Genomic DNA, 54,341 nt, shown 5'->3' on the forward strand with positions numbered 1-54,341 from the left:
GGTTGTCGGCGGCCACCGGTCCGACGCTCGACAGGCCGACGCCGACGCCGACCATGTTCAGGATGACCTGGGTCACCAGCGCGGTGGTGGCACCGGCGAAGATGGCGCCCCAGGAAACCTGGTTCAGCAGGACGGTGCGGGTGTCGGCCGCAGACGCGGTATGGGAGGTCGCAAGAAGAGGGGAAGTGGACACGTACAGATGCTCCGGGTGGTCGGTCGTCCGAGACGTTCGGTCGTTCGAGAGGCTGGCAGGGGGTGGAACTCTTGGAGCCGACCACGCCGTCCCGGCGCGGTCGGACCGATCAGTCACGGGCTGCGGATCAGTCGCGGCCGTGGATGAGAAGGCCGAGGCCGTAGCCGAGCAGGCCGGCCACGAGCAGCGCGGCCATGGGGTGCTCGGCGATCTGGTTGGTCGCCTCGCGGCCACCCTGGCGCAAGGTGCGGCCGCCGTTCTCGTAGGCGTCCTCGGCCCGGTCGTAGGCCTCGCGGCCGGCGCTGCGGACGTAGCGTTCGCCGCGCTCGTAGGTGTCGCTGGCAGCCCCCTGGGCACGGCGCACGCGATCCTCGACGTCGTCGGACCCGACCAGACCGCCGACCGTGTCGCGAACCTTGCCTCCGATGTCGCGGGCGGTGTCGGCGACGTGCTCGGCAACGTCGCGCACTCTGTCCTTGGCTTGGCCGTAGAGGTTCTCGGCCGTTCCCTGTGCCTCGCGGGCGCGGCCCTCCACCGAGTCGCGCTCGGACCCGGTCAGGTCGCCCACCGCGCCCTGAACCTTGCCGCCGAGCTCCTTGGCGGCGCCGGTGATGCGATCCGTATCGACCATGTCGTCGTTCCTGTGTTCGAGTGTGATGGTGTTCGTGTGACGCGACGCCTGGCCGAAGCTACGACTCGGGGGTGGTCTTCGGTTTCACGTCGGACTTCGGTAATTGCTGCTGAGATTTGCCTTCGGCCTCGACTTTGGGCTCGCCGACCAACTTTCCGATGGCTTCCTTGATCGAGCCCCTGATCTTGTCGGAGGTGTCGGTCGTTTTCTGCGCGGTCACGGGGTGCTCCAGAGCCTGGGCGATCGACACACGGCTCACTTGGCCCGCCTTTCCTGGCGGGCAATGATGCAAACGTACCAGTACAATGATTTTATTTGCTCAGGTCTCGCAAAAGAAACCCGTTGTTGCGGCCCCAGACGATGGCCTCGGACCGCTTGTGGACGTCGAGCTTCGGGTAGAGCGACGCCGCGTGGTTCCGCACCGCGTTCCTGGACAGGTTGAGCCGCTTGGCGATGGCCTCGTCCCCGAGCCCCTGGCAGATCAGGTCGAGGATCTGGCGCTCCCGCACCGAGACGTTCGGGACGATGCCATCCTTGTGGTCGGTCCCCGGCCGGCGCAGGTTGGCGAGCTTCTCGATCAGCCCGCGGCTGAACCAGGAGGTGTCGGCCATCACGGCCTCGACGGCCTCGAACATCTCGCGCTCGGTATGCTTACGCTCGGTGATGTCCTGCAGGACCATGAGGGCGAAGGCCTCGGAACCGATCTCCACCCGCTCGGCCGACGCCAGGCAATCGAAGTCGGTGCCGTCCTCGTGCCTGAGGCAGACCTCCAGCCCGAGCACGGAGCCGGTGCGCGCCACCGCCGACTCGAACCTGATCCGGGCGGCATCGTGGACCCAGAGCCCGAGGTCCGCCAGCGAGCGCCCCGACACCGTGTCGGCGCCATAGCCGAACACGCGGGTGAAGGCCTCGTTGACGCCCGTGACGGCGAAGCCGTCGGCGCGCGCGCCAACAGGGTCGGCACCGGGGTCATGTGGAACGCCTTGGCGAAGCGCTCCTCGCTCTGGCGCAGGGCCGTCTCCGCCTCCCGGCGCAGGTCCAGGTCGGCGAAGGTGAACAGCATGCAGGGCTCGTCGCCCAACGCGATGGGCTGTCCGGCGACGATGACGTAGCGCGATCCGCCATCGGGCAGGTCGAGGCAGGCTTCCATCTGCGGGATGGTGCCGGCGCTGTCGAGCCGCGAGATCGCGAGGTCCCGGCGGCGGGCCCCGGCCTGCCGGTCGTGCTCGCGTCCGGCGACAGCCATGTGCCGGCCGAGGAAGGCGCGCACGGCTTCGAGCGCCTGCAGAAGCCCTATTCGGCAGACCAGGTCTTCTCCACCCTTCGCCAGGTCATCCGAGGCCGGCGAAAACGGAAGTCCGCAGGACGGTCCCGCCGTCCGGCCGAACCGGTCTCGCCGTGATCCCGTGACCCCGATCCCCGGCAGACGCCACGGTCGGGATCGCCGCATCCCGGGAGCGTCGCCTGGCGCCGGGAAAAAGATCCGGGCCGGAGCCGTCTCGCATTCCCGCGGCCGCCGTGGTCGTGAGGGCGAACGCCGTGGGCAGCACCACCGACACGGTCAGGGGTCCGGCCAACGTGGCCGCCGGCAACGAGACGCAGGGCATCGGCAACGCGACCGACCCCGACAAGCTTAGAACCGAGGGCAACGCGCCGATAAGGTCACGGGCAAGGCGTGATGGTTTCGTGCGGGTCGGCCATGCCCCCACTGGCATCGCCGGTTCAATCGGCGCGGTGGATCGCGTCGATGACCTGGGACGCCCGGTAGGGCTTGGGCACGAACAGGCCGTGGTCGGGCACCTCCCGGTCCGCGAAACGGTGGCGTCCGGAGGTGAGGACGAGGCGGATGTCGGGCCAGCTCTCGTTGACCCGTTCGGCCAGGGTCACCCCGGACATCGAGCCCGGCATGTCGACGTCCGTGAACACCACGCCGATATCCGACCGCCGGTGCAGGATGGCCGAGGGCGACCTCGTCGTCCGGCACTGTCTGCAACACGGGCCGGGCGGCAGCACGACGCGGCCACGGACATTGTTCGGCTCGATGGCGCCGGCGGGATCGTGGAGCACTGGGACGTGCTGCCGGCAGTGCCCGCGTCGTCCGCCAACGCCAACGGGATGTTCCCTGGCGAGATCGAGCAAACGTCCTCGGACCTTTCGGTTCGCGAGTTCAGACAGGACCGGGATGAATGCGCGGATCACGCCTGGACAGTGTCACCCGGACGTCATGTCGGAACCTTAATCCCCAGGGAACCAAATAAATTTTCGAAAGCGCCCATGTCCGACGCGATCCTGGCTCCGACCGGCACGATCGGGCATGAGGCATCGGGCAAGCCCCGGCTCGACCACGGCATCCATCCAGGCGGCGTCATCGCCTTCCTGCTCGTGCTCGTCGCGGGCCTCGGCTATGCCGTCTTCAGCCTGATCGCCGACATGAACGCGGTGCACCAGGAGCCGCTGGCGCTCGGCGCCTTCGCCCTCCTCGGGCTCGCCCTGCTGATCGCCCTGGGCTTCGAGTTCGTGAACGGGTTCCACGACACCGCCAACGCGGTGGCGACCGTGATCTACACCCATTCGATGCCGCCGCTGGTCGCGGTGATCTGGTCCGGCACCTTCAACTTCCTCGGCGTCATGCTCTCCTCGGGCGCGGTGGCCTACGCCATCGTCACCCTGCTGCCGGTCGAGCTCATCCTCCAGGTCGGCTCGGGCGCCGGCTACGCGATGATCTTCTCTCTGCTCCTGGCAGCCATCCTCTGGAACCTCGGGACCTGGGCGCTCGGCCTGCCGAACTCCTCCTCGCACGCCCTGATCGGCTCCGTGCTCGGCGTCGGCCTCGCCAACCAGCTCATGGGCGGCCAGGACGGCACCTCCGGCGTCGACTGGACCCAGGCGTTCGGCGTGTTCAAGGCGCTGGCCTTCAGCCCGCTCTGCGGCTTCGTCGCGGCCGCGCTCCTGCTGCTCGCCCTCAAGTTCACGGTCCGCCGCAAGGACCTGTACGAGGCGCCCAAGGGCGACGCGCCGCCCCCGCTCTGGATCCGCGGCGTCCTGATCCTGACCTGCACGCTGGTGTCATTCTTCCACGGCGGCAACGACGGCCAGAAAGGCATGGGCCTGATCATGCTGATCCTGATCGGCGCCGCACCGACCGCCTACGCCCTGAACCGGACCATGAACGCCGACGCGACACCGGCCTTCGTCCAGACCTCGCAAACCGCAAGCACCGTGTTCGCGAACTACGCCGGTGCGGGAGCGCGTCCCGACGCCGCCCAGGCCCGCAAGACGGTCGCCGATGCGCTGAAGGCGAAGGAGCTCAACAAGCCGGAGGTGTTCGGTGCCCTGTCCGCACTCTCGACCGACATCGCGGCGTCGGTGAAGGGCTACGGCTCGCTCCAGCAAGTGCCCGCGGGGGCGACCTCGAACGTGCGCAACGACATGTACCTCGCCTCCGACGCGATCCGCCTGCTGTCGAAGTCCGGGGCGACATTGTCCGAGGCCGATGCGAAGACCCTGAAGGGCTACACCGAACTCCTCAACGAAGGTACCCGCTACATCCCGAACTGGGTGAAGGTCTGCGTCGCCCTGGCCCTCGGCCTCGGCACCATGGTGGGCTGGAAGCGCATCGTCGTCACGGTCGGCGAGAAGATCGGCAAGACCCACCTCACCTACGCCCAGGGTGCTTCGGCCGAGATCGTCGCCGCCGGCACCATCGGGCTCGCCGAACTCTACGGGCTGCCGGTCTCGACCACGCACATCCTGTCCTCGGGCGTGGCGGGCACGATGGCCGCCAACGGCTCGGGCCTGCAGGTGGCGACCGTGCGCAACATGGCGCTGGCCTGGGTCACGACGCTGCCGGCCGCGATCCTCATCGCCGGGACGCTGTTCTTCATCCTGCGCCACGTGTTCTGAGGCAGCCTCGGACGCGGGACCCGGCTCGGCCCAAGGCGCCGCCAGCCTTGTCCCGTCACCCCGGCGGCGCATCGCTCATGCCACCGTCACTGCGCGGGCGTAGGTGATCCGGCCTCCGTGCCGGCCCGTTCGTCGAGGATCTCGTGCCCGGTGGCGATTTCGTCGAGATCGCCCGGCGCGTCCTGCAGGTCGTCCAGCGCCGAGAGGAACGCCGTGTGGCGCTCGGTGGCCTTCCAGCCGGTATGGAGGCCGGCGAAGAACGCGGTGCCGACGGCGGCGATCGGGGGCCGATCTGTCAAGCCGGCCTGCGCCGGGTCTGCCGCCAGCTCTCGGTCGAGATCGTCAAGCAGGCCGATCGAGCCGAGGGTTTTGCCGTGCTGCCCGCGCGCCGGATCGTCGAGCGCACCATCGGATGGCTGAACCGCTGCCGGCGTCTGGCCAAGGATCGGGACTGCAAAACCTCAAGGCACGGGCCTTCCTCCTCCTGGCCTCCATTCGCCTCACGACGCGAAAGGTCTGTCAAAAAACGATATGGCGCCGGACAGATTTCAATAATATATTTTTTATTCTATGACCTTAATTGCAAATTCCTTACTATGATTTCTTACATCCATTGTCACTCGTATCGATAAAACAATCATCGATCATATTAAATTCGGTCACAGAAATCGAATTAAAGATCGTCCTAGCCGAATGTCCCGTTTTTGCCCATTCTATAGAGAATTCAGCATGGGACGGAGACCACGAACACGCTTTCAGATCGCGCGGAAAGGTTGAGTCGGTCGCCCTGTGGCGGTGCGCCGTGCCGACCGATACGGAGCAGAGCGCAAGACTTTGCTGGCGGCGACCGCGAACAGGGCGGAGAACATCAGCATCGTTCCGTCGAACCATGCGAACAGCGGATCGCCGCCGGAGCGGCGCAAAGGGTGCTCGGCCACCATCAGGATGTCGGCCGCGACCACGGCGAGGGAGAGGATCGACGCGGCGGCCAGCGCCTCGAACCACGCGCGGCGCGGCGGACGCGCGAGCGGGAGCAGCGCGGTGACGATCCAAGCACCGAAGAAGGCGCGGATCTCCCAGTCCGGGCGTTCGGCGAGATCGACTGCCAGGAGCCGGTTGGCGAGGAAGTAGACGGCCATGGCTATCGGCAGGCCCGCGATGGTCCCGACGTTCAGGGCCTGGACGAGCCGCAGGCCGAAGACGGTCCGCTCGCCGGCCTGCGGCAGGCGCGCCACCGACCAGAGCACGAGTCCGGTCGCCACCATGGCGCACCCCATCAACCCGGACAGGAAGAACAGGACGCGCAGGACGGGGCCGGCGAACTGCGCTTCGTGCAGGCCGAACAACGTGGCCACGGTTCGATTCGCCGGCTTCAGCGCACCGGCCGTCGCCGCCAGGAGCGCACCCGTGGTGCCGTCGAAGGCGATCTGAGGGTGCTCGTGCGAGAGTCCGTGCGGCGCCTCGAACATCGCGATCACGGTGGCGTTGGCGTCCTGCGGGTTGCGGATCGCGATGCGCTCCAGGGGCTCCGGCCGCGCGGCGAGGGCCTGCGACACCATCGGGCCCACGGGGGCGAGCGTGCCCGGCCGCCTGGCGGGCGGACGCACCGGGACGAGCTGGCCGCTCTCGGAGAACAGCGCCTGCGCGTCGCCCTCGTAGGCCACCGTGACGCCCCAGGGCATGTAGGTCAGGCCGAGGATGACGAGGCCCGTGTAGGTGATCATCAGGTGGAAGGGCAGCGCCAGCACGCCGGCGACGTTGTGCGCATCGAGCCAGCCGCGCCGGGGCGACCTGTCCCGCCGGAAGGTGAAGACATCCGCGAAGATGCGCCGGTGCGTGATCGTGCCGGAGACCAGCGCCACCAGCATGATCATGGAGCAGATGCCGACGATCCAGCGGCCCCAGAGCGGGGCCATGTGGAGTTCGAAGTGGAACTGGTAGAGGAAGTCGCCTCCCTTCGTGTCGCGGACCCGCGCGGGCGCGCCGGTGTCCGGATCGAGCAGGACGTGGCCCGGGGGCCGGCCGGGGGCGTTGCGCCAGAACAGCTCCACCACCGGCTTGTCGGGCCGGGGCGGCGTGATGAACCACGCCCGCGCGGCCCCCGCATGCTCCCGCAGGTGGGCGACGCCGTGCTCGACAGACGCCGCGAGCGCCTCCGGTGCGAAGGCCTGCCGCGCGACGAGTTCCGGCTGCATCCAGCGTGTGATCTCGGCGCGGTAGTAGCTCGCGGTGCCGGTGACGAAGACCGCGAACAGCACCCAGCCGACCACGAGGCCGGACCAGGTGTGCAGCCACGCCATCGATTGCCGGAAGCCGCCGCGCATGGACCGTCCTACCGGCCGCGGCGCGGGAGGGCCGTTCGCGCGCGCCCGCCCATGGCGACACCGCCGCCGAGGCGGGGCTTCCGCGAGCCGCCCACCTAGAAGTCCACGGAGGCGGACAGGATGAACGTCCGCGGCGCTCCGACGGCGAGGAAGCCCCGGGCGGCCGACGCCCAGTAGGAGTCGTCGAAGATGTTCTCGACGACGGCCCGCATGACCACGGGCTTGCGGTTGATACCCTCGAACACGTAGCGCAGGCCGGCATCGAACCGGGTCCAGTCGGGGACGGACTGCGTGTTGGCCTGATTGTAGAACATGCTGCTCGTATAGATCGCCCGTCCCGTCACCGTCAGGCCCGGCGCCAGCCACGGCGGCAGGTCGTACTCGCCGTAGAGGTTGAACGCGGTGTCGGGCACGCCGGGCGCGGCCCGCCCGTCGAACTGGCCGCCCACCGTGTTGACCAGTTTCGCGTCGATGAGGGTGAGGCCGCCGAGCAGGCGCACGCCCGGAAGCGGCTCGCCGAACACCGTGAATTCGAGCCCCCGGTTGCGCTGCAGGCCGCTGACGGAGAAGCGCCGCGTCGCGGGATCGGTGAAGCCGTTCGGCTGTTCGATCTCGAACAGCGAGGTCGTCAGCGTGACGCGACCGAAATCGTACTTGGCGCCGACCTCCTTCTGCTGGCTCACCACGGGGGCGAACACTTCGTTGGAATTGACCGCGAGGGCGGGCGCGGTCGGACCGGGATCGAGGGACTCGATGTAGTTTCCGTAGAAGGAGAGGTTGTCGAAGGGCTGGATCACGGCGGCGATGGTGGGGCTGATCCGGCTCTCGAGATAGCTCGTCGCCAGCGTGCCCTGCGTGGGACCCGGACGGGTGGCGTAGCTCTTCAGGTCGATCTCCTGGAAGCGCGCGCCCAGCGTCAGCAGGAAGCGGTCGTCGCCGAGCGACAGGGTATCGGCCACGGCCACGCTGCGCGCGTAGAGTTCCGTGAAGAGGGGCTGCCGCTCGGAGCGGGGGAACGCGATCGTGGGGACGGACCCGCGCGGCAGATCGACCGGATCGTAGATGTTGGTCTGGAACACCGGCAGCGCGAAGGGCACGAACCCGCGCGAGAAGTTCTTGTTGACCGCCTCGACGGCCGCGACGTTGAGCCGATGCCAGACGAAGCCGGTCTGGAACTGCGAACGCAGGCCGACTTCGCCGGTGAAGCCCTGCAACTCCAGGGGCTGGACCGCAAGCGTGTTGGTCGCCTGGCCCGTCGGGCGCGTCACCTGATAGGTCGAGGTCAGGAAGTCCTCGTTGTAGCGGCTGAGGCCGCCCGCGGCGTAGAGCGTCGTCTCGGGCAGCAGGTCGAACTCCATCCGCCCGGCGGCCATGTCGTAGCGGCTGTCGTTGTACTCCACCGACGTCGCGGTGTTGCGGCGGTTGTTCGGCGCCCGGGGCACGGCGATGTTCGGCGCCACCGAATTGAACAGCGAGGTCGGCGCGGTGATGTTCTGCGTCGAGTGGTTGAGGTCGAGCGAGGCGCGGAACCGGTCGCCGCGATAATCGAGGGCCAGCGCGGCGACGCCGACCTCGATCGCGTTGCGGTCGAGCGGCGTGGCGCCGGTGCGATAGGCGCCGTTGAAGCGCACGCCCCATTCCTTGAACGTGCCGAAGCGGCGTCCGAGGTCGGCATGCGTCCAGATCTGCGCATCGCTGACATAGGTCGTCGTGATCCGCGTCAGCGGCTCGTCGAAGGCCCGCTTGGGGACGAGGTTGATCGTGCCGCCGGTCCGGCCCGTGCCGCCGCTCAGGAGCGCGGTGGGCCCGAGCAGGATCTCGACGCGCTCCAGGCCTTCCGTGAAGCTGCGGCGCGGATTGGCGATGTAGAACAGGCCGTCGAAGGCAGTGTCGAGGTTGGTCACCGAGAAGCCGCGGATGAAATACGAATCGCGCTCGCTGTAGGGCGGGGCGTCGTTGCGCACGGACGGGTTGTTCTGCACCACGTCGGAGACCGAGCGCGCCTGCTGATCGGCGATCAGTTTTTCGGTGTAGCCCGTGACGCTGAAGGGGGTCTTCAGGACCGAGCGGTTGCCGAGAAGGCCGACCCGGGCGCCCGACCCGACCTGGCCGCTGGCATAGGGGACGGGCGGCTGTCCGACGGTTCCGGATGCCGGCGGCAGGCCCGCGGCGACGGTCCGGTTCGCCCCCTGCGCCTCGACGCTCAACTCGCCGAGCGTGACCGTACTCGCCGGTTCCGTGGCGAGCTGGACATAGCGCGGGTTGACGAGGGTAATGGTGGACGGACCGACCGCGCGGTAGGTCAGGCCGGTGCCCGTCAGGATCTTGCCGAGGCCGTCGAGGGGTCGGAACGCGCCTTCGACGCCGTTCGTGACGAGCTGCGCGGTCAAGTCGGTCGGATAGACCAGCTTGATCTTGGCCTGTTCGGTGAAGCGCACCAACGCCGGTTCGAGCGCGCCTCTCGGAACGGACAGGGCGACGTCCGCGCCATCCTGCAGGGCCGCGGGCTCGGGGGCGAGGGCGATGATGCTCGCCCGCCCTCTCGTCCCGGGCTGCCTGCGCTTCTGATCCTGGCTCTCGGCCTCGGCAGGGACCACCGCGAGCACCGACGCGCCGGCGAGGGCGATCCCCGCCACCCGCTCACGCACGCGCGCCCTTGCAAATCCACGCTCTCGCGTCGCCATTCCATGCCCCGTCATCTGCAAAAGAGGGCGGCACGCGTCGCGTCGTCTCGTCCCTCGCAGATGAAGATCAACGAGGCGTCGATCTCCTGACGCCCGACGGCAGATTTTTTCCATCGCTCACGGCCGCGACCCGACCAGGACGAGGAGCGGGGTCAGGCGCGTGACGCGCAGCCCCATCGTCGCGGCGATCGCATCGATCGCCTCGTCGGTGTCACGCGGGTCGAAGGCGCCCGTGACGCGCCGTTGGCCGGCTCCGGCATCGAGCAGGACGATGCGTCCGTGGCGGTAGCGCCCGAGTTCCTCCAAGACGGAGGAGAGCCGTTCGCCCGAGAAGACCAGGCGGCCGTCCCGCCAGGCCATGGTCCGGTTCACGTCGGCCTTGACGACGGCGAACGCCGCGTCCTCCCCACGGCGAACCGCCTCGCCGGCCGAGACCGGCCTGTGCCGGCCGGCGACCGCGACATCGACGCTGCCTTCGGCCACGCCGACCACGCCGTCCGCCCGGACGAAGAAGCGCGTACCGACGGCGCGCGCGCTCACCCCGCCGCCGCGCACGACGAACGGGCGCCGCGGGTCGGGGACCACGTCGAAGGCGGCCTCGCCGCGCAGGAGTTCGACCCCGCGTTCGGTCTCGGTGAACTGCAGGGCGACGGCCGTGTCGGTGTTCAGGTCGATGCGGCTGCCATCGGCCAGGGTCGCCCGCGTGATGTCGCCGACGCCGGTGCGCAGATCCGACCGGAGCCGATCGACGAGGCCGAACTGATAGCTCAGCGCCGCGATCAGGGCCGCCGCGGCGGCGATGCCGGCGAGCCCTTTCGGTCCCCTCCGGCGCTCCCGAGGATCGGGGACGTGGCCCAGCTTGCGCCACAGCCTGTCCATCTCGGCGTGCGCCTCGCCGTGGGCCGGGTCCGCCGCCCGCCAGACTTCGAAGGCATCCCGATCCCGATCGGTCGCATCGGGCGATGCGAGGCGCGCGACCCATCCCGCCGCCGCCTCGTAGACCGGGTCCTCGTCGTCTCCACCGCGCGCATCGGTCCTATCGCCGTCGGCCACAGCTCCGCTCCCTCCGGGTCCTACCGAGGCCCGGACGGTCCAGCCCTGCGTCCCCACGGTCTCAGATCAACGAGGCGCTCAACTCCTGACGTCGATCCTCAGAGAAGATCGCGGCAATGGCGATGGCAATGCAAGAGGGCCTTGATGAGATGCTTCTCGACCATGTTCCGGCTGATGCCGAGACGCGCGGCGACCTCGCCGTTCGGCAGGCCGTCGATGCGCGCGAGCAGGAAAGCCTCGCGGCACCGGGGCGGCAACGCGTCGATCGCAGCGGCGAGACGCTGCAGGTCCTGCCTGGCGATCACCTGCCGTTCCGGCAGGGCATAGCCGTCGACGAACGCGGCCAGCTCCGCGTCTCCGACGGCCTGGAACAGCCGGTCTTCGAACCGCTGCCGGTTCCGCATCCGCGAGGCGACGTTCCTGGCGATCTGGAACAGGAAGGCGGAGGGTTGCTCGACGCGCGTGCGCGAGAGGGCCGCGAGCATGCGCAGATAGGTTTCCTGGTGAGCGTCGGCGGCGTCGGACGAATTGCCCAGGCGGTGCATCAGGAAGCGCTGGAGCTTCGCACCTTCGCTCCGATGCAGCGCATCGATGGATATCGGCTGCATGACACCAACTCCGGCCACCTCGGGATCGTCGCGCTATTGCTGAATCACGGCGCGGTCGATCAAGCTGGCGGAATGCAAATTATGCAAGCGTTTCAATAGTTTATAAGATTTCTAAAATGGCTGCCCCATCCGTTCGCAAGCCGTTGTGTTTCTGTCTGAAACACTGTGCGGGCGGTTCGTGCGAGCCGATCCGGACCAGCAGCGAAATGACGTCTCCTGTTGCCGCAAGAGCACACCATGGACCTTCCGAAGCCGGGAACCCCGTCGCCGGACTCGGCACGCGCGCGGATTCACGGCCTGCGGTGTCTGCTTGAAGGCAACGTCCGCCCGAAAACGATCCGATAACGGTTCACCTGCTGCAGGCCCTGCAAGTGATACCAAGCCTCGGATCTCGATCACTCCGGCGGGATGGACAGTTCAGGAAGACCACGATCGCGTCCTCGGGACGGCCGATTTCGATCATGTCCTTCAGGATCGGGAGGGACGGGCGCGCGAACCTCGGCGCGGCGCCGAATGGCCCGCCCGCCTCCGCCGCGAACGATACGGGGCGCGAAAACACCGTGAGTGGAAACGTGGCTGGTTTCTGAGGACGCCGGCCCGCCATGCGCGGTCCGTTCCGGCTGGGCCCCCTGCCCTTCGCTGCCCCGGCGAAGGCGAAACGCCTTTATCGGCAAGGCGTTTAATGGTCGGAGCGAGAGGATTCGAACCTCCGACCCCTAGTCCCCCAGACTAGTGCGCTAACCGGGCTGCGCTACGCTCCGACGCCCCAAAGGGCTTGCGGGTCTTAGCTTTCCGCCCTGGGCCACGCAACCCCCGCCCCGGCCGTCGCGGCAGCAAAACGCAGCCTTTGCGCGAACGCCCGGCATGATCCCACGGAACCTACGGCCGGGAACCCGTGACGCGCCCCGCCATCGGCTCATGACAGGTGCATGCGGGCGCCCGTGCGGGTAACCCGTGCGCATGCCGGATCAGAACCGCATCACGGGGACCATGACGGACGACCGACCGACCGCCTTCGACCTGTCCCGCCTCGTCACCCGCCTGCGCCATGCCAGCCCCTCCGGCATCGACCGGGTGGACCTGGCCTATGCCCGCGCGACGCTCGCGGGCGCCGGGCCGCGCTTCGGCCTCGTCTCCACGGCGCTGGGTCCGCGCATCCTCGATCGGGCGCAGGCGGTCGAGATCGTCGAGGCGGTGGCCGCCGGCTGGATCGAGGAGGGCTCGGCTGAGGCCGATCCGGTCTACCGCCGCTTGCGCCTGCGCCTCGGCGGCGCGCCCCCCGCCGCCGTGCCGGACGCCCGGCGGACGGAGCCGGGCACCTACCGGCGGCGGCGCATCCAGGCGGAGACGCTCGCGCGGATCTTTTCGCGCGGCCGGTCCCTGGCGGCGCTGCCGCGGGGCAGCCTCTACCTGCACACCTCGCACCTGCGCCTCGACATCCCGGCGCGGTTCGACTGGCTCTACACCCGCACCGACGTGGAGGCGGCGTTCTTCGTCCACGACCTGATCCCGATCAGCCACCCGGAATACGGGCGGCCGGGGGAGGCCGGACGGCATGCGGAGCGGATGCGGACCATCGGGCGCCATGCGGCGGCCGTCCTGGTCAATTCCGCCGACACGGCGGAACTGACCAAAACCTATCTCGCGGCCCAGGGCTTCCGCCCGCCGCCCGTGACGGTCGGCCATCTCGGCGTCGAGCCGGCCTTCTCGCGCGAAGGGCCGCGCTTCGCGCCGGACCGGCCGACCTTCCTCGTCTGCGGCACCATCGAGCCGCGCAAGAACCACCTGCTGCTGCTCCACCTCTGGCGCAGCCTCGCCGAGCGGATGGGCCCGGCCACCCCTCGCCTCGTCCTCGTCGGGCGCCGGGGCTGGGAGGCGGAGAACATCGTCGACATGCTGGAGCGCTGCCCGGCGATCCGCGAGCACGTGGTCGAAGTCTCGGGGCTGTCGACGCACGGGCTCGCGGCCCTGATGCGAAGCGGCACCGCCCTGCTCATGCCCTCCTTCGCAGAGGGCTACGGCATCCCCGTGGTGGAGGCCGCCGCCTCCGGCCTGCCCGTGGTCGCCTCCGACATCCCGGTGCACCGCGAGATCGGCGCGGACTTCTCCGCGTTCCTCGATCCCCTCGACGGCACCGGATGGCTGCGCACCATCGAGGCCCTGACGGAGCCCGCCTCTCCAATGCGCGCGGACCTGGCCGCGCGGCTGGACGGCTACGCCCCGCCGGACTGGGCCGGGCACTTCGCGCGGGTCGCTCCCGCACTTACCGCCCTGAGGGCGCCGCGACGCGCGCGTATTGCGCCGCCGACGGCCGGCGCATAAGGGTCAGCATCACCGGCCGGCAGCATGTCGCATGCGGCGGCGATGCGCCGCCGCCCGGCACGAGGCTGGCACTCACGCGCGATGGGGTCTTGCCGATGCAGGTGGTCGATCTCGACCGGGATGCGATCAAGCGGGGGCTGTCCGAGGGCAGCCTGCTCGTGATCGACGTGCGCGAGGCGCACGAGTACGATGGCGGCCACATCCCCGGCGCCGTGACCCATCCGCTCTCGACCTTCGATCCGCAGGCGGTGGGCGACCTGATCGCGCGGGACGGGCGCCGCCCCGTCTTCTCCTGCGCCTCCGGCGTGCGCTCCGTCCACGCGTTGATGGCCGCCCGGAACGCCGGCCTCGACGTGAGCGAGCACTACAAGGGCGGCTTCAAGGACTGGTCCGCCGCGGGCGAACCCGTCGAGTGACGCTCCGGCAGCCCCGGCCGTTATGTGCGCTGCCGCACAACCCGGCGCGGGCAGAGGGAATACGGCGCGGGATGCAAGGGACCCCATGATGCGCAGCCGGTTCGCTCCCCTCCTCCTGATCGCCGCGGCGCTCCTCGCGCCGCCGGCCCGCGCCCAGGCCCCCGGCGGACCGCCGCCGAAGGTCACGGTCGCCAAGCCCGTGGTGCGCGAGATCGTGGAGCAGGACCAGTATACCGGCCGCTTCGACCCGATCGAGTTCGTGGAAGTCCGCGCGCGGGTGACCGGCTACCTGGAGAAGATCAACTTCATGGACGGCGCCACGGTGAAGAAGGGCGACATCCTCTTCATCATCGACCGGCGGCCCTACAAGGCGGCCCTGGAGCAGGCCCAGGCCTCCCTCACCTCCGCCAAGGCGCGCCTCGCCTTCTCGCAGACCGACCTGGAGCGCGCCCAGACACTGTCGCGGGGCGGCAACATCTCCGAGCAGGTCACCGACCAGCGCCGCCAGGCCTCGCAGACCGCCCAGGCCGACGTGGACAGCGCCGAGGCGGCGCTCCGCAACACGCAGCTCAACTACGACTTCACCGAGGTGAAGTCGCCGATCAACGGCCGCATCAGCCAGCGCCTGGTCACCGAGGGCAACATCGTCATCACCGACCAGACGATGCTGACCACCATCGTCTCCCTCGACCCGATCTATTTCGGCTTCACGGTCGACGAGAAGTCGTTCCTGAAATACCAGGGCTCGCTCGGTATCGGCATGGGCCAGACCCAGCGCGGCAAGGGCGTTCCGATCCTGATCGCGCTCACCGGCGAGGCCAAGCCAACGCGCAAGGGCACCCTCGACTTCGTGGACAACCGCGTGGACAACGCCACCGGCACGGTGCTGCTGCGCGCCACCGTCGAGAACCCGGACGGGTTCATCAAGCCGGGCCTGTTCGGCATCGTCGCGATGCCCGCCACCAAGCCTTACCAGGGCATCCTGCTGCCGGACGAGGCGATCGCGGCCAACCAGGACAAGCGCATCGTCTACGTCGTGGCCGAGGACGGCACCGTCTCGGCGCGCGAGGTGAAGCTCGGCCCCAAGGTCGACGGCTACCGTGTGATCCGCGAGGGCCTCAAGGGAGACGAGACCGTGGTGGTCAACGGCGTGGTCCGGGCCCGCCCCGGCGCCAAGGTCACGCCTGAGAAGACCGACCTGCCGCCGAGCAGGACCTGAGTGCACCTCGCGAAACTCCCGATCGTCGGGAGCCCTCCCTCCGGCCGCGACGGCGCAGCGGGAGTTTCGTGAGAGACGCTGAGACAGGGACACGATCGCTGCGCCGGGCATGCCGGCGCCGCGCCGCAGACGACGCAGGCCGCCGGCCCCCGCCAGGGGCGTGGCGGCGAGAGGTTTGACCGATGCGTTTCGCCCACTTCTTCGTCGACCGGCCGATCTTCGCCTCGGTCACGTCGATCGTCTTCCTGATCCTGGGCTTCGTCGCCTACGAGAAGCTGCCGGTCTCGCAATATCCCGAGATCGTGCCGCCGACCGTGACCGTGCGCGCGAGCTTCCCCGGCGCCAACGCCGAGACGGTGGCCGCCACGATCGCGACGCCGATCGAGCAGGAGGTCAACGGCGTCGACAACATGCTCTACATGACCTCGCTGTCGACCAACGACGGCAACATGCTGCTCACCGTCACCTTCAAGGTCGGCACCAACCTCGATATCGCCAACGTCCTGGTGCAGAACCGGCTCTCGGTGGCCCAGCCCCGCCTGCCGCCGGACGTGCGCAACCTCGGCGTCACCGTGCGCAAGGCCTCGCCCGACCTGATGCTGGTCGTGCACCTGCTCTCGCCCAACAAGACCTACGACCAGAACTACCTGGCCAACTACATCTACCTCAACATCCGCGACGAGATGCTGCGCCTCGACGGCGTCGGCGACATCACGATCTTCGGCGGCAACGAGTACGCCGAGCGCATCTGGCTCGATCCCAACAAGCTCGCCGCCTACGGGCTGACCACGACGGACGTGTCCACCGCGCTGCAGGAGCAGAACGTGCAGGTGGCCGCCGGCGCCCTGAACTCGCCGCCCGCCGCGAGCGGCGAGGCGTTCCAGCTCGTGGTCCAGTCGCAGGGCCGCTTCCAGACGCCCGAGGAATTCGGAGACGTGATCATCAAGGCGGCCAACGGCCGGCTGGTGCGCGTCAAGGACGTGGCCCGCACCGAGATGGGCCAGAAGGACTACACCACCAACTCGTTCCTCAACGCGACGCCGGCGGTGGGCATCGGCGCGTTCCAGCGGCCCGGCACCAACGCGCTCGACGCGGCGGCCGCCGTCAAGGGCGTGATGGAGAACCTGAAGAAGAACTTCCCGCCCGACGTCGAGTACAGGATCGCCTACAATCCCACCGAGTTCATCGAGGAGTCGATCCAGGAGGTCTACAAGACCCTGTTCGAGGCGGTGGGCCTCGTGGTGATCGTGGTCCTGGTCTTCCTCCAGAGCTGGCGGACGGCCCTGATCCCGGTGATCGCGATTCCCGTCTCGCTCATCGGCACCTTCGCGGCGATGGCGGCCTTCGGCTTCTCGCTCAACAACCTCACCCTGTTCGGGCTGGTGCTGGCCATCGGCATCGTGGTCGACGACGCCATCGTCGTGGTGGAGAACGTCGAGCGCAACATGGCCGAGGGGCTCTCGGCGGGCGAGGCCGCCCACAAGACCATGGACGAGGTCGGCAGCGCGGTCATCGCCATCGCCCTGGTGCTGGCGGCGGTGTTCATCCCCACCGCCTTCATCCCCGGCATCTCCGGCCAGTTCTACAAGCAGTTCGCGCTGACGATCGCGGCCTCGACCCTGATCTCGGCCTTCAACTCCCTGACCCTGTCGCCGGCGCTCTGCAAGATCCTGCTGAAGCCCCACCACGAGCGCAAGGAGCCGAAGTTCTTCCTGGCCCGCTTCGTCGCCTGGCTCGCCGACCTGTTCAACCGCGGCTTCGACGCCCTCTCGAACGGCTACGCCGCCACCATCCGCGTGCTGACCACCTACACGGTCGGCATCGTCGCGATGCTGCTGGTCTACGCCGCCGTGATCGCGGGCACGCTGCATCTCGCCCAGACCACGCCCACGGGCTTCATTCCCGACCAGGACCAGGGCTACCTGATCGGCGTGGTGCAGCTGCCCGCCGGCGCCTCCCTCGACCGCACTACGGCGGTGGTCAACCGGGCGGCGGCCGAGGCGCGCAAGATCGACGGCGTGACCAACACCGTCATCATCGCCGGCTTCGACGGGGCGACCTTCACCAACACCACGAACTCGGGCGTGATGTTCATCACCCTGTCGGGCGCCAAGGAGCGGGCCAAGACCGGCCGCAGCGCGGCGGTGATCACCGGCGACGTGCTCAAGGCCACGGCCGACATCCAGGAGGCGCGCGTCATCGTCATCCCGCCCCCGCCCGTGCGCGGCCTGGGCAGCGGCGGCGGCTTCAAGATGCAGGTCGAGAGCCGGCAATCCTCCTCGACCGGACCGCTGCTCGCCGCGACCGGCGAACTGCTCGCGCAGGCCAACCAGAGCCCGGACGTGCAGCGCGTCTTCACCACATTCGGCAACGACACGCCGCAGCTCTACCTCGACATCGACCGCACCATGGCGCGGATGCTGAACGTGCCGCTGGCCAACGTCTTCGCCTCCCTCCAGGCGGAACTCGGCGGCACCTACGTCAACGATTTCAACACGTTGGGGCGCATCTACCAGGTCCGCCTCCAGGGCGACGCCGCCTACCGCACCTCGATCCAGGACATCTCCCAGATCAAGGTCCGCTCGGCCACCGGCGCCCTGGTGCCGATGGGCACGCTCGCCAGCGTCCGGGACGTGACCGGGCCGCAGATCGTGCAGCGCTTCAACCTGTTCTACTCGGTGCCGGTGCAGGGCGTGGCCAAGCCCGGCATCTCGACGGGCCAGGCCCTGACCGCGATGGAGGAACTCGCCAAGAAGACGCTGCCCGACGGCTTCGCCTACGACTGGACAGAGATCGCCTACCAGCAGAAGGCGGCGGGCGGGACGGCCGGGCCGGTCTTCGCGCTCGGCGTGCTCCTCGTCTTCCTGGTCCTGGCAGCGCAGTACGAGTCCTGGGCGCTGCCGATGGCGATCCTGCTGGTGGTGCCGACGGGGGTGCTGGCCGCCCTGTTCGGGGTGCAGCTCAGGGGACAGGACAACAACATCCTGACCCAGATCGGCCTGATCGTGCTGATCGGCCTGGCGGCCAAGAACGCGATCCTGATCGTGGAATTCGCCCACGACATCGAGGAGGCGGAGCACAAGGGGCCGGTCAAGGCCGCCGTCGACGCCTGTCGCCTGCGCCTGCGCCCGATCCTGATGACGGCCTTCGCCTTCATCCTCGGCACGCTGCCCCTGGTGATCGCCACCGGCCCCGGCGCCGAGATGCGGCAGGCGCTGGGCACCGCGGTGTTCTTCGGCATGATCGGCGCGACCGTGTTCGGCCTGTTCCTGACGCCGGTGTTCTATGTGGTGATCCGCCGCTTCGTGCTCTGGCTGGACAGGAAGCGCGGCAAGGACCGGCGGGGCGGGGCTCCGGAGCCGGGCACGCCCGGCCACGGGGCGCCCGCCCACGGCTGACCCTGCGCGGGGGCAAACCCCGGCCGGATCGGGCTGCGTTCAGACGGCGGGTCTGATAGGGATCGCCTCGACCGAACATCCAAAAAAGAGAACGCTCGTGCCCGGTTACCTGCCTTTTGCCGGCGCGCTGAACCTTCCGGCCTACACCTGCGACAATTGCGGGTTCTGGCAGCGCCACTTCGAGACGCCGGCCTCCTGCCCGATGTGCCTCGATGCCCGCCACGTGGTGCCGCAGGACGGCTGGCGCTTCCGCAGCACGCGCGACGCGCAAGGCAGCTTCCCCTGCCACTGGCAGGAACTGGAACCGGGGGTCTGGCGCTTCTGGAACGAGCCGGTCTCCGGCATCGGCCCGAGCGCCTACCTGATCCGGACGCCCGCCGGAAACATGGGCTTCGAGGGCTGCCCGGTGTTCAGCGAGGCGGCCCTCGACCAGATCGAGACGCTCGGGGGCATGAAGGTCCTCTCCGCCTCGCACCCGCATTCCTACGGCGCCCTGGTGCAGCTGCAGGACCGGTTCGATCCGGAACTCTGCCTGCCGGCCGCCGACTTCACCTGGAGCGCGGCGCTTCAGGTCTCCTGGCCCTACGACGATTTCCTGGAGCCCCTGCCTGGCCTGGAACTGCACCGCACCGCCGGCCATTTCGACGGCCACGCGGTGCTCCTCGACCGGCAGCGCAAGATCTGCTTCTGCGGCGACGCCCTGAAGTTCGAACTCGACCCGCAGGATTTCCGCCGCGCCACGACGATCTCAGCCCACAAGGCCTTCGTGCGCGGCGTGCCCCTGACGGTGGGCGAGTTGCGCCGCTACCGGGACGTGTTCGAGCGCCTCGACTTCACCCAGACCTGGACGCCCTTCGAGCCGGCGGCCAATTGCGGCCGGGCCGAGGTCCTGGCGCTGATCGACGGCCTGCTCGCCACTCGGCCGCACGCGGCGCCGGTGGCGCTGGAGACACTGAGGCGCTGACGGGCGACCGCCTGTCGTCCTTCGGTGCAGGCGGACTTCGCGTCGCGCGACTCTAGCGTTACGGGCGAGCCGGTGCCCCATCCGCCAGGCGGTATTTGCGTCTCACATACAGCAACCCGCCGACATTCACGCCGAGCGCGGCGACGAAGGCGAGCGCGGAACGGCTATAGACCGCCGCGAGCGTTGTCAGAAGCACCAGGGCAAGAATCAAAGCCAAATCCCTGACCAGACCGATGAGACGGCCGATCCGGCGTTTCTCATCCAGGTCGCGTCGGGGATCTCTACCGTCGTAGGGTTTGGGCCTCCGACGCCGACCGGCATCACGCCCCTCGCCGCCTCCATCCAGGACGCGGCCCGGCTGCTGGACGGCCACAGCCCTGCCGTCATCGTGACGGACGGCGAGGAGGAATGCGCGGAGGCCCGCGACGCCCCGTGCGAGGCCGCATCGGCCGCAAAGCGCGCCAACCCGACCCTGATCGCGCACGTCATCGGCGTCGCGCTGCCCAGGGAGGTCCTCACCCGGATGGCGTGCGTGGCCGAGCGCACCGGCGGCACGGCGCTCGCGATCTCGGAGCCGCGCGACGTGGAGCAGGCCCTCGCGACGCTGACGGCGGCGATCCCGGCGGAGCCGGCACCGCGCGGGACGATCACGGCGCGCGGCACGGTCGAACGGGCGCAGACCTTCCCGGACGCGGAGCAGTCGCCCCGCGTCAGGCTCCTCGACGGCCGGACGGGCGAGACCGTCGCCGCCTCGGACTCCGGGACCCTGTCGGAGCGCGTCCCGGCCGGCGCCTACGTGGTCGAGTTCCGCCTCGGCGCGGTGGTGCGGTCGATCCACCCCGCAATCGTGGAGGAGTTCGGAGACCAGGACAGGCTGCTCGACATCCTCAAGTCGGAAGCCGGCGAGAACCCGGACGAGAACGCGGTCTACGCGCGCACCGAACTCCTCTGCACCCACGTGCGGGCCAACCTCGACCTGTCGGACCTGCGCAAGCTCCATCCCGGCGACGGCTCCGAGCACGCGCGCGGGGCGGCCATGGGCATCTACCGCAAGGCCTATCTCGACGAGGTCGCCCCCTTGCGCAGTCCGGCCAACGTCCTCGGCCGGGGGAGCGGGCGCATCACCCCGCACGTCGACCGCAACTGGCACAAGGCGGGCATCCTGCCCGAGATCTTCCCGCATTCGCAGAAGCAGGTCAGCGACGAGATCGACCGGGCGATCGTGCTCGCCATGGTGCTGGGCATCCTGCCGAAGTCCGTGCCCGAGGGCCGGGGCCCGATCACGGCGATCGACCTGTCCCGGCTGCCCGGCGGCGTCGGCGACGTGCGCGAGGTCTGGGGTTTCTGGCCGCCGGTCCGCGCGGGCAACCCCGTCCTGATCCGGGACGACCTCCTCGACTTAGCAGCCCAGGCCGCGCAGGCCGCCGACCACGCCTCCTGGGCGCTCCTCCTCGTCGACCCGGCCACCGTCGCGCGGCTGGCCGGCGGGGACGCCACCGGGACCGGCCCCCTGACGCGCGACATCCTTTCCGCGATCCGGGCGGAGAAGGCCGGCGTCGCCCTGGGCAGGACCTCCCGGCAATCCGCGGACACGACCCGGAACCTCTACCTTCGGCGCATCCTCGTGGTGCCCTCCGACCTCGACGAGAACGCGGACGCGGTGAGCGCCGCCTTCGCCCTGGTGCGCGAGGACCTCGTGGACAACGTGATCTTCCTGGCCGCGCGCGAACCCCGCCACGCCGAGCGGCACGCGATCGCCTTCGCCGGCTTGCGCCTGGTCGAGACCCTGGCCGCGGCCAGGAACGTGGAGGCCTGGTTCGAGGGTTCCCTCGGCCCGAAGCAGAAAGCCGTCGCGGTCATGCGGCTGACGGTCGAGCGCAGCCTGCTCGCCACCCCGACCAACGGCCACCGCCGCCTGGCGATCGTCCAGACGATGATCGAGGAACTCCTGGCGATCGAGCACGACGGCCGGCGCGAGGCGGCGGTCCGGCAGTCGGCGGACGAGATCGCCAAGGTCCGCGCGACGATCGCGGAGGAGGGACGCCCGGCGCCGACCGGCTGGGTGGAGGAGACCTTCGGATCGAACCGGGCGCTCGCCGGGCACGCGACCCGGAAGCCCGGGGGCCGCGCTGCGATCGTCGGCCACGCCGAAGCCAGGCTCGCCGCGATCCGGAACTCGGCCCGCCGGGTCGTCGACGAGGCGGCCCTGGCTGAGGCCGCCAGGACGGGTCGCGGCCTGGCGGGCGGACGCGCGGACCCGGACGCCGTCTTCGACCCGATGGCGCCCCGCCGGCAGCGCGGCGTGGAGGCGAAGGCCGATCGGGACATCGCCGACCGGGTGCTGGCCCTCCAGTCCGGGCTGTTCCGCGATGCCGACCTGGGCCTGCGCGACCTCGACGTGAAGCAGCGGGAGATCGGCGAGGACGTCGAGAGGCTGGCCGGCGGCCAGCGGGACGACCGCAGGATCGTGCACGACGGTGCGTTCGGGGACAGGGGCGCCTCGGAGTTCGGCTTCGGCCCGCCCGACCCGCGCATCGCGGCCCTGGCCGGGCCGATCGTGCTGGATCTCGGCGGCGACCGGCAGGGCCGGGCCGTCACGCTCCCGGTGGCCGCCGAACTCGCGGCCTTCGCCCACACGACCGGCGTCGCCGGCGAGGCGGAGAGCGGCCTGATGCGGTGGCTCCCGACGCTCGCCGTCCTGGCGGCGACCGTGCTGGCCCTCGTCCTGCCCCTCCACAAGGTCGGGCTGCTGACCTGGCAGACCCTGTCGGATGCGGCGGGCATGCGAAGTCCTGCCTTCGCCGCCTTCCTCTGCGCCCTCGCCGTCGCCCTGCCGGTGGCGATCGTCCTCGCCTTCAAGTCCGCCACGGCCGCGCACGTGCGGGCCGCGTCAAAGATGGAAGCGGCGCACGACGCCCTGGTCGAGAGCATCCGGACACTGTTCGACGCGGTCCGGCGCTATCGCGCCAACCACCTGACCGCCGGACGCCACGCGCTGCTGCGCCGCCGCCTGCGGGCGCTGGCCGGCGACCGCGGCAAGCTCGAACGGGTGAAGTGGATCCAGGCCCAGATCCTGGCCTGGCCCGTCGTACCGATCCCCGGAGACGACCCCGTAGGCAGCATGCGCGCCAAGTTCGACGCCGAGCTGGCGAGCGTGCCGCGCGAGCGCTGGGTGAGCCGCCTCCTGCGCGCGGAGGCGCCGCCCGCGCCCACCGGCACGGCCCATTACAACCTCGACGGCGGCACGCCCCTGGAGATCCGCTCCGCGACCTTCCTCGACCGCTTCGGGGACGAGGGCGTGATCGCCCTCCAGCGCCTGACGGAACCCGTGCCGGCGCCCCGCCGGGACGCGGAGGGAGCACGCCCGTGACGACGGCCGGCCGATCGCCCCTCGAACGGCACGCGCGTGACCTGCTCATCCTCGCGGCGGCCGCCATGCTGCTTGCCGCGACGATCCTGTGTGCGGTGATCGCCGGAGGGTCCTTCGACGGGACGCCGTGGCCGGCCGTCTTCTTATTCGCCGCGGGGCTCACGGCCTCGGCATCGGCCATCCTCGGGCAGTCGCGGGCCGTGCTCGCGCCGGCCGCCGGCTTGAGCTGCGGGCTGATCGCCTTCGCCGGCCTGCTGACCGCCGTGCCGCTCACCCTGTCGGCCGCCGACCTCGCGGTCGGCCTCCTGACGCGGGCGCTGAACGCCCTCGGGCAGGACGGCGACAAGGTCCGCGACCGTATCGAATCGGCCTTCGGCCAGACCGCCGGCCTCGCCTTCTTCCTCGGCAACCTGGCGATCGTCTGGGCCTACGTCGCCGGGCGCATCGCGGTCGTGGCGGCGCTCGCGCCCTTCGCCCGGATGCCCGGCCTGCGCCGGGTCCTCGGGGCGCTGCCCCGGGTGCCGCGGGAGGTCTGGACGAACCGGTTCCTGTCCGTCCTCACCCTGACGGTCCTCGTCGCGGTCGGGCTCGCCCTCGCGGGCTGCGCGGCCGTCAAGGGCGGCCGAATGATGTTCCTCGGCGACTTCCCGGAGGGGTTCACCCGGTTCGTCTGGTCCGCGACCTTCATCCTCCTGGCGGAACTGACGGGCGCCTTTCACCCGGCCCGAGCCCATTACGGGCCGAGGCCGTCGCGGCCGCAGCCCCTGCCGGACCCCGACCCGGCGCGGGTGAGACGGCTCTACGGGATGCTGGAGACGGGCATCGTGGACGGCGCGGTCTCCCTCGCACCCAACGAACGCGTCCCCGACCCCGCGACGCCTCCGGCGCCCGAGCCGCGGGACGCGGGGCCGGACGGCAGGGTCGAGGCCGTCCTCGCGACGGTGGCCGACAGCCTCGGCGAGCGGGACACCCCGGCCGCGGTGGCCGATGCCCGCCTGCGCCTCCCGGGGGCCATGGCGGCGTTCTACACCGCCGAGGCGCGGGATTCCGCGACGCTGGTCTTCCCCGAGACCGTCACCACGACCCATTACCGGGTCTTTTCCACGATGATCCTGGCGGCGCTCGACGCCGGCGGCATCGCCCTCCTGATCTGCCCGGACGGTCAGGCGCAGGCGGTCCAGGCGGAGATCGAGACGGTCCTGGAGCGAACCCGGGCGGGCCTCCTGGCCGAGACCCTGCGGCTCGGGAGCCCGGGCGACGACGACCAGCTCTACGACGTCCTCATCGCCTCCGAGACGGCCCTCGAGCACGAACTCCTCGCCAAGACCAAGGCGCGCCAGCGGGAACTCGACCGGCTCGCGCTGATCATCGGGTTCGACATGCACCGGACCGACATGCCGCGGGTGGGCCTGATGCTGCAACGGCTGCGCGAGAAGGTCAGCTTCGAGGAGGTCCGGCTCGCCTTCACCCTCACGGATTTTTCCGAGCCGCAGACCGTCGTCAAGCAGATCTTCCTCAGTGGGAGCGCCCGCGAGGTCGCGGTCGCGCGGATCGGGTCGCACGGCTTCGAGGGGCAGTACCGGTTCGCGATGCCGGACACGCGGGCCAACCGCATCGCGCTGCGCGGGATGCTGGAGGCGTTCGACGGCGCGGGCGACCCGCAGGACGGCTCGGCCCTGGACGAGATCCACGACGCCGCCGCCCTCGTCGCGGTCGCCGCGATGCGGGTCGGCCTGGACGTGGTGTTCCACGACCCACGCGGCCGCCGCCTGGCGGAAGGGGCCGCCGGCGTGCGGCAGACCTGGTCCCATGCCACCACGGCGGCGGTCGACAGGTACTTCGGCCGGGCCAAGGACACCCGGACCTTCGAATCCTTCGTGGCCCGCCGCAGCCTGCCCACGAGCGACGACTTCTCGCGCTACGGCCGGGTCGTCGTCGTCGAGGAGGGGGTCAACGCCGACGCCGCCCTGACGCGGCCCTACGACTTCCTCGACCCCTATCCCACCCTGGTGGTCGTGCTCCTGCGCGACGCCGTCCTGACCAGCGACGCGGCCGTCCTGGCGAGTGCGGGGCGCGGCGGCCCGATCCGCCCGGCGACGCCGGAACCGGCGATGGGCGCGCGCGGGATCGCCTACGTCCTCGAACCGCACCTGCGCGAGGGGGGCGTGCGCGAGACGACCCTCGCGCGCCTGCTCCAGGGCGTGCCCGACACGGTCAAGGCCGGCTACGGCTTCGCGGCCAACCGCGCGGGCCTGACGCGCCTGCTCGCCGGCGCCACGCGCTCGGACGCCATACGGTTCCGCGACACCGTGGACCCGGCCACCGGCGAGCCGGTCTTCGTCCTCGACGGCACCCCGCCCGAGGCCGGCCTGACGGGACGCGTCACCGTCGGCACCGCGGGGCGGAACGCGGAGATCTGCCTCGTGGCCAACGACGTCGGCCTGCGCTTCGTGGCGGGCGCCTATCGTTTCCCGAAGAACGCGGTGCTCGTGATCGAGCGGGCCGGCGCCTTCCCGGATTCGCGGCGCCTCGCCTACGTCAACTTCACCCTGTTCAAGGCCATGCTCTGGCCGGCGCGCCTGCTGATGTGGCGCTGGCGCCCCCCGCGCATCCGGGAGGAGCGCGTCCGCGAAGGGCTGCGGCTGATCGCACGCCCCGGGGGCGTCGACGCCCTGCCCGCCGGCACCGCGTGGCCGCCCTTGAAGCTGGAGCAGACCGGGTCGCTCCTCGACGCCGAGAGTCCGATGCAGCCGGGGCGCAGGCCCCACCCGATCGTGCTCCACTGAGGAAGCGTCCTGATCAACCGCCAGCAGCGCTCGGTGTTCGGATTGTGGGAACGGCGGGGGGATTTTCAGCCGCGCCAATCGCGCTCGCGCCCCTGAGCGTAGCCGCAATGGGGGCGGGGCGAGGCGGTCCGGTCACGATGTCTTAACCACCCTTATACAACTATCAGTTGTGTACGGCAGCGAGCCGACGTGACGAGACCGCCGACCATGTTTCCTTCAAGGAAGACCTCGGAATCCGCTGCGAAGCTCGCGGCCCTCGACCGCGTCCAGGGCGTGATCGAGTTCGATCTCGGCGGACGCATCCTGGCCGCCAACGCCAACTTCCTCTCGGTGGTCGGCTACGCCCTGCCCGAGATCGCCGGCCGGCATCACGAGATGTTCGTCGAGGCCACCGAGCGCAGTTCGGACGCATATCAGGCGTTCTGGGAGCGCCTGCGGGCCGGCGAGTTCCAGGCGGCGCAGTACCGGCGCGTCGGAAAGGGCGGCCGCGAGATCTGGATTCAGGCCTCCTACAACCCGATGCTGGACCGGGCGGGCCGCCCCTACAAGGTGGTGAAGTTCGCCACCGACATCACCGAGCAGGTCGCCCTGCTGGGCGACCTGCGCCGCCTGATCGACCAGAACTTCGGCGGGATCGACCGGGCCGTCGAGCGCTCCGCGGCAGCCTCCGGGACCGCGCGGGAGGCCCTCGGCTCGGCCACTTCGAGCGTTCAGACCATGGCCGCGGCGACCGAGGAGCTGGCGGCCTCCGTGGTCGAGGTCTCGCAGAGCATGACGAAGTCGAAGACCGCCACCGACAACGTCTACGACTGCGTGCGGGACGCCGACGCCCATACGCGGCGGCTCACGGAGGCGGCGGCCGCGATGAGCGGCATCGTCGGCCTGATCCAGACCATCGCCGGGCAGATCAACCTGCTGGCGCTCAACGCGACCATCGAGGCGGCGCGCGCGGGCGAGGCCGGGCGCGGCTTCGCCGTGGTCGCTCAGGAGGTCAAGGCGCTCGCCGCCCAGGCCGCCCAGGCGACGGACAGGATCAACGGCGAGATCGGCAACGTCCAGGCCGTGTCCCAGGATGTCGTCGGGGTGCTCGCCTCGATCCGCGGCTCGATCGGCGAGATGCGCGACCATGTCGTCGTCACGGCCGCCGCGGTGGAGGAGCAGAGCGTGGTGACGCAGGACCTCTCGCGCAACATGCAGCAGGCGGCCGGAGCCGTCCTGGCCGTCTCCGACAACATCGGCGCGATCGCCTCGGCGGTCTCCGAGGTCTCGGACGCGGTCGGCACGACGCGGGCGGCCGCGCAGGTTCTGGCGCGCTGAATGGCACCCGAGCCTACCACTACGGCGTGCAGGGGGTTCGATAGATCGCAGCGTAGAGCGAAACCGGCGCAGGTTCTTTCTTCTCCCCCTGCGGGAGAGCGTGGCCCACAGAGGCTAGCAGATCCACACTCTCTCCGTGGCCGGATAGGTCTCTGTTTCGGAACGCGACTCCCCTCCCCCTTGTGGGGAGGGGTGGGGGTGGGGGTGGTTCAGGATCGGGCGTTCCGGTGCCTTCTGCACCACCCCCACCTCCGGCTCCTCCCCACAAGGGGGTAGGAGAGGCCCGCGGCCAGGCCGGGGTACGTCCTGAACGCGATGTGTGCATCTGCCAGCGCGCAGAGGGGGAGGGCACCGCGCCGGGGCCCTCGCGAACCGGATCGTGAAACCCGTGTCGGCCGCACGCGCTAAGGCAGCGCGGCGACCAGGTCCCGAAAACGGTCGCCGCGCTGCTCGAAGCTCCGGAACTGGTCGTAGGAGGCGCAGGCCGGGGAGAGCAGCACCACGGGCTCGGCCGCGGCCGAGGCGGCGGCGCCCTCGGCGGCGGCCGGCACCGCCACCTCCAGGGTCTCGCAGCGGGTGTAGGGCACCGCGCCCTCCAGGGTCGCGGCGAAACTGTCCGAGGCGGCGCCGATCAGGTAGGCGTGGGCGACGCGCTCGAAATACGGCACCAGGGGGAAGATGCCGCCCTCCTTGGCCTTGCCGCCGAGAATCCAGTGCACGTCGCGGAAGGCGGTCAGCGCCTTCTCGGTGGAATCGGCGTTCGTCGCCTTGGAATCGTTGACGAAGAGCACGCGCCCGCGCCGGCGCACCTCCTCCATCCGGTGCGGCAGGCCGGGGAAGGACGAAAGCCCCGCCTGGAGGTCCGCGTCGGAGATGCCGAGCGCGCGGGCCACCGCGACGGCCACCGCCGCGTTCTGCCAGTTGTGCGCCCCGCGCAGCGACCCGACCTCCGAGACGTCGACGATGCGCGTCCCGTCCGCGTCGAACACGGCGCCGTCCCGCGCGACCAGGGCGTCGGCGGTGAGGGCGGCATCGCGGGGAACGTGGATGCGCACCAGCCGGTCTCCGCGCCGCTCGGCGATGGCCCGGCTCGGGCCGTCGTCGATGCCGACCACGGCGAGGTCGGAGCCCCGGATCAGCCGCTCCTTGATGGCGGCGTACTCGGCGAGCGTCCCGTGCCGGTCGAGGTGGTCGGGGGTGACGTTGAGGAGGACGCCCACGCTCGGGTCGAGGCCGGGCGTCAGGTCGATCTGGAACGAGGACATCTCGATCACGTGGACGCGGTCGTGCGAGGGCGGCTCCAGCGACAGGATCGCGATGCCGATATTGCCGCCCATCTGCACGTCGCGGCCGGCCCGGGCCAGGATGTGGGCGACCAGCGCCGTGGTGGTCGACTTGCCGTTGGTGCCGGTGATGGCCACGAACGGCGCACCGGGCGCGATGCTCCGGCGCTCGCGGCAGAACAGTTCGATGTCGCCGACGATCTCGACGCCGGCCGCGCGCGCCAGCCCGACGCTCCAGTGCGGGGCCGGGTGGGTCAGCGGTACGCCGGGGCTCAGGACGAAGGCGGAGAAGCCCGACCAGTCGGCCTCTCGCAGGTCCGCGGTGGCGATGCCCTGGCCGGCCGCCCGCGCCATGCTCTCGGCGTTGTCGTCGCTGGCCACGACCTCGGCACCGCCGGCCTTGAGGGCCAGGGCGGTGGCGAGGCCGGAGCCGCCGAGGCCGAACAGGGCGACCCTTTTGCCGTTGAAGATCGTGACAGGGGTCATGGCGCTTCCAAGGTCGTACCAGCCGCTGGACCGGCGCTGTCCCTCCCTCCCCCTCATCCTGAGGTGCCGCGCCAGCGGCCTCGAAGGAGCCCTCCAGGACCCGCCATGCGATCTGGAGGGCTCCTTCGAGGCCTCCACTTCGTTCCGGCACCTCAGGATGAGGGTGAGGAGGGGGATCGATCCGATGTCATAATCGGGAAAACCGCAAGGTTCTAGCGCAGCTTGAGCGTCGCGAGGCCCGCCAGCGCCAGGATCACGGCGATGATCCAGAAACGGATGACCACCTGCGCCTCCTTCCAGCCCTTCTGCTCGAAGTGGTGGTGGATCGGCGCCATGCGGAAGACGCGCTTGCCGGTGAGCTTGAAGGAGGCGACCTGGATGATGACCGACATCATCTCCAGCACGAACAGGCCGCCGACGATGGCGAGCACGATCTCGTGCTTGGTCGCCACCGCCACGACCCCGAGCAGGCCGCCGAGGGCGAGCGAACCGGTATCGCCCATGAAGATCTGGGCCGGCGGCGCGTTGAACCAGAGGAAGCCCAGACCCGCCCCGATCACCGCGCCGCAGACCACGGCGAGTTCGCCGGTGTCGCGGACGTAGTTCACCTGGAGGTAGCTCGCGGTGAACGAGTTGCCGACGAGGTAGGCGATGACGCCGAAGGTGCCACAGGCGATCATGACGGGCACGATGGCCAGCCCGTCGAGGCCGTCGGTCATGTTGACCGCGTTGCCGGCGCCCACGATCACGAAGCCGCCGAACAGCACGTAGAACCAGCCGAGGTTCAGCAGCGCGTCCTTGAACACGGGGAAGGCGAGCTGGTTCTGGAGGGAGACCGGCGAGTAGAGGGCGATCATGGTGCAGGCCGAGATCGCGATCAGGGCTTCGAGCGCCAGGCGGAACTTGCCGGAAAAGCCCTTGTGTGACTGCTTCGTCACCTTGAGGTAGTCGTCGTAGAAGCCGATCGCGCCGAAGCCCAGGGTGACGGTCAGCGTGATCCAGACGTAGTGGTTGCGCGGGTTGGCCCAGAGCAGGATCGCGACGATGGCACCCGCCAGGATCATCAGCCCGCCCATGGTCGGCGTGCCGCGCTTGGTCAGCAGGTGGGTCTGCGGGCCGTCCTCGCGGATCGGCTGGCCCTTGCCCTGGCGCAGGCGCAGCAGGGAGATGATCAGCGGCCCGAACCAGAACACGAACAGGCCGGCCGTGAACAGCGCCCCCCCGGTCCGGAAGGTGATGTAGCGGAAGACGTTGAGGGCCGAGAGCGTGCCGCTCAGGTCCGACAGGAGATACAGCATCCGGAACGCTCGGCCGCTCTGTTCAAAGGAGGATGGCGGCGGAGGGCGCGGGCGCCCCCGGCCCGTGCGGGATGCCGGGACCGCTCACGATGCGGCGGTGGCGGCCGAATCGCGCCGCGCCGGCGTCGCGTAGCGGGCTTTGAGGGCTTCGACAATCCGGCCCATGCGGATGCTGTTGGAGCCCTTGACCATGACGGCGTCGCCCGGCCGCAGGGTCTTGAGGATCGGCTCGACGAGGTCGGCCGCGGTCGCCGCCGCCACGCCCCGGCGCGAGACGGGCAGGGCCTCGAACAGGTTGCGCATCAGCGCGCCCGCCGTGAAGACGAGGTCGACCCCGTTCGCCTCGACGGCGGCGGCAAGGTCCCGGTGGTGGGCTTCGCTCGCGCTGCCGAGCTCGAGCATGTCGCCGAGAACGACGATGCGGCGGCCGCGCGCGCCGGTCTCTATCCCGTTGAGGGTGCTCAGCGCGGCGCGGACGGAGGCCGGATTCGCGTTGTAGCTCTCATCCACCAAAAACACCTCGCCGTCCGGCAGGCGCAGCGCGGTGCGTTCTCCGCGGCCCACGGGTGGCCTGAGGCCGGCCAGCGACAGGGCCGCGCGGGCAAGATCTGCGCCCAGCGCGTGGATCACGGCCATCACGCCCAGGGAATTCAAGGCCGTATGCCGCCCGGCCGTGCCGAGCTGGTAGGTGACGGGCTGGCCCATCACCACCGCGTCGACCACCGAGAGGTCGGGGCGCAGCACGATGCGCAGGGCCCGCACGTCGGCCTCGGGGTGCTCGCCGAAGCTGACGATGCGCCCGGCCCGCGAGGCCAGCGCGTGCGCCTGAAGGCGCGAAAAACTCGGGTTGTCGCGGTTGATCACTGCGACGCCTCCTGGGGCGAGGCCGGAGAAGATCTCGCCCTTGGCGTCCGCGATGGCCGAGAGCGAGGCGAAGTGCTCGATATGCACCGGCTCGACGGTGGTGACGAGCGCCACGTCCGGCCGGACCTGGGCGGTCAGGGGCACGATCTCGGCGGGGTGGTTCATGCCGATCTCGAACACGCCGAAGCGGGTGTCTTCCGGCATCCGCGCCAGCGTCAGGGGCACGCCCCAATGGTTGTTGTAGGAGGCGATCGAGGCGTGGGTCGGCCCTTGCGCGGACAGGACGTGGCGCAGGGCCTCCTTGGTGCCGGTCTTGCCGACGGAGCCCGTCACGGCGACGATCGACGCCTGCGTGCGGGCGCGGGCCGCCCGGCCGAGGGCTCGCATGGCGTCGAGCACCGGGTCGTCGGCGGCTTGCGGGACCGACAGCACGGGGCCGTCGAATTCGGCGGCGTGGTCCGCCGCCACGACGGCGGCGCCAGCACCCTTGTCGAGAGCCGCTCGGACGAAGTCGTGCCCGTCCCGCGCCTCGCCTCGGATCGCGAAGAACAGGTCGCCCGGCTGGAGCGTGCGTGTGTCGATCGACGCGCCCGTGACGGCGCGGGATGCGCCCACGAGCGTACCGCCGGTCGCGGCCTCAAGGGCCTCCGGGGTCCAAAGCAGGATATTCAGGCTCATGCGGCCTCCGACCGGATTCGTTCGTGCGCACCGTCCTTCCGCTCTCTGCGGAAGTGGGAGGTCCCGTGCGCGAAGCAGTCCACCCGAGCGGCGTTCATCCCTGAACCTCGGCGATCGCCGCGCGCAGAACCTCGTGATCCGAGAACGGCAACACCCGATCCCCCACGATCTGGCCGGTTTCATGGCCCTTGCCGGCCACGACCAGCACGTCGCCGGGCCGCAGGCCCCGCACGGCGGCGCGGATGGCCTCGGCCCGGTCGCCGATCTCCTTGGCTTCGGGGGCATTGGACAGGATCGCGGCACGGATCGCGGCGGGGTCCTCGCTCCTCGGGTTGTCGTCGGTGACGACGACCGCGTCGGCGAGCCGCGCGGCGATGGCGCCCATGAGCGGTCGCTTGCCGCGGTCGCGGTCGCCGCCGCAGCCGAACACCAGCACGAGGCGGCCGGTGGCGAAGGGGCGCAAAGCCGTCAGCACGCCTTCCAGCGCCTCGGGCTTGTGGGCGTAGTCGACGAGGCAGAGGGCGCCGTTGACCTCCCCGATCCGCTCCATGCGGCCGGGCACGCCGGTGAGGTGTTCGAGGGCCTTAAACACGCCGTCCGGGTCGGCCGCGCCCACCGGGGTCGCCAGCACGAGGCCGGCGGCGAGCAGGGCGTTCTCCACTTGAAAGCCGCCGACAAGGGGCAGGCGCACCGTGCGGTCGCCGCCGGGGCCGTCGAGGCGCAGCACCTGCGAAAAGCCCTCGGTGCGCCCATCCAGGAGACGGATATGGGAGCCGGCCCGGCCGGTGGTACGGACCTCGTGACCGGCCTCTTCGGCCACGGCGATCACCCGATCGGCAAAGGCGCCGTCGGCGTTGATGACTGCCGGACAGCCCTTCGGCAGCAGCGTGGTGAACAGGCGGAGCTTGGCCGCGAGATAATCCTCGATCGTGGCGTGGTAGTCGAGGTGATCGCGTCCGAGGTTGGTGAAGCCGGCCGCCGTCAACCGTACGCCGTCGAGGCGGCGCTGCTCGATACCGTGGGAGGAGGCTTCCATGGCCAGTTCCGTGATGCCGTCGCCGGCAAGCCGCGCCAGGGTCTCGTGCAGCGTCACCGGATCGGGCGTCGTCAGGGAGCCGTAGGCGGCGCCTCGGTTCGTCACGATCCCGACCGTGCCGAGGCTGGCCGATTCGCGTCCGAGCCTGGACAGGATCTGCCGGACGAAGTCGGCGACCGAGCTCTTGCCGGAGGTGCCGGTGACGGCAACGACCGTGTCCGGCTGTGTGCCCGAGAGCCGAGCGGCAGCGAGCGCCAAGGCGCGCCTTGCGTCCGGGACGGAAATCCAGGTGGCGTCCGCGGGCATATCCGCGGGCCGGGCCCCCTCGCCCGCGACGGCCCCGGCCCCGGCGGCGATGGCGCCGGCCGCGAACAGCCGCCCGTCGGCCTTCGTGCCCGGCACGGCGATGAAGACGCCGCCCGGCACCACCCTGCGGCTGTCGGCGGTGAGGCCCGCGACCGTCAGTCCGGAGACCTCTGGCCCGGCCTCGGGAAACAGCGTGCCCAGGGTCACGGTCACGGGCCGTTGACCTTGTCGGCGTGGTAGGCGCCGAGCTTGACCATGAGCGGGAAGGGCTTGACCGGCGGATCGAACTGCGGCGGCAGGCCGAGGATCGGGGCGACGCGCTCGATCACCTTGCCGGTGACGACGCCCGAGTTCCAGGCGGCCGTGGCGTAGCCGCCGCTCTCCGGCAGACCCTGCGGCTCGTCCATGATGGTGACGAAGAGGTATTTCGGTTTGTCCATGGGGGCCGCGGCCATGAAGGTCGTGAACAGCCGGTTCTTCACGTAGCGCCCACCGATCACCTTCTCGGCGGTGCCGGTTTTGCCGCCCACGAAGTAGTACGGGATCGACGCCTTCTTGGCCGAGCCCTCGACCGCGTTGAGCCGCATGATGAAGCGCATGGCCTCGCTGGTCTCGGGGCGCAGCACCTGGGTCGCCTTGGCGCGGGCGTCCTCGACGGTCGTCTTGAGGAAGGTCGGCGTCATCAGGAAGCCGCCGTTGGCGATGGCCGCCACCGCCGCAGTGGCCTGGATCGGCGCGACCGCCAGGCCGTGGCCGAAGGCGATGGTGATGGTGTTGATCTCGGTCCAACGCGGCGGGATGATCGGGCTCGCCGATTCCGGAAGCTCGGTGCGCATCCGGTCGAGAAGGCCCATCTTCTTCAGGAAGGCCTTGTGGCCGGGCACGCCCACGCCCAGCGCCATCTTGGCCGAGCCGATGTTGGAGGAGTGCGTGAACACCTCCGGCATGGTGATGAGCCTGTTGGTGCCGTGGTACTCGTGGATCTTCGAGCGGCCCCAGTTGAGTACGCCGCCGCGGGTGTCGAAGGTCGAGTTGACGTTGTACTTGCCCGATTCCAGGGCCATGGCGAGCGTCATCGCCTTGAAGGTCGAGCCCATCTCGTAGACGCCGACGTTCATGCGGTTGATGCGATCGTCCGACAGGGCGTCGACCGGGTTGTTGGGATCGAAGTCCGGCATCGAGACCAGGGCGATCACCTCGCCGGTCTGGACGTCGAGGATCATCGAGGCACCGGCCTTGGCCTTGAAGTGCTCGATGCCCTTGGCGAGTTCGTCGCGCACGGCGAACTGGGCCCGCAGGTCGATGGAGAGCTGGACCGGCTTCAGGTCGGTCTGCTTGGCGACGAGGCCGAACTCGTTGAGCGCCTTGTTGCCCTGGTTGTCGATGTACTTTTCGATGCCGGCGATGCCGACGTTGTCGAGGTTTGTCACCCCGAGCACGTGCGCGGCCGCGAAACCGTTCGGGTAGACCCGCTTGTGGTCCGGCAGGAAGCCGATGCCGGGGATGCCGAGGCGATGCACCTCCGCCTGCTGCTTGGGTGTCAGCTCGCGCTTGACCCAGACGAAGCCCTTCTTGGTGGAGAGCTTGGCCCGCAACTCGGTGGCGTTGATCTCCGGCAGCACGGCTGTGAGGAGTTCTACCGCCTCGTCCTTGTCGTAGATGTTCTTCGGCTCGGCGAAGACCGAAACGGTGCGGATGTCGGTGGCCAGGATCTCGCCGTTGCGGTCCACGATGTCAGGTCGGATCGCCGTGGTGGCGGCTGCCGCCACCCGGTGCTCCTGGCTCGGAGGCTCGCCGAAGATCGCCATCATCAGCAACCGCACGCTGATCGCACCGAACACGCCCAGGAAGGCGAGGCCGACGAGCGCCACGCGGGTGTGCGAGCGCTCGATCGCGAGGCGGAACATGGAACGCACCAGCCGGACGACCGGATGGGCCTTGGGTTCCGCGACCGGCTGGACCGCCTCGATAGCGTGCCGGAACGGCGCGGCCTCGGACTGCGGCCCTGTCGCCGGCCCGGGCTCAGGTCCCTCCCCCTGCTCCACCTGGGCGCCCTGGTCGTGCCCGTCGAGGGTCTGTGCTTCGTGTTCGGACACGGGGACTACCTCGAGGCCGTGGTGGACGTGCGGGTCGAGACGGTGCGGGTGAGCGAACCGGTGGTGCGCGGCTCGGCGAGGCCGGAGGTCTTCTCCTTCGGCGTCGCCGTGGCAGCGAGCAGGCGTCCGATCTCGTCCCCGCGCTCTGGCCGGGCCGGCAGGTCGGCGAGCCGCCCGAGATGGACAGTGCCGATCGGCTCCAGGGCCAGGTGCTTCTCCACCGCCGCCTGGAGGCGGTCCGGCCGGGTCAGCAACTGCCACTCCGCGCGCAGAACCGCGATGGCCTGCCGCTCCTTGTGCAGGCCGCTCTTCAGCTTGGAGACCTGACCACCCTGGTAGAGCGTGTCGTACTTGATCGAGTAGGCGTAGATCGCCGAGGCGACGAGGCCGACCACCGCGAGCAGGTTGAGGAGACGGATCACCGGCGTGGGCCTCCGCGGGGGGCGTCCGGCAGGCGCGCCAGGGCTTCGATCGCGCCGAGCGGCTCGGGAACAGGCGAATCCGTGCGCTCCGCGGCCCGCAGCTTGGCCGAACGGGCGCGGGGGTTGCGCGCGGCCTCGGCCGCGGACGGGAGCACCGGCCCCTTGGTCACGGGTCGGAAGCTCTTGGCCGGAGCAGGCTCGCCACCCGGCAGAGCCGTCGGCATATGGCGCGAGCTCTGCACGGCGCGGCCACTGCGGGCGGCGAAGAACTGCTTGACGATTCGGTCTTCCAGGGAATGGAACGTCACCACCGCGAGCCGGCCGCCGGGCTGCAGGATGCGCTCGGCCGCGTGGAGGGCACGGACCAGCTCGCCCAGCTCGTCGTTGACGGCGATCCGCAGGCCCTGGAACGTGCGCGTCGCCGGGTGGATGCCGCTTCCGGGCTCGGTACGGACCACGCCCGCCACGAGGTCGGCGAGTTGGCCCGTGGTCTCGATCGGGCCGCGGCGGCGCGCCTCGATGATGCTGCGGGCCACCGCCCGCGAACGGCGCTCCTCGCCGTAATGGAACACAATGTCGGCGAGCGCCGCCTCGTCGGCCTCGTTGACGATGTCGGCCGCGCTGATTCCGCCGCCGCCCATGCGCATGTCGAGGGGCCCGTCGTGCCGGAAGGAGAACCCGCGCTCCGCCTGGTCGATCTGCATCGAGGAGACACCGATATCGAGGACGACGCGGTTCACCTGCGGCTCGCCGGCCTCGGTGGCCAGGGCATCGAGATCGCCGAAGCAGCCCGCCACCAGGCGCAGGCGGTTGTCCGACTCCGCCACGAGTCGGGCGCCGGCCGAGATCGCATCCGGATCGCGGTCTATGGCGAGGACGCGGATATCCCGGTCGGCGGCCAGCATCGCCCGCGTGTAGCCCCCGGCTCCGAACGTGCCGTCGATAGCCAGGCGCGCGCCGCCGAGGTCGAGGGCGGTAACGACTTCGTCCAGCAGAACCGGGATGTGGGGGGCACCTGTCGGCGGCACGCCGGGTCGCCTCATGACGGACTCGCGACGAGCGCGGACGCTCTCGGACGCATTGCGGGACGACGGACGGATCGGGGAGGCGCGATACGGCTCATGGCGACCTGAAGCCGGCCGCGGCGTGGCGGCGGGTCTGTGACGGGCGATCCCGGAGACGCGGCGATCGCTATTGCGCACGCGGGACGGCCCGCCGCCTTCGCGGGACGCGTCCGGCGATCCGATCGGTGCCGTTAACGTGAGGATGCCGGGTATCATGGGCCTCTGAGGATCGTCAACGCGCGAGCGGCGCGGATCGAGATCGCTTCGATCAGACCCCAGCAAGGTTAACCGAGTGTAAGTGTTCGAAGAGATTTCATGGGCACCGGAACGAAGGCGCCATTCTCAAGTCTTTGATGAAAAACGTCTTCCGCGCCCGGAGCGGGTTTGACCGAACCGGCTTAGCCTACACCTGGCCCCGGTCAAATGGTCTTGCGGCCGGCCAATTCCGGATGACTGCCCGGAGCGGCGCGGCGGGACCGGAAAAAGCGGATCAGCCGGCCTGTAAGCCGGGTTCTGTAGGGCCCGGACGCGCCGGGCGTCCGGACGTGGCAGCCATTCCTCTGGGACGATCGTTGCCGACCGCCTCGAGCAACCAACCCGGGCGACTGGCCTGGAGAGCGGGCCTGCCACCCCTCATCGAGGAGGCGCGCCGCCCCTATTCGGTCTTGCTCCCGGTGGGGTTTGCCGTGCCGTCCGCGTTACCGCGTCCGCGGTGCGCTCTTACCGCACCCTTTCACCCTGACCCCGGCCCCGAAGGGTCCGTGGCGGTCTGCTCTCTGTGGCACTGTCCCTGGGGTCGCCCCCGCCGGAGGTTATCCGGCACCGTCTCTCCATGGAGCCCGGACTTTCCTCCCCGAACGTGAACGTCCGGAGCGGCCGCCCAGCCGACTGATCCGGGTCTGGAGATGCGCCCGCGCCGCAAGGCCGGTCAAGGCTTTTTCGCGATGGGTGCCGGCCTCACGCCTCGCATGAGACTGCCCTCCCGGCATGTTTCGGGAGGTAGCCTCGGAGAGTCGCTCCGCGCCGCGTCGCGGCCTCGCGAAGAAAAACGTGACAGGAGCTTAACCGTATCGGCATAGTCTTTGTCTGACATCGCACAAAAGAGGGCAGCCGATTCCCGACCTGTCCCCTGCTCCTCGGTTGCGGACGACATCCGCGGAACCGGACGTCGCGTCCGACACTGGCATCGACCGGGCGCGGGACGACCTCGACGATTTCCTTGAGGACGTACGCCGGGCCTTCGGCGTACGCACGGCATCGATCCGGCCCCTGGGGCACACCGACCTGGGCCGGACGGCCGGCTTCGGGTTCAGCGCGGCGAGCGAGGCCACGTTCCGCACGCAGGCGGTCGCCGTTGGCGGCATCCTCGTGCTTCCCGACACGGCGGGCGAAATCCGACCCGACGATATGGCCGTTGCGCCGACCATCCGGTTCTACGCCAGTCACCCCCTGAACCTCGAACCCGGACGGCCCTTCGGCATACTCTGCCTGCTCGACACGCGGCCGCGCCTGCTCTCGGCCGTCGAATCGCTGCGTCTGGCCGGGATGGCGCGGACCGCCGCCGCTCTGATCGCCCGGCAGCGGGATGCCGCCACCCTCGCCCGGATGCGGACCGAACTGGAACTGAAGGAGGCCCTGATCCGAGAACAGGCCGCCGCCCTCGCCCACAGCCGGAAGATCTTCGAACGGGCGTCCGCCGCAGCGCGGATCGGCGTGTGGGAATGCGCCCTGCCCGACGAGTCCCTGCACTGGACCGACGTGGTCTACGACATCTTCGAGTTCCCGCGGGGATCGCGCGTCGACCGGCAGCGGACCCTGGCGTGCTACACCGCCGAGTCCCGGAAAACTCTGAGCGCCCTCCGCAGTCGGGCGATCGCCGAGCGCGGCGGCTTCGAACTCGACGCGGAGATCACGACCGCGACGGGCCGGCGACGCTGGATTCGGCTGACCGCCACGGTCGAGTGCGAGAACGGCATACCGGTGCGCATCTTCGGGATGAAGCAGGACATCACGGACGAGAAGAACCTGTCGGACCGGACGCGCTACCTCGCGGAGTACGACGCCATGACCGGGCTGGCCAACCGCAGCAGTTTTCAGAACCGGCTGGCGCAACTCGGCGCGGGCGCGCCGTCCGGCGCGCTGATGCTGATCGACCTCGATGGGTTCAAGCAGATCAACGACACGTTCGGCCACGCCGCCGGCGACGCCTGCCTGCAGGAGACGGGCCGGCGCCTGGCCGGCATCTGCCGCGAGACCGACCTCGTCGCACGCGTCGGCGGGGACGAGTTCGCCGTGCTGCTCGGAGGCCATTTCGACCGGGACGACATCGAGCCTCTGGCCGGGCGCGTCGTCGGTGCCTTGCGCCAGGTGGTGGAACGGGACGGCCGGACGGCCACCATCGGGGCGTCGGTCGGCATCGCCATGGCCGGCGGTTGCACCCCGGAAGAGGTCTTCAACCGGGCGGATGCGGCCCTCTACGCCGCCAAGGCCGCCGGGCGGGACACGTTCCGGACCTACGAGCCGCTCGTCGCGCGGGCACGGCCCCTCCCCCTCGCAAGCGGATGAGCGTCCTTGCAACGGACGGTCTCACCGTCTGATGCCACGTCCGCTTGATCGAAGCGGACGCGGTATCAACAAGCCCGCGCGGCACTTGAGCGAAGGCGAAATCCGCATCGCGAGGCGATCAAGCGGATTTCGTATGACGGACCGTGCCCGATCGGTGCGATGGTTGACGTGCGGACGGCCGGCTGCCATCCGGCCCGCAGAGTTCCGATATAGGCTCCGTCCGGCGCTGTGCCGGCCGAAGGAGTCGCGCCGCGGTTCGAGGGGCTCGAAGGAGACCCTCGACCGCCAGCCCACCGCCGGAGAGCCATGTCCGATCTTCTCGATACGATCCGCCGCACGCTCGTGCCGATCCACAAGGAGGGCTATCCCTTCATCCTGATCGGCATCGTCCTGACGGTGCTCGCCGGCTACTTCTCGCAGTTCTTCGGCTGGATCTTCCTGATCCTGACCCTGTGGGTCTGCTACTTCTTCCGGGACCCGGAGCGGATCACCCCCGTGGCCGACGGCCTGGTGGTCTCCCCGGCGGACGGGCGGGTGAACCTGATCTCCACCGTGCTGCCCCCGCCTGAACTCGACCTGCCGGCCGAGCCGATGACCCGGGTCTCGGTGTTCATGAACGTGTTCGACTGCCACGTGAACCGGGTGCCGGTGACCGGCACGATCGGCCAGATCCACTACACGCCGGGCCTGTTCCTCAACGCGGAACTCGACAAGGCGTCCGAGGACAACGAGCGCAACGGCCTCGTGATCGAGACCAGCCACAAGGGCGCCCCCCTGCGCATCGGCGTGGTCCAGATCGCCGGCCTCGTGGCGCGCCGCATCGTCGGCTTCGTCAGCGCAGGCGATTCCCTGCAGGTCGGCGAGCGCTTCGGCCTGATCCGCTTCGGCTCGCGCGTGGACGTCTACCTGCCGAAGGGTACGCGCGTCCTCGTCGGGCTGGGCCAGAAGGCCGTTGCCGGCGAGACCGTGCTGGCCGACCTCTCCGGCGGCCCCGAGCGGCAGTTCCGGCGGATCTGACCGGAGGCGAGGACACGCATGGACGAACTCTTCCCGCCCTTCGAGCCGGATGCCAACGAGCCGCGGCCGCGCCGGTTCGGCCCGGTGCCCTTCCGGATGATCGCGCCCAACATGATCACCCTGATGGCGCTCTGCCTCGGGCTGACCGCGATCCGTCTGGCCTTCGAGGGCAAGTTCGAGCCGGCGGTGATCGCCATCACCGTGGCCGCCGTCCTCGACGGGATCGACGGCCGGGTGGCGCGCCTGCTCAAGGGCACCTCGCGCTTCGGGGCGGAACTCGATTCGCTGGCCGATTTCGTCAACTTCGGCTGCGCCCCGGCCCTGATCCTCTACGGCTTCGCCCTCTTCCACCTGAAGTCGGTCGGGTGGATCGTCGCGCTGATCTTCGCCATTGCCATGGCCCTGCGGCTCGCCCGCTTCAACGCCATGCTCGACGATCCGAACCGGCCGGAATGGAAGAAGGACTTCTTCGTCGGCATGCCGGCGCCGGCCGGCGCTCTGACCGGCATGCTTCCGCTCTACCTCCACTTCCTCGGCCTCACGTTCGACGCGTGGGCGGCACCGGCGATCCTGGTCTACGTGCTCTGTGTCGCGCTGCTCGTCGTCTCCACGGTGCCGACCTTCTCCGGCAAGACCATGGGCAAGCGCGTGCCGCGGGCCTGGGTGCTGCCGATCTTCCTGGCGGGCGTGGCCGCCTTCGGCCTGCTCATCAGCTTCCCCTTCGAGGCGCTGGTGACGATCAGCGTGGCCTACCTCCTGACCATCCCGGTGGGCGCCGCCCAGTACCGGCGGCTCGCGAAAGCCGCGTCGGCCACCCCGGCCGAACCGGCGGACGTGTCCCTTCCGAAGCCCTGAGACCTCGCGGCGCTTGAACGAAGCCGAGATCCGCATCGAAACGCGATCGATCGGATTTCGTATGAATCGGCCGGCATCGCACAACCAGCGGTGGACGGCGGGGCAGGATCGTTGGCGTCCGGCCGCCGCTCCCGTAGCGTCCGCCTGCTCGGTCGTCCCGGGCAGGGAGAGGCCCGCATGCTGGAAGAATTCAAGAAGTTCGCTCTTCGGGGCAACGTCGTTGACCTCGCGGTCGGCGTGATCATCGGTGCGGCCTTCGGAGCGATCGTCACCTCGGCCGTGCAGGACGTGTTCATGCCGATGATCGGCGCCGTCACCGGCGGCCTCGACTTCTCGAACTACTACATCCCGCTTTCGTCCAAGGTGCAGACGGGCATGGCCTATGCCGAGGCAAAGAAGCAAGGCGCGGTGATCGGCTACGGCCAGTTTATCACCGTGGCGCTCAACTTCATGATCGTCGCCTTCGTGCTGTTCATGGTCATCCGGGCGATGAACAAGCTCCAGCACGCGGAGGACAAGAAGCCCGAGGCGGTCGCGGAGGTGCCGGCCGAGGTGAAGATCCTGGGCGAGATCCGCGACATCCTCGCGGCCCGGCCAAAGGCATAGGCTCTCGCCGTCGCGCCCTTCCGGAGCCGGTCGGCGGGTCAGGCCGGCTGCTAAGGCTGCGTGCCCTTGCCGTCCGGGTTTACCCCCAACGCGTCGAGGATGCGGTCGAGGGCGTCCTCGACGGCTCCCGTGCCTTCCTCGTGCGTCTTCAGGCGCGTCTCCAGCTTCCGGAGTTGCGGAGCGAAGGCATCGGGCACGGGATCGTCGCCGAGGAATTGCGGCTTGTCCGACTCGGTCGTCAGGACGCCGCGCAATTGCTGACCGAGATGATCGCGCACCGGCGCCGGCAGAACCGCCTCGCCCGCCGTGTCGTCGTCGCGCATTGGGCCTACTCCTGCCAGGGGATCGCCGACGCCCTGGACGCCGCGTGAAGTTGCGAAGCCGAGCAGAAACCGCGACCAAGCCGGTTCGCCGCTAATCACGACACGGTAACGGGCCGATCGTGCAAGCGTTGCGTGACGAGCGCAAGCACTTGGCGCCCCGCTCATCACCACACCCGTGTCGGGACAGAGAAAAGGCCCCGGAGCAGATCGCTCCGGAGCCCGATTCAGTCTCGCGCCGCACGAGGCGCGAACCGCATGGCCGAGGATCAGTCGATCACTTCGACGATCCGATGGCCACGGTCGACGAGGACCGGCCGGTCGTTGACGACCGTGTAGCGGTAGCCCGGACGCACGCGGTACTCGTCCGGCACGTCGTAGTAGCTCAGACCGTCCGACGGCAGCGTCGTGCCGACCGCGACGCGGCCGTCGTAATCGTAGGAGCGCACGTTGCGCTCGCGGACGTAGGAGCGGAAGCGCGGCGCCATGTCGATTCCGAGGATGCCGCCGACCGTGCCGGTGGCAGCGCCGACCGCGCCGCCGACGATGCCGCCGATCGGGCCGGCCGCATCGGTGCCGGCCTCGACGCCGCGTTCGGCCCCACGGATCGTGCCCTGCGCCTGGGCGGCGAGCGGCAGAGAAAGGGCGAGCGCCGAGGCAGCGAGAAGCGTCTTCATATTCATGCGCAAAGTCTCCGTTGGTTGATCGTCCGCCGCGCCAAGCGCAGCGAAGCTCGGGCCGGTAACGCACGACCCCCGGAAACGGATGCGTCGAAAAATTCCGCTTTTTCCTCTTGCCTATTGTGTGGGCACGATGCGCGATCGGCACACTACGCTCGGCCGTTCGCAGATTCCGCCGCGAAGAGGAACATCCGACTGGTCGTAGCAGGCAGCCGTATCGGCTTGGCGGACAGGGGGACGGACCGCCTCAGGCGTCCTTCGGCATGGCCGACTGGATGAACCGGTCGGAGCCGAGGTCCTCCTCGTCGTATCCCAGAAGCTCGGCCAGACGGCCGCGGGCGCGGCTGACGCGGCTCTTCACGGTCCCGACCTTGCAGCCCATGATCGCGGCCGCCTCCTCGTAGGAGACGCCCTCGGCACCGACGAGCACCAGGGCCTCCCGCTGGTCGGGCGGAAGCTTGGCCAGCGCGCTCTGGAGGTCCTCCACGTCGAGGCGGTCGCCCTGATGCGGGGCGGTGGCAAGGCGGGCGGCGTAGGAGCCGTCCTGATCCTCGACCTCGCGCACACGCTTGCGGTGATCCGAGTAGAAGATGTTGCGAAGGATGGTGAACAACCAAGCGTTGAGGTTCGTGCCCGGCTGGAAGCGGGCACGGTGCTGCCAACCCTTCAAGAGCGTATCCTGCACGAGGTCGTCCGAGCGGGCCGGGTTCGAGGTGAGCGAGAGGGCGAAGGCGCGCAAGGAAGGCACCGCCGCGAGCAGTCCGTCGCGGAACTCCGGCTCGATCGCCTCGCCGCGGGCGCGCAGGGCCGCCTCGAGCTTCTCGATCAGATCGGCGAACCGGCCCGGCATCTCGTCCTCGCCCAGGCGGTCGTAGACCGTACGCAGGTGGTCGCCGAGATGGGTGCGGATGGTGTGCGGGAGGTTCGGACGGGCGTCCGATGCGCAGCCCTCCGGATGGGTGAGGACGGTCTCGATGTCGTCGCGGGTCATGGCTCGTCGCAATCGTCAGCTTGTCGGGGCTCGACCGGCGGTCCGGGTCCGGTGAGGCGGAGCGTGGGCGGCAGACGCCGCATCGCACCTGTTTGGGTGCGTTGTAGCGCATCGCGCACGGCCTTGCACGCGGCCGGCCGCCCGGCTGCCGGGTGTCAACAGGCGGCCGGGGAGATCAGCCGGGTAGCGGCCGCGGCGGCACCCGGCTTCAATAGGCGGATGGCGCCGTCGCGCAGGGTCAGGACGTCGCCCCGCGCCAGGTCGGTCCAGCACTCGTCGCGGGTCAGGGCCTGCGTGGCGATGACGGTGACGACGTCCTGCTCGGTGGTCTCCTGGGAGAAGTCCACGCGCCAATCCTCGTCGATCAGGGTCGCGGTGCCGAAGGGGGCGCAGCGGGTGAGGTAGCAGAGCCGCTTGCCGCAATGGGCATAGAGGGTGCGGCTGTCCGAGAGCAGCATGTTGAAAACGCCGAGCGCGTGCAATTCGGCCGAGAGGTCGGCCACGGCCCGGTCGAGGGCGGAGGGCTTCGGCAGGGCCTGGAAGCGCGCCTGGAGCCGGCCCATCATCCAGCAGAAGGCATGCTCGCTGTCGGTCGAGCCGACCGGTGCGAAACCGGCGAGCGGCAGCCGCTTCACACCCTTGAGCTGCCCGTTATGGGCGAACGTCCAGCGCCGGCCCCACAACTCCCGCGAGAACGGATGGGTGTTCTCCAGACTGACGCGCCCCCGGTTGGCCTTGCGCACATGCGCGATGACGATGCGGCTCTTGATCGGATTGTTGCGCAGGAACTTGGCGAGTTCGGAGCGGGCGCTGGGCTCGGGCTCGTGAAAGGCGCGACTGGTCCGGCCGTCGTAGAAGCCGATGCCCCAGCCATCCGCGTGCGGCCCGGTCTCGCCTCCGCGGCGAGCGAGCGCCGCGAAGGAGAAGCGGATGTCGGTGGGCACGTTCGCGCTCATGCCGAGCAGTTCGCACATTGTTCTGGGATTCTTTGTCTGACCGCGCGCGACCTGCGTGCCCCGAAACGCCATGAGCCGGCACGGGATACACCCAAAACGCTTCCCATCACCGGCTGCAGACCCGACGACTTTTCAAGGCAATGATTGGATGGGACGTCCAGGCCAAGCCGTGGCACAACGATAAAATGGCGCACATAGCCAGCGATGGTTCGAACGAGTTGTTTGAAACGCTGGCTGATTGGAACGCGTTCCTTGAGCACCGGACCTCTTTTGAGGGACCGATGCCCCCATGTCCATAAGCAGCGAGTTTGAAGCAGCAGGAGCCTACCAAACTCCCGCCTCGGTAAGAAGACCGCGAAAAAAACGGGATGCCCCATTCAGCCTGCGGCTGACGCCGAAAGAGCGTGCCCGCCTGGCTACTGAGGCCGCAGGCGCGCCTCTCGGCGCTTACATCAAGGCCAAAGTCCTCGGTGATTCGCTTCCGATCCGCATGCGCCGGTCTGGAATTTCCATCGAGGACCGCCGGGTGCTGGCGCAGCTCGTCGCGCTGCTAGGCCGGTCGCGCGTCTTCAGCAACCTGAACCAACTCGCCCATGCCGCGAATAGTGGCTCTCTGCCCGCGACGCCGGAAACTGAAGCGCAGCTCCAGAACGCGCTCGCGGACCTTCGCGAGATTCGCCGTCTGCTCTTGGCCGCCCTCGGCCTGAAGCCGGAGGCCAAGCCATGATCCTCAAAGCGTTCCAGCGCGGCGGCGGCGGGGACCTTGCCGCTCATCTCATGCGTACCGATGAGAACGAGCATGTCCGCTTGCACGAGCTGCGGGAGTTCGCCTCGGACGATCTGAAAGGCGCGTTTGAGGAAGTCCGGGCGATCAGCCTCGGGACGAAGTGCAAGCAGTACCTGTTCTCGCTGTCGCTCAACCCGCCCGGCCATGCCCGTGTCACCGTGCCGGAGTTCGAGCGCGCGATTGACGAAGCCGAGAAGCGCCTCGGCCTTGACGGCCAGCCTCGCGCGGTTGTCTTCCATGAGAAGGAAAGTCGACTACACGCGCACTGTGTGTGGAGCAGGATCGACGCCGCGACCATGAAGGCGCGGCCCATGTCGTTCTTCAAGACCAAGCTGTCGGGCCTTTCCCGCGACCTCTATCTCGATCACGGCTGGGAGATGCCGCGCGGCCTTGCCAGGGCCGGAGCGAAGGACCCGCTCAACTTCACGCTTGCCGAATGGCAACAGGCGAAGCGCCGGGGCCAGGACCCGCGCTGGCTGAAAGCCGCCGTGCAATCCTGCTGGACGGCGTCGGACAGCACGCCCGCCTTTTCGCGCGCTCTGGAAGAGCACGGCTTCTTCCTGGCGAAAGGCGACCGGCGCGCGCACGTCGTCCTCGATCACGACGGCGAGGTGCATGCGCTGCCGCGCCTCCTGAACAAGAAGACCAAAGAGGTCCGCGACCGCCTCGGCGATGGCGACACTCTCCCTTCCGTCGAGGAGACGAAGGCGACCTTTGCCGCCCGGATGACGCCCGCCCTGCGCAGCCATGTCGAAGCATCGCGCGAGCGCTTCCGCGCGGAGTCGGCAAAGCTCGGTGAGAAAAAGGCGGCGATGACGGAGCGGCACCGCGCGGCGCGGACCGAGCAGCAGGCGGTCCAGCGCCGGGACTGGGACAGCGAGACGAAGGCGCGCGCCGCGCGCGTCCCGAAAGGTCTGGCCGGTCTCTGGCACCGTGTCACTGGGCGCTATCAGGACGTCCGCGCCGCAAACGAGGCGGAGGCCGCCGCCAGCAGGAAGCGGCAGGCGGACGAGCGGCAGCAGCTCATTGACCGGCAACGGGACGAGCGCGCACCGCTCCAGGCGTCCTTCAAAGAGCTTCGCGCCCGGCAGGCGGAAGACCTTCTCGAACTGCGCCGCGAGATCGGGCGCTTCCTGAAGTTCTCTAAGGGACTGAACGCCGCCTCCGGCCAGGGCCAGGAACAGCGTCAGTCCATCTCCCTCGGTCTCAAACTCGAACGATAGCCCCCTCACGCAAGCGGAGCCGTGTCATGTCGAATGGCGGTGGAAGTGATTTCCTGACGGTCGGCCTTCTCCTGGTCTCCGGGTATTTTGTTTTGGTCTGGGTCGGCGGACTCATCGTGATGGCCGTGACGGCGGCATACTTCATCGCCTTGTTCCTGACCTTCGCGCTCTCCGCATTAGCGATCCTGACCTGGGACGACCGGGTCACCGTCGGACGCCTGTCGCTGGGGCCGGAGGAAAGCCGCCCCTTCCTCCTGCGCGGCGTGGCCGGAGGCATTCTCCTTCCGGCCTTTGCGTTCTTCTGCGAGGGCTTTCTTGGTGTGCCCGTGCCGCACACCTGGTGGACCCACCTCGCCGCCGCAGGCTACGCGCTCGGCTCGCTCGGCGTCGGCATGATCGAGAGCAATCTGGTCGCGGCAGCCGAGCGCGGAGGTTTCGTCATCGAGCACGACGAGCGCCCGTCCCTGCCCGGTCCTGATAAGGCGATGCGCCCGGCTCGCAATGACGCGACGGACCTAACGCCGCACGATGTGGCGAGGACCGAGCCGCCAAAACGCAAATGCCAGTGCTTCACCTTCGCCACCTGGGACGATGAGGAAGAGCTGCGTGGACGGGGGAAGCCCGATGTTTTTTAGAAACCTCCTCAGCCTCTACCAACTCGCCTGGTTGGTGAAGTCGCACCGGGCACAGCGCCTTGCCTGGGAAGATGCCGAAGAAGCCAGGATCGCCCGCGCCCGCTCGGAACGGGCGGCGGCAGAACGCCTTCAGGCGATGCTCGACGCGAACCCGTCCGGCCAGCTCGGCAATGCCAAGCTGAATGACCTCGACGCCTTGCGCCGGTCGGGGCTTTTGTGATGGGCGATGTTCCAAGCCATCACACCTACCGCCACCTCCGGCGCGGCATCGAGCTCGGCTTTCTGAACGGCTGGCCCCTCGTCTATGACGGCACCGAGCCGGTTGCGATCGATGCGCAGGCGGGAAAGGGCAAGTTCACCCGCTTCATTGGGCCAAATCTCGTTTCGCCCCGGACGGCCCATTTTACAAAGATCATCACGGACCCGAAAAACGGCGAGCTGGCCTGGGCGTCATGGAAGACGCTGGAGCGTCAGGACTACCGGGTGAGGTTCCTCAACTCTGGAGGGATTCACGGCTACCCATCCGAGAGCTACAACATCAACACGCGCGTCATCGAGACGGCGCGAAACCCGCGCCTTCGCGGGATCGTCGGCGAAGCGGCCTATGACGCCGCCTCCTTCCTCGTCCCGGTGAAGCCGGAGGCGGTCAATAGCTGGGTCGGCCAGGGGGTGCGCACCTTCATCGCGCTCTACAATAAGATCACGGCGCTCTATCCATCCGTGCGGTGGCCCTGCACGCCGGGCGGCCTGTGGGACTTCTTCGGGCGTGGACCGAGGGAGATCGCAGACGACCTCCTCCTCTGGGCCGCTGACCGGCGCATGCAAGACGAGGCCGGGATGTGCACGCTCGTCGCGAACCTGACCGTCTCGCCAGACCAGTGGAACGCCTACGCCTCCCTCCTCGTCGAGCGGCTGCAGGGCTTCCAGCCAGGCACGGCGGCGCGCATGACGACGGAGCGCAATTCGTTTGATCCTGCTGACATGAAGCGTGAGCGGACGGCGCTATTCATCATGGGATCGGCGCGCAGCCATACGAGCCGGACCTTCGTCGGCGCGATGACAGCGGCTATCGTGGAGCGTTTTGCCGATGCCAGCGGTCCGCTGCGCGCCCTCATTGTCGGAGAGGAATGGGGCCAGCTCTATGTCTCGAATTTTTATGAGATATTGACGCTGTACCGCGAGGGCGGGATCAACTTCCTTGGCGTGTTCCAGAATGCGGCGGCGCAGATCGAAACACGCTATGGGCGCGAGATGGCGCGGATTTGGAAGAAGGCAGTCGCGCATACCCTCTATCGCGGGTTGCCCGATGGTGAAACGCTGCGGGAAATCGAGCATCGCTCGGGACGCACCTCGGTGATGGTGCGGGGGTTTAATGTGAACTCGAATCAGGTGAATGGCTCAGGCGACAACCTTGTTGAGCAAGCGCGCCCGCTTCTCCAAGTCGAGGACATTCGAGAGGCTACGGGTGGCGAAAGATCGCTGCTCGATAGCCGGGATTGCGGCTTCTTTTGCGTCAACAGTCCGGAATTTTGGGAGCGAGCAGAGATGAGTGGAAGGTTGAGGGATGTTCGCGTGAGGGACATATTGCTGATACTGCAAGAAAAAAGCGCGAACAAGAGAGGTCACCAATTTTGAATTCGATAATCAATACGCAAGTGGACCACGAGGCCTGCCGGGCCTATGTTCGCTTTATGTTCATACTTACGACGGGGCGGCAACAATGCGTCGGTCTCGCTCTAAACGAGTAGACGATGGCCAAGAAGGCATCCGAAAGCAAAAGTTTGCTGGCAAAGGGCGGCGGGAACGCAACCGCTGGCGGCGTCACCATGCAAGCTTCGATTGCCGCTTCGATTGCGGTAAGGCTTTTGGCCGCTGTTGCGCTGGATAAGCGGCTCGGCTTGGGAGCTGCAAAGCCGACCGCGATTTGTTTTGAAACCGAGGTGCCGGTCGATGATCTCGTGATCGAAACGGAAGTCGGTGGGTGGGTTTTTATTCAATCAAAAAACTCGCTCACGGGACGTTTCGTTTTGACGAGCGAATTGGGAAAAACTTGCGATGAGTTCGCGCGTCTATGGCTTCTGACCAAAGACGGCAATGGCCAGAGAGGATGGGATCGCCCTCTCGTCGGCGGCAAGGACGCGATGCTTCTTGCGGTCGGGCACGAAACATCCGGACCCATCAAAGTGGGCCTGCCAAAAGCGCTTAACGCAGTAAGGATGCAGTCCACCGCTACGCTCGCTGAGGCTGAGCAAAAGCTTTTGGTGTCCTTTAAAGCTTTGATGCGTTCCGCTTTCGATGCGCACGGCGCGCCCGCGGACCTCGACCTCGATGCGGTCCTCAGATTCATTCACGTGATCGACTATGATTTCGGTGGGCCACAACGTGAACTCGCCGAAAATAGACTCAAAGCACTGCTAGAACTGCCTGACCAAGCCCCAGGTGCCTTCAAGGCGATCGAACGCGAGTGCCAAAATGCGATGAAAGAGAGAGGCCGCCTCGACGGAGGTAGCTTTCGAGCGTCCCTCGCAGCGGACGGGCTTCTTCTCAAAGCCGCCGCGAAAGGGTTGCTGGAAACGCACACCGATATACGCGCCGACACGCAAGCTATATTGTGGGGCCAGCGCGAGATCGCACAAGCGCTCTCTGGTGCTCCGACTGAAAACCGAGTTATCACCGATGTTGCAGGAAGGCGACTTAGCGAATTGCGACAGGTGCGCTTCGCAGCAGGGTTTGATTCAACAGCTGCCTGCAATTTGCTTCTGACAGCCGTCGAAACTGGCGAACTTGCCGCCGCTTCGTCAGCCGTCAGTCAATCGATATTTGCCTGGTGCGCACGTATTCTTGCCTCTATCGATCACGAAAAGGCGCGGTACGCGCTGTTCAAAGCCCAAGCTTTCGGCTCTAGCGCGGAGACCACGATTGCGGATGCGTTTGTCGAGGCGTTTGCTCAGAGCGGAGACCGCGCGAAGGCGCTGGCTACCCTTGAGCCTCTCAACACACGGGAGTCTCTCGCGGCCACGCTTATCATAGCCGTCCACAACCTTTCGCCGGAAGAAGGTCTCCGATGGCTGGAGAGAACGGGTCTATCGCTCGACAGACTTCACCCCGACGGCAAGTTTCGAGCTCTCGGCATATACCTCGCAACGAGCGACTTTAACTCCGCGCTAAAAATCGTCGATGCGCTCGGGGATACAGATTTCGAGGCGACACCCGCGCTACTATTACTTTCCGGGCAGGCGCATCTAGAGCAGACCGTACACCCTCATCTCCGAGATGCACTCCAAGCGCCGTTGCCCCCCAATTTGGCCGATTTCCCCTTGGCCGAAGACACTGAGGCAATGGCACATCGCACGAAAGCGATCAGCTACTATAACAGAGCCGCAACAGCATTCGAACTGCTTGGCGCTAGGCAGGCCGCATCGATTGCAGCGGATAGAGCACTGTGGCTGAAATTGCGTGATCCATCGCTAGCCGTAAAGGCTCTCGAAGAGCTCCAGGGGAGCATGGCCGACGAAAAAGTTAGACTTCGTCGAGTGCCGCTCGCATTTGCATTCAGTCTCATTCTGAACCTGCAGGCTGTCGAAGAGGATATAGAGCGGGCGACAGCTCTTACGGGTGAAAAATCGCTTCACGCAGCTGTGGCTCGCTTCGAAGTAGCCTTGCGCCGAAAAGCCCCTGACGTTGCCGGTTATATAGACCGGCACCGCGAGCAACTTCTCGAATACTATCACCCGGACTTCTTAACGTCGATCGAGATAGAGTCTCTGGCTAAAGCGGGACGAGCCGAAGACGCTCGTGTCAAACTTGCCATTTTGGAAAGCAAAGATATTCCGCCAAACGCGCTTGTGACGTTGCGCAGTCTTATCGAAGGCGCGGCTGGTGCCGATGTGGCCGCTTTTCGAGAAACGGCATATCGGGCAAACCCAACGATCCCCGCCCTTCTCAATCTCGTGGCTGAGTTAGAGCACTCCAGGGATTTTACAAAACTTGCCGAGTTTGCAGGCATTCTCTTCGGGGAGGTCAAAGACGTTACAAGCGCGGAGACATATATATCTGCGCTACAAGAAATTCAGGCCGATGAAAAGATAGCGGCGATGGGGGAGGCGTATCCTGAGATTGTGGAAGCTTCGACGAGGGTAAGCACAAGCTTAGCGTGGGCTTACTACCGCCTAGGTAGGTTGGGCGATTCTAAGTCTTGCCTCGAAAAGCTCCGCGTCGGGCGAGACGTTCAAACAGATCGTCACCTTGCAATGAACATCGCGATTGCGTCCGGCGATTGGAGCTCGTTGAACACCTTCGTTGAAACAGAATGGCAGAATCGTGAGAAGCGTGACGCCACAGAGTTGCTACGCGCTGGCGTCCTGGCTCAACGGATTGGTGCCACGCCACGATCGCAAGAATTGGTCCGCGAGGCTGCAAGGAAAGCGGACGGCGATGCCAAAATCTTATCTGCATCTTATTCCACAGCGGCGTCGGCAGGCTGGGAAAACGAAGAAAAAATTCACGGTTGGCTTCAAGGAGCGATCTCGGCGTCAGGCGAAGATGGGCCGGTGCAGCGGATGGATATTCGGGAGCTTTTGAGCCTGCAGCCCGATTGGGACGACCAGATGAATAGGACTTGGGACCTCGTCGTTCGCGGAGAAGCTCCTCTCTTTGCTGCCGCCAAGGTCGCTCGCCGTACTCTACTCGATGTGTTCTTGCGTCCGGCGCTGCGCAATCTAGGCCAAGCGGACCCCCGGAGACGCTCTCCAATCTTCGCCTTCAACGGCACAAAGCCTATTCGCTCGGATGTGGGTAAACGTGTCGCGATCGATCTCACAAGCCTACTTACGCTAAGCCTAACGGGTAAACTTCGACAGTTTCTGGCTTGGGCGGACAGTGTCACGATCGCCCAAACAACACTCAGCTGGCTCTTCGAAGAGCGCGATAAACTCGCGTTCCACCAACCAAGCCAAGTGCGAAGAGCGCGGGAGGTAAAGCAGCTTATCGATGCGGATCGAGTGCACCGATTTGAGGGCGCGGTGCCCCCGCAGGAGCTGGAGCTACGCGTCGGGAGCGACATAGCTCAATATCTCGTTGCTGCCGAGACGCTCGATGAGCAGGATAAGTCGCCAAAAATCGTCGTGCGCCCTGCGCCGCTTCCCAAACCCGGCTCACTCCTTGAGCAGACTGCGGACATCTCCGGGTACGAAACGTTCTTTGCCGGCGTGGGCGATGTGCTTGCGGCGCTTAAGCGCGGCGGACATCTTTCCGATGTTGAGAGTGCCAACGCAAACGCATATCTACGCCTTCACGAACAAGCATGGCCTCACAGCCCGGTCGTGCAGTCGGGCGCAACGCTCTATCTAGACGACGTCGCCCTATCATTCTTTCAGCATCTGGGCATGCTGTCCCGTCTGCCAATGGCCGGGTTCAAAGTCTTTGTTACCTCCTCGGAAGTCGAGCGCGCTAACGAATTGGTGAGCTACGATGCTTCGGCGGATGACGCTCGGACTCTGGTTGAAAGCTTACAAGTTGCGCTACGCGACGAGATCGCATCCGGAAAGGTAAAACTCGGTCGATTGCTGCTGTCAGGCGATGATGAAGACAATTTCGATCTGCATCCCAGCCGCCAGCTCCTTGCCGGCCGGCCAGAGATCGACGCGTTGATCGTCGACGACCGGTTTGTGAATTCGTTCGGGACGCACGAAGGCTATCCGCTAGTGACTTCAATTGATCTCTTTGCCACGATGGCGGAGAGTGGAGACATCACGCTCTCAGAACTGACCGAGGCCATATCGGTAATCAGACAAGCAGGACTGCTCTTCGTTCCGCTTCGCTCAGGTGAACTCGAAGCCCTCTTGACTGCCGCCCCTGTAACGGACTTTGTCGTCCAAGAAACAGCGGAACTTAGAGCAGTCCGCGAAAGCATTGTTCGGGCAAGAATGACCGACGCCCTTCAATTGCCGAATGAAGGTCTCTGGCTCGATACACTTACCAGAGAGGCAACGATAGCGTTGCGCAGCCAGTGGCAGGAGTCCGTTCCAGACGAGACGGCACAAGCAAAATCAAGGTGGCTCCTTGAACTTTTCGATGCGCGCGGTTGGGCTCATCGGTCCGCGGCGGTGGGGCTCGCGGTGACTGAGCGATACCGCGCGCAACTGTTGATGCTCTCGATCCTCCCAATGCCGGACGAAGAAACCCGAGCCAGGTACTGGAATTGGCTGGGAGGCGCCGTCCTCGAAGGCTTCAAAGAAGAACAGCCGGAATCGTACGCGGAGCTTCTCACCTCGATCCGCGAGATTGTCGAGCAACAGATTGGCCGTACTCTCGGAGGAGAAGATGATGACGAGGGGCCTAACCTGCGCGGCGCTGTAGTCCTTGATCTCCTCAAGCTATTCCCTGATTCCATTCGAGAAGACATCTCGCATTCCGAAAGTTTCCGCTCGAAGTACTATCTAACGTTAGACTCGGTGCTCACCCTCAATTGTTTGGGGATTTCATTTCAAAGCTCTAAGCTCTTCTTGGCCATCCGAAAACTTTTCGACGGCCCGGATACATCAATCATCGTGAAGCCCATCGAGGGAGAACCTGTCGAACTCTCGATCGAACGGGGCGTTAAGCCTAAGCTCTTTCTGATGCTCGGAGAAGTGCGCCGACAAATGCCTTCGTTTTTTGTGCTTGCCGAGGATCGAGAAACAAGGCTGGGCTCCTTTGAAGACGAAGTTTCCGCCGCCAATCTTCCTCCTCGCGTAATCGAGGCCTGGAGGGAGAAGATCGAGAAAGGCCCTCTCACCGAAGATGAGATCGGGACGCTAACCCAGGACTTCAAATTGACACCGCAGTCGGTTGCGGCCGCTATACGCGGCGAATTAACTGCGGAGGCCGGCCAAGTTTCTGTGATAGTACCTCGAAAGGCGAGCTACTACTGCGGCCTTATCGGAGAACGTGGCGCCGCGAGCAATGTCGAGGCTTATGCGGCCGGCAATGCTAAGGCTCAGATCGA

General features: G+C 68.1%; 39 protein-coding genes, 1 tRNA gene, 1 other RNA gene and 2 pseudogenes. 19 read left to right on the forward strand and 24 right to left on the reverse strand.

Annotation, left to right across the window (positions count from 1 at the left end; all coding sequences use genetic code 11):
- The 5 genes and pseudogenes from COGEMETH_RS08475 to COGEMETH_RS08500 form a co-directional block, all read right to left on the reverse strand.
- Nucleotides 1-193: pseudogene (locus tag COGEMETH_RS08475) on the reverse strand (PhnA-like protein); the annotation flags it as partial.
- Between the two features lie 127 nt (nucleotides 194-320).
- On the reverse strand, nucleotides 321-824 hold the full coding sequence (locus COGEMETH_RS08480) for a CsbD family protein (protein ID WP_238182164.1): 504 nt from the start codon (nucleotides 822-824) through the stop codon (nucleotides 321-323).
- Between the two features lie 58 nt (nucleotides 825-882).
- Nucleotides 883-1,083 (reverse strand): CsbD family protein, encoded by a 201-nt coding sequence (locus COGEMETH_RS08485; protein ID WP_238182165.1) that lies wholly within the window; start codon nucleotides 1,081-1,083, stop codon nucleotides 883-885.
- Nucleotides 1,084-1,135: 52 nt separating this feature from the next.
- Nucleotides 1,136-2,067: pseudogene (locus tag COGEMETH_RS08490) on the reverse strand (helix-turn-helix transcriptional regulator); the annotation flags it as partial.
- A gap of 479 nt (nucleotides 2,068-2,546) precedes the next feature.
- Nucleotides 2,547-2,753 carry a response regulator gene (locus COGEMETH_RS08500; protein ID WP_373875332.1) on the reverse strand — a complete coding sequence of 69 codons (207 nt, stop codon included), beginning with the start codon at nucleotides 2,751-2,753 and terminating at the stop codon, nucleotides 2,547-2,549.
- A gap of 345 nt (nucleotides 2,754-3,098) precedes the next feature.
- Here COGEMETH_RS08500 and COGEMETH_RS08505 point away from each other — a divergent pair, with 345 nt between their 5' ends.
- Nucleotides 3,099-4,727, forward strand: coding sequence for an inorganic phosphate transporter (locus tag COGEMETH_RS08505; RefSeq protein WP_238182166.1), 1,629 nt, complete (start codon nucleotides 3,099-3,101; stop codon nucleotides 4,725-4,727).
- An 86-nt stretch (nucleotides 4,728-4,813) separates the two neighbouring features.
- On the opposite strand, the gene COGEMETH_RS08510 is transcribed toward COGEMETH_RS08505, so the two are convergent.
- The 6 genes from COGEMETH_RS08510 to COGEMETH_RS08540 all read right to left on the reverse strand — a co-directional run bounded on the left by COGEMETH_RS08510 (nucleotide 4,814) and on the right by COGEMETH_RS08540 (nucleotide 12,157).
- Nucleotides 4,814-5,026, reverse strand: coding sequence for a hypothetical protein (locus COGEMETH_RS08510; protein WP_238182200.1), 213 nt, complete (start codon nucleotides 5,024-5,026; stop codon nucleotides 4,814-4,816).
- A gap of 456 nt (nucleotides 5,027-5,482) precedes the next feature.
- Nucleotides 5,483-7,051, reverse strand: a complete 1,569-nt coding sequence (locus COGEMETH_RS08520; protein ID WP_238182167.1) for a PepSY-associated TM helix domain-containing protein — start codon at nucleotides 7,049-7,051, stop codon at nucleotides 5,483-5,485.
- Between the two features lie 95 nt (nucleotides 7,052-7,146).
- A complete protein-coding gene (locus tag COGEMETH_RS08525; RefSeq protein WP_238182197.1) occupies nucleotides 7,147-9,687 on the reverse strand; it encodes a TonB-dependent receptor in 2,541 nt (846 codons plus the stop codon).
- Nucleotides 9,688-9,852: 165 nt separating this feature from the next.
- Nucleotides 9,853-10,788 (reverse strand): FecR family protein, encoded by a 936-nt coding sequence (locus COGEMETH_RS08530; protein WP_238182168.1) that lies wholly within the window; start codon nucleotides 10,786-10,788, stop codon nucleotides 9,853-9,855.
- Between the two features lie 98 nt (nucleotides 10,789-10,886).
- Nucleotides 10,887-11,396 carry an RNA polymerase sigma factor gene (locus COGEMETH_RS08535; protein ID WP_238182169.1) on the reverse strand — a complete coding sequence of 170 codons (510 nt, stop codon included), beginning with the start codon at nucleotides 11,394-11,396 and terminating at the stop codon, nucleotides 10,887-10,889.
- 683 nt (nucleotides 11,397-12,079) lie between these two features.
- Nucleotides 12,080-12,157 (reverse strand) — tRNA-Pro (locus tag COGEMETH_RS08540).
- A gap of 199 nt (nucleotides 12,158-12,356) precedes the next feature.
- Here COGEMETH_RS08540 and COGEMETH_RS08545 point away from each other — a divergent pair.
- From COGEMETH_RS08545 to COGEMETH_RS08565, 5 genes are all read left to right on the forward strand, one after another.
- Nucleotides 12,357-13,718, forward strand: coding sequence for a glycosyltransferase family 4 protein (locus tag COGEMETH_RS08545; protein ID WP_373875333.1), 1,362 nt, complete (start codon nucleotides 12,357-12,359; stop codon nucleotides 13,716-13,718).
- 95 nt (nucleotides 13,719-13,813) lie between these two features.
- Nucleotides 13,814-14,134: a rhodanese-like domain-containing protein gene (locus COGEMETH_RS08550; protein WP_238182170.1), complete on the forward strand. Its 321-nt coding sequence runs from the start codon at nucleotides 13,814-13,816 to the stop codon at nucleotides 14,132-14,134.
- An 88-nt stretch (nucleotides 14,135-14,222) separates the two neighbouring features.
- Entirely contained in the window at nucleotides 14,223-15,353 is a 1,131-nt protein-coding gene (locus COGEMETH_RS08555) for an efflux RND transporter periplasmic adaptor subunit (RefSeq protein WP_373875334.1), read from the forward strand.
- A 182-nt stretch (nucleotides 15,354-15,535) separates the two neighbouring features.
- Nucleotides 15,536-18,751 (forward strand): efflux RND transporter permease subunit, encoded by a 3,216-nt coding sequence (locus COGEMETH_RS08560; protein ID WP_238182172.1) that lies wholly within the window; start codon nucleotides 15,536-15,538, stop codon nucleotides 18,749-18,751.
- A 97-nt stretch (nucleotides 18,752-18,848) separates the two neighbouring features.
- The gene (locus tag COGEMETH_RS08565) at nucleotides 18,849-19,715 is read left to right on the forward strand and encodes an MBL fold metallo-hydrolase (RefSeq protein WP_238182173.1); all 867 of its coding nucleotides are present in this window, start codon (nucleotides 18,849-18,851) and stop codon (nucleotides 19,713-19,715) included.
- Nucleotides 19,716-19,773: 58 nt separating this feature from the next.
- Here COGEMETH_RS08565 and COGEMETH_RS08570 read toward each other — a convergent pair whose 3' ends face one another.
- Nucleotides 19,774-20,088: a hypothetical protein gene (locus COGEMETH_RS08570; RefSeq protein WP_238182174.1), complete on the reverse strand. Its 315-nt coding sequence runs from the start codon at nucleotides 20,086-20,088 to the stop codon at nucleotides 19,774-19,776.
- A 15-nt stretch (nucleotides 20,089-20,103) separates the two neighbouring features.
- Here COGEMETH_RS08570 and COGEMETH_RS08575 point away from each other — a divergent pair, with 15 nt between their 5' ends.
- From COGEMETH_RS08575 to COGEMETH_RS08585, 3 genes are all read left to right on the forward strand, one after another.
- Nucleotides 20,104-23,085 (forward strand): vWA domain-containing protein, encoded by a 2,982-nt coding sequence (locus COGEMETH_RS08575; RefSeq protein ID WP_238182175.1) that lies wholly within the window; start codon nucleotides 20,104-20,106, stop codon nucleotides 23,083-23,085.
- A complete protein-coding gene (locus tag COGEMETH_RS08580) occupies nucleotides 23,082-25,871 on the forward strand; it encodes a hypothetical protein (RefSeq protein ID WP_238182176.1) in 2,790 nt (929 codons plus the stop codon). Before COGEMETH_RS08575 ends, COGEMETH_RS08580 begins: the two co-directional genes overlap by 4 nt.
- A 207-nt stretch (nucleotides 25,872-26,078) precedes the next feature.
- The gene (locus COGEMETH_RS08585) at nucleotides 26,079-27,188 is read left to right on the forward strand and encodes a methyl-accepting chemotaxis protein (protein WP_283214970.1); all 1,110 of its coding nucleotides are present in this window, start codon (nucleotides 26,079-26,081) and stop codon (nucleotides 27,186-27,188) included.
- A gap of 404 nt (nucleotides 27,189-27,592) precedes the next feature.
- Here the strand turns inward: COGEMETH_RS08585 and murD are convergent, their stop codons facing one another.
- The 8 genes from murD to rnpB all read right to left on the reverse strand — a co-directional run bounded on the left by murD (nucleotide 27,593) and on the right by rnpB (nucleotide 37,613).
- Nucleotides 27,593-28,957: a UDP-N-acetylmuramoyl-L-alanine--D-glutamate ligase gene (gene murD, locus COGEMETH_RS08590; protein ID WP_238182177.1), complete on the reverse strand. Its 1,365-nt coding sequence runs from the start codon at nucleotides 28,955-28,957 to the stop codon at nucleotides 27,593-27,595.
- Between the two features lie 212 nt (nucleotides 28,958-29,169).
- Nucleotides 29,170-30,255, reverse strand: coding sequence for a phospho-N-acetylmuramoyl-pentapeptide-transferase (mraY, locus tag COGEMETH_RS08595; protein ID WP_238182178.1), 1,086 nt, complete (start codon nucleotides 30,253-30,255; stop codon nucleotides 29,170-29,172).
- Between the two features lie 84 nt (nucleotides 30,256-30,339).
- Complete coding sequence (locus COGEMETH_RS08600) at nucleotides 30,340-31,797, reverse strand: UDP-N-acetylmuramoylalanyl-D-glutamyl-2,6-diaminopimelate--D-alanyl-D-alanine ligase (RefSeq protein WP_238182179.1); 1,458 nt, start codon at nucleotides 31,795-31,797, stop codon at nucleotides 30,340-30,342.
- Between the two features lie 94 nt (nucleotides 31,798-31,891).
- Nucleotides 31,892-33,352, reverse strand: a complete 1,461-nt coding sequence (locus COGEMETH_RS08605) for a UDP-N-acetylmuramoyl-L-alanyl-D-glutamate--2,6-diaminopimelate ligase (RefSeq protein ID WP_238182180.1) — start codon at nucleotides 33,350-33,352, stop codon at nucleotides 31,892-31,894.
- Nucleotides 33,349-35,109 (reverse strand): peptidoglycan D,D-transpeptidase FtsI family protein, encoded by a 1,761-nt coding sequence (locus COGEMETH_RS08610; protein WP_238182199.1) that lies wholly within the window; start codon nucleotides 35,107-35,109, stop codon nucleotides 33,349-33,351. The genes COGEMETH_RS08605 and COGEMETH_RS08610 overlap by 4 nt, the downstream gene beginning before the upstream one ends.
- 131 nt (nucleotides 35,110-35,240) lie before the next feature.
- Entirely contained in the window at nucleotides 35,241-35,657 is a 417-nt protein-coding gene (gene ftsL / locus COGEMETH_RS08615; RefSeq protein WP_238182181.1) for a cell division protein FtsL, read from the reverse strand.
- On the reverse strand, nucleotides 35,654-36,700 hold the full coding sequence (rsmH, locus tag COGEMETH_RS08620) for a 16S rRNA (cytosine(1402)-N(4))-methyltransferase RsmH (RefSeq protein ID WP_238182182.1): 1,047 nt from the start codon (nucleotides 36,698-36,700) through the stop codon (nucleotides 35,654-35,656). The genes ftsL and rsmH overlap by 4 nt, the downstream gene beginning before the upstream one ends.
- Nucleotides 36,701-37,207: 507 nt before the next feature.
- An RNA gene (gene rnpB / locus COGEMETH_RS08625) (RNase P RNA component class A) lies at nucleotides 37,208-37,613 on the reverse strand.
- A 248-nt stretch (nucleotides 37,614-37,861) separates the two neighbouring features.
- Between rnpB and COGEMETH_RS08630 the strand changes: the two genes are divergently transcribed.
- The 4 genes from COGEMETH_RS08630 to mscL all read left to right on the forward strand — a co-directional run bounded on the left by COGEMETH_RS08630 (nucleotide 37,862) and on the right by mscL (nucleotide 41,764).
- The gene (locus COGEMETH_RS08630) at nucleotides 37,862-39,286 is read left to right on the forward strand and encodes a diguanylate cyclase domain-containing protein (protein WP_238182183.1); all 1,425 of its coding nucleotides are present in this window, start codon (nucleotides 37,862-37,864) and stop codon (nucleotides 39,284-39,286) included.
- Nucleotides 39,287-39,514: 228 nt separating this feature from the next.
- Nucleotides 39,515-40,303 carry a phosphatidylserine decarboxylase gene (locus tag COGEMETH_RS08635; RefSeq protein WP_283214971.1) on the forward strand — a complete coding sequence of 263 codons (789 nt, stop codon included), beginning with the start codon at nucleotides 39,515-39,517 and terminating at the stop codon, nucleotides 40,301-40,303.
- Nucleotides 40,304-40,321: 18 nt separating this feature from the next.
- Nucleotides 40,322-41,158: a CDP-alcohol phosphatidyltransferase family protein gene (locus tag COGEMETH_RS08640; protein ID WP_238182185.1), complete on the forward strand. Its 837-nt coding sequence runs from the start codon at nucleotides 40,322-40,324 to the stop codon at nucleotides 41,156-41,158.
- Nucleotides 41,159-41,335: 177 nt separating this feature from the next.
- Nucleotides 41,336-41,764, forward strand: coding sequence for a large conductance mechanosensitive channel protein MscL (gene mscL, locus COGEMETH_RS08645; RefSeq protein WP_238182186.1), 429 nt, complete (start codon nucleotides 41,336-41,338; stop codon nucleotides 41,762-41,764).
- Between the two features lie 50 nt (nucleotides 41,765-41,814).
- Here the strand turns inward: mscL and COGEMETH_RS08650 are convergent, their stop codons facing one another.
- The 4 genes from COGEMETH_RS08650 to COGEMETH_RS08665 all read right to left on the reverse strand — a co-directional run bounded on the left by COGEMETH_RS08650 (nucleotide 41,815) and on the right by COGEMETH_RS08665 (nucleotide 44,729).
- Nucleotides 41,815-42,087, reverse strand: a complete 273-nt coding sequence (locus tag COGEMETH_RS08650) for a hypothetical protein (RefSeq protein ID WP_238182187.1) — start codon at nucleotides 42,085-42,087, stop codon at nucleotides 41,815-41,817.
- Between the two features lie 266 nt (nucleotides 42,088-42,353).
- Nucleotides 42,354-42,767, reverse strand: a complete 414-nt coding sequence (locus tag COGEMETH_RS08655; protein ID WP_238182188.1) for a DUF1236 domain-containing protein — start codon at nucleotides 42,765-42,767, stop codon at nucleotides 42,354-42,356.
- A 244-nt stretch (nucleotides 42,768-43,011) separates the two neighbouring features.
- The gene (locus COGEMETH_RS08660) at nucleotides 43,012-43,755 is read right to left on the reverse strand and encodes a NepR family anti-sigma factor (protein WP_238182189.1); all 744 of its coding nucleotides are present in this window, start codon (nucleotides 43,753-43,755) and stop codon (nucleotides 43,012-43,014) included.
- 155 nt (nucleotides 43,756-43,910) lie between these two features.
- Entirely contained in the window at nucleotides 43,911-44,729 is an 819-nt protein-coding gene (locus COGEMETH_RS08665) for a class II glutamine amidotransferase (RefSeq protein ID WP_238182190.1), read from the reverse strand.
- A gap of 271 nt (nucleotides 44,730-45,000) precedes the next feature.
- Here COGEMETH_RS08665 and COGEMETH_RS08670 point away from each other — a divergent pair, with 271 nt between their 5' ends.
- The 6 genes from COGEMETH_RS08670 to COGEMETH_RS08695 all read left to right on the forward strand — a co-directional run.
- Nucleotides 45,001-45,438 carry a MobC domain-containing protein gene (locus COGEMETH_RS08670; RefSeq protein WP_238182191.1) on the forward strand — a complete coding sequence of 146 codons (438 nt, stop codon included), beginning with the start codon at nucleotides 45,001-45,003 and terminating at the stop codon, nucleotides 45,436-45,438.
- Nucleotides 45,435-46,721, forward strand: a complete 1,287-nt coding sequence (locus COGEMETH_RS08675; protein WP_238182192.1) for a relaxase/mobilization nuclease domain-containing protein — start codon at nucleotides 45,435-45,437, stop codon at nucleotides 46,719-46,721. Before COGEMETH_RS08670 ends, COGEMETH_RS08675 begins: the two co-directional genes overlap by 4 nt.
- Before the next feature lie 26 nt (nucleotides 46,722-46,747).
- Complete coding sequence (locus tag COGEMETH_RS08680; RefSeq protein ID WP_238182193.1) at nucleotides 46,748-47,356, forward strand: hypothetical protein; 609 nt, start codon at nucleotides 46,748-46,750, stop codon at nucleotides 47,354-47,356.
- Nucleotides 47,328-47,576, forward strand: coding sequence for a hypothetical protein (locus tag COGEMETH_RS08685; RefSeq protein ID WP_238182194.1), 249 nt, complete (start codon nucleotides 47,328-47,330; stop codon nucleotides 47,574-47,576). The genes COGEMETH_RS08680 and COGEMETH_RS08685 overlap by 29 nt, the downstream gene beginning before the upstream one ends.
- Nucleotides 47,576-48,991, forward strand: a complete 1,416-nt coding sequence (locus COGEMETH_RS08690; RefSeq protein ID WP_238182195.1) for a type IV secretory system conjugative DNA transfer family protein — start codon at nucleotides 47,576-47,578, stop codon at nucleotides 48,989-48,991. The genes COGEMETH_RS08685 and COGEMETH_RS08690 overlap by 1 nt, the downstream gene beginning before the upstream one ends.
- 116 nt (nucleotides 48,992-49,107) lie before the next feature.
- On the forward strand, nucleotides 49,108-54,341 hold a 5,234-nt coding region (locus COGEMETH_RS08695; protein WP_444980409.1), incomplete at its 3' end, for an HTH domain-containing protein.

Origin of the sequence: Methylobacterium trifolii (genome assembly GCF_022179685.1) — a bacterium.
Taxonomy (GTDB): domain Bacteria; phylum Pseudomonadota; class Alphaproteobacteria; order Rhizobiales; family Beijerinckiaceae; genus Methylobacterium; species Methylobacterium trifolii.

Bases quoted from the DNA above. Each gene is read 5' to 3' on its own strand.
- COGEMETH_RS08480 (WP_238182164.1), bottom strand. From the start codon at position 824: ATGGTCGATACGGATCGCATCACCGGCGCCGCCAAGGAGCTCGGCGGC.
- COGEMETH_RS08505 (WP_238182166.1), top strand. From the start codon at position 3,099: ATGTCCGACGCGATCCTGGCTCCGACCGGCACGATCGGGCATGAGGCA.
- COGEMETH_RS08520 (WP_238182167.1), bottom strand. From the start codon at position 7,051: ATGCGCGGCGGCTTCCGGCAATCGATGGCGTGGCTGCACACCTGGTCC.
- COGEMETH_RS08535 (WP_238182169.1), bottom strand. From the start codon at position 11,396: ATGCAGCCGATATCCATCGATGCGCTGCATCGGAGCGAAGGTGCGAAG.
- COGEMETH_RS08545 (WP_373875333.1), top strand. From the start codon at position 12,357: ATGCCGGATCAGAACCGCATCACGGGGACCATGACGGACGACCGACCG.
- COGEMETH_RS08550 (WP_238182170.1), top strand. From the start codon at position 13,814: ATGCAGGTGGTCGATCTCGACCGGGATGCGATCAAGCGGGGGCTGTCC.
- COGEMETH_RS08555 (WP_373875334.1), top strand. From the start codon at position 14,223: ATGCGCAGCCGGTTCGCTCCCCTCCTCCTGATCGCCGCGGCGCTCCTC.
- COGEMETH_RS08560 (WP_238182172.1), top strand. From the start codon at position 15,536: ATGCGTTTCGCCCACTTCTTCGTCGACCGGCCGATCTTCGCCTCGGTC.
- COGEMETH_RS08585 (WP_283214970.1), top strand. From the start codon at position 26,079: ATGTTTCCTTCAAGGAAGACCTCGGAATCCGCTGCGAAGCTCGCGGCC.
- murD (WP_238182177.1), bottom strand. From the start codon at position 28,957: ATGACCCCTGTCACGATCTTCAACGGCAAAAGGGTCGCCCTGTTCGGC.
- mraY (WP_238182178.1), bottom strand. From the start codon at position 30,255: ATGCTGTATCTCCTGTCGGACCTGAGCGGCACGCTCTCGGCCCTCAAC.
- COGEMETH_RS08600 (WP_238182179.1), bottom strand. From the start codon at position 31,797: ATGAGCCTGAATATCCTGCTTTGGACCCCGGAGGCCCTTGAGGCCGCG.
- rsmH (WP_238182182.1), bottom strand. From the start codon at position 36,700: ATGAGGCGACCCGGCGTGCCGCCGACAGGTGCCCCCCACATCCCGGTT.
- COGEMETH_RS08640 (WP_238182185.1), top strand. From the start codon at position 40,322: ATGGACGAACTCTTCCCGCCCTTCGAGCCGGATGCCAACGAGCCGCGG.
- mscL (WP_238182186.1), top strand. From the start codon at position 41,336: ATGCTGGAAGAATTCAAGAAGTTCGCTCTTCGGGGCAACGTCGTTGAC.
- COGEMETH_RS08650 (WP_238182187.1), bottom strand. From the start codon at position 42,087: ATGCGCGACGACGACACGGCGGGCGAGGCGGTTCTGCCGGCGCCGGTG.
- COGEMETH_RS08655 (WP_238182188.1), bottom strand. From the start codon at position 42,767: ATGAATATGAAGACGCTTCTCGCTGCCTCGGCGCTCGCCCTTTCTCTG.
- COGEMETH_RS08660 (WP_238182189.1), bottom strand. From the start codon at position 43,755: ATGACCCGCGACGACATCGAGACCGTCCTCACCCATCCGGAGGGCTGC.
- COGEMETH_RS08665 (WP_238182190.1), bottom strand. From the start codon at position 44,729: ATGTGCGAACTGCTCGGCATGAGCGCGAACGTGCCCACCGACATCCGC.
- COGEMETH_RS08670 (WP_238182191.1), top strand. From the start codon at position 45,001: ATGTCCATAAGCAGCGAGTTTGAAGCAGCAGGAGCCTACCAAACTCCC.
- COGEMETH_RS08675 (WP_238182192.1), top strand. From the start codon at position 45,435: ATGATCCTCAAAGCGTTCCAGCGCGGCGGCGGCGGGGACCTTGCCGCT.
- COGEMETH_RS08680 (WP_238182193.1), top strand. From the start codon at position 46,748: ATGTCGAATGGCGGTGGAAGTGATTTCCTGACGGTCGGCCTTCTCCTG.
- COGEMETH_RS08690 (WP_238182195.1), top strand. From the start codon at position 47,576: ATGGGCGATGTTCCAAGCCATCACACCTACCGCCACCTCCGGCGCGGC.